This window comes from Candidatus Bathyanammoxibius amoris, from assembly GCA_024451685.1.
GTDB classification, from domain to species: Bacteria; Planctomycetota; Brocadiia; order Brocadiales; family Bathyanammoxibiaceae; genus Bathyanammoxibius; species Bathyanammoxibius amoris.
Window position 1 is genome coordinate 173,015 of record JAMXCW010000003.1, and the last position, 50,866, is coordinate 223,880.

Below are 50,866 nucleotides of genomic sequence, written 5' to 3' on the forward strand. Positions count from 1 at the left end.
CGGGTTTCAGGCGCTTAATGTCCAGCCCCTCGGTTACGATGTTCTCGCCAAAATCGCCTGAGTCTATGTCGAGCCCCTTTTGCCTCATTTTGTCGGCGCTTTCAAGCGCCAGAAAGCTTACCTGGCGGTGGCCGGGTCCCGCGTGGGCGTCGCTCTCGATACCATGGTCCTCAATGAGTTTAACCTCGCCGACATCCACCTTCTGTGTACCCTTCTTCTGGCTTATACAGACGGCCACTACCCGTCCTGTCTTATTACCTTTGGTCATGATAAACGTCCTTAAAACAAGGGACTTACTATGGGAATATATCACGAACCCACGGCAAAGGTCAAGCAAGGAGACTGTCGGCATGCGGGTGAGGATAGTGCCGGCGAAATTGCGTTTGACTGCAGGTTCTTTTGAGATATACTTTTATGAGGGCTGTTTGGAAGAAGGAAAGCCCTTAAGACATGGTTTAACCCGGCCGGGCAGCAGGGTCTTGACTGCTGCCTTAATTTTTTGCGTCCCGGCTTATTTCATGCTATTATCTCTACTATGGCAATAGAAACGCTTAACAATACGAGGGTGCTGATAGCAGACAACCTGCCTGATGTGTGTGATGATATCATGAAAAAGGCGGGTATAAAGGTGGTGAAGAAGCCTCACCTGTCTCCCGACGAGCTCAGGGAGGAGATTAAGGACTTCGAGGGTGTGATAGTCCGCAGTCGGGCGAGGTTAACGGGGGACGTCCTTGGTTCCGCGGCGAAGTTGCGTGCCGTGTGCAGGGCTGGCGTAGGGATTGACAATGTGGACATGGCAGCCGCCACCAAAAAGGGTGTGGTGGTAATGAATACCCCCGAGGGCAACACCATTTCAACTGCTGAGCACACAATCGGTCTGATATTTGCCCTGGCCCGGAAGCTGTGCCAGGCGCACCAGTCGCTCAAAGCGGGCGAGTGGGAGCGTAAGAAGTTCGTTGGTGCTCAGGTCATGGGGAAGACACTCGGGGTTGTTGGTCTGGGGCGGATTGGGCGCGAGGTGGTGAAGCGTGCGGCCGCGCTTGGGATGAAGGTGCTTGCCTATGACCCGTATGTTTCTCCTGAGATAGCGGACCAGTACCCCATACAGAAGGTGGATAAACTTGATGACCTGTTAAGGCAGTCTGATTTCATAACCATCCACGTTCCACTCAACAATTCCACAAGGAATATGATAGCGAAACGGGAGTTTGACGTCATGAAGCAGGGTGTGGCGCTGATAAACTGTGCCAGGGGTGGAATAGTAGTGGAGCAGGACCTTTACGACGCGGTCAGTTCGGGTAAGGTGGCGGGTGCCGCGCTTGACGTGTTTGAAGTGGAGCCGCCGACGGGGAATAAGCTGCTTGAGCTGGAGCAGGTCATAGCCACACCGCATCTTGGCGCCCAGACCAGCGAGGCACAGACGGCGGTTGCGGTAGAGGCCGCCGAGCAGATGGTGGACGCGCTGCGGGGCAGGGTCTTCCGCAACGCCCTTAATCTGCCTGCCAGCAGCCCCGACGAGTTTGACCAGCTGCGCCCGTTTATGGACTTTACCGAGAGGATGGGTTCCTTCCTCATGCAGTTGACGGATTGCGGGGTGCATTCCGTGTCGCTCATCTATGCGGGGGAAATAGCCAAGAAGAACACTCGCCTTGTAACCGACAGCTTTCTTGTGGGGCTGCTCAAGCCCTGCGTGGATGAGGGCGCCAACCTGGTAAGCGCACCTATCCTGGCCATGGAAAAGGGCATAGAAGTCTCGGTTACTACCAGCAGTACCTGCGGGAATTTTACGAATCTGATTACCGCCGGCGTCAAAACCGCTAAGATGGAAAGCGCCATCACCGGCGCCATATTTGACAGGGGTGACGCCCGCGTGGTGAGTATCGACGGTTACAACGTTGAGGCCTTCCTGGAGGGCACGATGCTGGTCATCATTGCCAAGGACCGGCCAAAACTGGTCGGCAGTGTCGGCTCAATGCTGGGCGACAGGGGAATAAACATAGCAAGGATGGCCTTCGGCAGGAAGCTGGTCGACGGTGAGAGCATCGCCATTTTGATAATAAACCTCGATGGGCCGGTATCAAGAGAGCTGGAGATCGATATAAACAACCTTGAGGGCATAGATTCCGCCAGGCTGGTGTTTCTGGACTAAATGCCTGCTTTCAAGCGTTCTGCCTCGAATTCCGGGAGGCCCGCCTCAATAATCTTCTTCGATGCGCTTTCTATATCATATTCAAGACGCTTGAAGCTTATTGTCTGGTCATCTGTGTCATAGAGCACGTAACATGCCCTGGGGTCCTGGTCTCTGGGCTGCCCCACGCTTCCGGCGTTTATTATAGCCTGTTTCACGCCCTTCAGACTCACCACCTCTTTATTCTCAGTGCGCAGCGCGTCGTCATCCTTGATGATTACTAAAGGGACGTGGGAGTGGCCTATAAAACAGGTGCGTGTTTGAAGGGCGGCAAGGCAGAGTTCCGCCTCCCGGTACGTCTGGAGATAATGGAACTGCTCCGGCTGATAGAGTGTGCCATGCACAAGTGTAATATCTTCTTTTTCTAATTCTATGACAAGGGGCAAGTTGGACAGGAAATCCTTGTCTTCACTGCTCAGGTGTTTTCTTGTCCACAATGCCGCCTCTTTCGCGTGTGGGTTAAAGTAGTTTATATCCATCTTCCCGACGGCGGCGTAGTCGTGGTTACCCGCTGCGATGGTCCCGGTCAGCTTTCTCAGGGTGGCGAGGCACCTGGAAGGTTCGGCGGCGTAGCCCACCACGTCCCCGATACTCAGAATCTTTTCGGCCCCTGTTTCTTTTATGTCTTTCAGAACGGTGTCCAGGGCTTCGAAGTTGCTGTGTATGTCACCAAGTACGGCGTAGAGCAGGATGTTCTCCTAGTAATTAGTTACGCATGATAAACACCAGAATGGAGGGACAGGAACGGCCATTTCATGTAGACCTCAAGAATGTGTCTTTAGGGCAGGGATGATGTCGTCTAAAGACTGTGTTAAAGTGTACAAGGCAGCAGGTTATTCGGTGGTGGAGATGTAGCTCATCCTCAGGTCATAGAGCAGGCCCTGAAGATATTTCTCCTCCTCCTGTGTTAGATTGCCCCGCGTCTTCTCCTCTATCATTTTAAGGGTGTCTATTGTATACTTGGCCTGGTCCCGGTTTATTGCCTTCTGCTTGGTGAAGGGGTTTTCTATCTGACCGAGGGCGATAAGGGTCTGTGAGGCAAGCCCGGAGACAAAGAGCATAAAGTTGGGCTCTGGGATGTGAGGGCGGGTGCCTTCTTGCCTGGCTTCTTTTTTCTCCTGCTGGGCTTGTTCCTTCCATTCCTGGTCTATTGTCTTCTTTTCTTCCCGCGCCGGTTCTTCCGCTGGAGTGGGTCTGTCCTGGGCCTTTTCTTCAACCTTTTTCTCTTCACGAGCCACATCTTCTTGTGGCGCCTGCTTCTGTTCCTGCTGCTTTGCGGAGGCCTTCTTTTCTTCTCGCGGCTGTTCTTGTTGTAGAACCTGCTCGTCTTGAGCCTTTTCTACCCGCACGTTTTTTTTCTGTTTAGGTTGTTTCTTATGGACCTTCTTTACAGACTTTTTTGCCTTAGCCATATTTGAACCTCTGCCGGCGTTTTTTTATAGCCGCACGGTGCGTCCAGACTAACCTTCTGTTGGTTAAACGTGGCAGCGAGCTGCCACGCTACATAGAAAATGCTACTAACAACAAGTAGGAATCTGCGTATAACTTGCCGGACAGGTTTAAAAACCTGTTCCTACTTTTGTTAAAAGAAGATTGTCCGCTATTCTGTCAGTAGTTGCTTCCGCAGTTCCTTTACCTCCTCTGTCCCGGATTCCACGAGCGTTGCCTTTATAAAATCTCTGAAGAGCGGATGGGGCCGGGTGGGCTTGGATTTGAACTCCGGGTGGAACTGTACGGAGACAAACCACGGGTGTTCCTTCAGCTCAATTATCTCGACCAGCTGTTGATCGGGTGAAAGACCGCTAAAGACCATACCCTTGGAGGCGAATAACTCTTTGTAGGCGTTATTAAATTCATAGCGATGCCTGTGTCTCTCTGATATCTCATCCCTGCCGTATGCGGCATGTGCCCTGGTGTCAGGCCCAAGGACGCATGGATGTGCTCCAAGCCTCATGGTGCCCCCGAGCCCCTGTATGTCTTTTTGCTCCTCAAGGAGACATATTACCGGGTCTTTCGTGTCCAGGTTAAACTCTGTGCTGTTTGCATCCTTTAGTCCGCAGACGTTTCTGGCGAAGTCGATAGTGGCGCAATGCAGCCCCAGACAAAGGCCCAGGTAAGGTATCTTATTCTCTCTGGCGTATTTGGCGACAATGACCTTGCCCTCGATGCCTCGCTCGCCGAAGCCGCCCGGAACTATGATTCCCTTCACCCCGTCCAGACATCTCTCAGGGCCCTCGGTTTCGACGTCCTCTGCCTCGACGCGCCGTACCTTGACGCTGGTATAATTTGCGCTGCCCGCGTGGGTAATGGACTCGTAAATGGATTCATAGGCCGACTTATGTGTTATGTATTTTCCGACCAGCGCTATCTCCGTGCAGGACCGGGGGTTCTTTAATCTGGCCAACATCTCTTCCCATTCGTGCAGGTCGTGGCCGTCCATTTTCAGCCCCAGTTTTTTCAGGATGATGCCGTCGAGGCCCTGATCCCTTAAAATGATGGGTATGTCGTATAGATAGGGTTTTACGTCGGTCTCCTCTATGACGGCGTCTTTTTCCACGTTGCAGAATAGTGATATTTTTTTCCTGATGTCCGGTGAAAGAGGCTTTTCGGTCCTGCATATAAGGATGTCCGGCTCGATACCCGCCTGCCTGAGAATGCCGACACCGTGCTGTGTGGGTTTGGTCTTCATCTCGTCGGCGGCCTTGAGATACGGTATCAGTGTAAGGTGTACAAAGAGGACGTTCTGCCGTCCTATGTCCTGGGCGTATTGCCTGATGGCCTCAAGGAAGGGCTGGCTCTCTATGTCACCCACAATCCCCCCTATCTCAGAGATGACGACGTCAACGCCGGGAACGGCCAGCCTCCTTATACCGTCCTTTATCTCGTTTGTTATGTGGGGTATTATCTGGACGGTCTTGCCGAGATAATCTCCCCTCCGCTCCTTTGTGATGACAGAGTTGTAAATGGAGCCGGTGGTGAGATTGCAGTCTCTGTTCATAACGGCGCTGGTGAACCGCTCATAGTGCCCGAGGTCGAGGTCCGTCTCGGCACCGTCCTCGGTGACGTAGACCTCACCGTGTTCAAACGGGCTCATGGTGCCGGGGTCTACGTTTACGTATGGGTCGAACTTCTGGAGGCTTACCTTCAACCCCCGGCTCTCGAGCAGCAGCCCTATCGAGGCGCTGTTAAGGCCCTTCCCCAGGGATGATACTACGCCGCCTGTGACGAATATGTGTTTTGTCATATTGTTATTGTCAATTCCTGTACGTGTCGAGAAACCGTTTAAAATCCTCCGGGGTATCTATACCGTGGCATCTGTGGGGCGTAACAGATACCCTTATCTTGTATCCGTTTGATAGCGCCCTGAGCTGCTCCAGGTCTTCTGTCTTTTCGAGCGCGGTCTGTGGCAGGGTGGCGTAATTCATCAGAAAATCTCTCCGGTATGCGTATACCCCAAGATGTTTGAGAAAGATTCCCTTATCGGCGAACTCCGCTTCAGGGTGGTTTCCGTGGGGTATAGGAGACCTGGAGAAGTAGAGGGCATAGCCGTTACTGTCCAGGACGACCTTGACTGCGTGAGGGTCATCGAACTCGCTGCGGGAGACGATGGGGTTTGCCAGGGTGGTCATCACGGCCCCGGTATCGTTTGATAGAATAGTTACTATGGTATCGACCATCTCAGGCATTACTTCCGGCTCGTCACCCTGCACGTTTACGATGATGTCGATGTCGGGGTCCAGCTCCGACGCCGCCTCCGCCACCCGCTCCGTCCCTGAACGGTGCTCCGGGGAGGTCATCGTCACACGTCCCCCGAAACCTTTTACCACGTCATAGATGCGTTTGTCATCGGTGGCCACCAAAACCCCTTTTATGGTCTTAGCGTCTTTTACCCTGGAATAGACGTGCTCAATGATATATTTGCCGGTAATGGTCTTTGCCTCGGGAAGTATGCACTTGCCTGGAAGCCTTGTTGAGCCGTATCGTGCCGGTATGACGGCGTAGGCATTCATGCCTACACATGCTATCAACTGCGGGACGGCGTGTCAACCTCATCCTTTTATGACACCGAGCGGCCTGAGTTGTACGACCTTCCGGGCGATTCCCGCGTTGTGGACGACGTCTACCACCTCGGTGACGTCCTTATAGGCCTCGGGTATCTCCTCGGCCAGTGTGCGCCACCCCGACGCCCTTACCACCACTCCCAGTTCCTGCATCGCCTTTACAATGTTCTTGCCCTTTGCTATTTTGGATGCCTTTGTCCGGCTCATCAGCCTCCCGGCGCCGTGGCAGCTTGACGCGAATGTCTCGGCGCTTGCGGCCTCGGTGCCCACAAGTATGTATGAGTAGCGGCCCATATCACCGGGGATGAGTACCGGCTGCCCGGTGGTCTTGTAGGCCTCCGGGGTCTGAGGGTGTCCGGGGGGCAGCGCCCTGGTTGCGCCCTTGCGGTGGACGCACAGGCGCCTGGACTTGCCGTCTACCACATGGTCTTCGAATTTCGCGATGTTGTGGCATACGTCGTATATGAGGTCGAGTCCCAGTTCCTCAGTTGACCTGCCGAGCACACGGGAAAAACTCTCCCTGACCCAGTGTGTGATCATCTGCCGGTTGGCGAACGCGAAGTTGGCGGCGCAGGCCATTGCCGCGAAGTAACGGCCGCCCTCGTCCGAGTCGAGAGGGGCGCAGCATAGCTGGCGGTCCGGCAGGTCTATACCGTATTTCCTGGCCGCCTGTATCATTACGGCGATGAAGTCGTCACAGACCTGATAACCAAGGCCACGGGAGCCGGTGTGTACCTGAATGGCGATACCGCCCTGCTCAAGACCCAGCCCGCGGGCGAGCTGTTCGTCATACACCTCGGATACGACGTCGATCTCAACAAAATGGTTTCCGGAGCCAAGTGTGCCTACCTGCGCCCGGCCCCGTTCCAGCGCCTTCTGTGAGACGTGGGCAGGGTCTGCTCCCTTTATGCACCCGCCTTCCTCGATGTGGTCGAGGTCCTTTTGCAAGCCATACCCCTTTGACACGGCCCACCGGGCGCCCTTGTGCAGCAGGGACTCCAGTTCGGCGTGGCTCAGCTTCAGATCCTTCCTGCGCGAGCCTACGCCCGCGGGTATGTTGCGGAAGAGGGTGTCGACAAGTTTTTCGATGAGCCCCGATATCTCTTCCTGTCTCAGGTTTGAACGCATGACCCTGACGCCGCAGTTGATGTCGTAACCCACGCCGCCGGGGGATATCACACCTGTCTTCTCGTCGAAGGCCGCGACGCCGCCTATGGGGAAACCGTAGCCCTCGTGTATGTCGGGCATGGCCAGTGAGGCCCGGACTATCCCCGGCAAGGTCGCCACGTTGGCCACCTGTCGAAGGCTATCGTCCTTCTTTATGTCCTTAATTATCTTCTCGTTCGCGTAGATGATACCGTCAACCCGCATACTGCCTTCTCTTGTCAGCCTGTAACGGTACTCATCTATCTTTTCGAGGTTGATTAACGGTTCCTCAGCCATACATTATTATTCCTTTCCTGTCAGGGGCACGGCATGCCGTACCCATACAAGATTACAGGTCTACGACTACCCGTGCGTGCCACCTGCCGGGTTCCTGCCGCACCTCAATGCGGTGGTACGTAACGGCCTTAAGCGGGGTCAGGATGACATGCCGTCCGGGAATGAATTTTTCACCAAAGGCCGACGCGCGTAGTTTCCCGCCATTTATCTCTGCAACCTTGAATCTTTTAAAGAGCAGGTCTTCCACCTCGTTAAGGTAAAGCAGTTCGTTCAGCCATTTGACGAGGAGTTGTTCATAGTCCGTTTCTGTATCCTTGGCCGCTTCTTTCGTTATCTGTATATTGACGGTTCTTTCCGTCTTCTCCTCTACTTTTGACAGGTCAGCGTATACGTCGAAGAGTGCAAACGCCGCATTCTCAAAGAGATCCCCTAAATCCTTGCCGTATGCGACGAACGCAAGGTCGGCCGTGTGCTCGATAAGTATATATCTCTCCTCTGCCAATATCTTCATCCCGGGAAACAGACGCAGTTTCTAACTAAATTATCCGGCATTGGCAAATTACTGTCAACTGAAAAGGGAAAGGGTTGTGGCGTTCATATTGCGGGTACTTTCAAGACCGCGTTCTTGTGTCATCAACAAGTCTGCTTAATGCCTGTTTTGCAGGTGTGTGGTCGTGATGTGTGAGCTTACTGGAGCAGTTTTAGACAAATTCCACTGAGCACAAATCAGGGATGCAGGATGGACTTACGAGTTCCTTTTCCCCGGCAGGGCCGGCTTAAAAGACCCATTACACGATGTTCTTTTGATGATATCCTTGCTTAGTCTCCTTCACCTCGTGCTTGATGGCGCCAGCGGCCGGTGAAGGTGTACGCGAGCGCTTCTATGATTTTGTCTATTATAATCTCGGCTTTTTTTGCCTTTTTAGTCTTCTTCATTTCAGGCACCTCCCATTAACGGCTTTAATGGGCCTGCATGCCTCTTATTATTTTATAGCTCTGTTTGTAGCCGGGCGTCAACAAAAATGCCTGAAAATCTCAATGGCAGGGCCGGGGTCTTTAAGCGGTTGACATTTATTGATGACGGAATATACTACGGACTAACTGCCGGCAGGGCGCTGGGTCTTAATCGTTACTCATAATCATTACTATAGCGCGGTGCGTCGAGACACACCCTGCATGCCGAAAATGCCGATATTGCCCGGAGCACATGACATGGATTTTCTTTCGCTCCTTATTGCCACAATCATCCTGAGGCCGTACGTATTTATACTCTTCTTTATGTATTTGCTGGCGGGCGCGGTTCAGCTGGGGACCCGGCGGATTATTCTCTTTACGCTGCTTGCCTACACGATAGCGTTCGTCTCCGAATATTCTTCCACTAGAACCGGAATCCCCTACGGTATGTATATATACACGGGTTATACGCACGGTAAGGAACTCTACATCTCCAACGTGCCGTTTATGGATTCCCTCTCATACACCTTCCTCGCGTACTTCAGCTACTCCCTGTCCCTGCTGGTCACGTCACGGCTCTGCAGGAGCGGGATTGACGTACAATTGATCAGGGACAAGAGACACTGGCGGTCCCGCGGGGTCCTGTTGCTGGCGGCGACGTTCATGATGCTGCAGGACGTGGTGGTGGACCCGGTGGCGCTGAGGGGGGCGGGATGGTTTCTGGGTCAGATATTCTATTACCCTGATGCCGGTATATATTTCGGTGTGCCGCTGTCTAATTTCCTTGGATGGTTCGTGGTGGCCCTTGCCATTATCTATCTATTTCAGCGGCTGGACAGTCTTGTCGAGGGGTGGAGGGGTTTCAAGGATGAGGGCATGCGTTACGTCCCGTATAAGGCCCTGCTGGGCCCGGCCTGTTATTTTGCCACCATGCTCTTTAACCTGTTCGTGACGTTTTATATCGGGGAGTACCTGCTGGGTCTGGCCAGTCTGACGATAACGGGTATGCTGCTTTATTTAGTGCGCGGGAGCATCCTTGCCGCCGAGCATGTGGACGAGTCTGAGCTTCGGAAGATTGTCGGGCCTTATCACATCAATCAATTCTAGCCGCCAAACAGATATGGTACGTCTCGTTACTACAATTACAAACCTCACGCGTAAGAACTACCTGTTCTTTTTGAGCCGTTCTACAAGCCCCAATATCTCGTCCTCGGGCCATCTGAGGAAAAGCCCCTTGCGTATGGGTTGAGGGAACTCGCCCCTCTCAATCCAATTCCGGATAGTAAACCGCGTTACTCCAAAAAGTTCGCAAACGTCCTTGAGTCTTACAAAACGGGTCATCGCCTGGCTCCTTTCCTTACCCATAAGCAGAAACAAAAAACTCCCCTCAGATTCAATAAGCTCGGCCAGGCTTCCGTCGTCGTTGGCAATTATGTCGTCCACCAGTTCGTCCTTGCTGGTATACTGGTCGCCGCGAAGCTGGTACAGCTCGTTAAGTTCTCTTTTTGATAAAGTTTCCCGCATAAGTTGACTGTCCATCAGATTCCCACCCGGTCAAAATTATCTATTGACAAAAAAACATGGATGTGGATAATTATACAAGGATTTGCACTATATGCCCGCATCAGCCTGAACAGGCGATAAGGGTAGGTACGTGCAGGCTCCAATGGCCTATATGGGCGATTGTAGCCTATGTGGGCGAAATTGCAAGTAAATTCTTAAATATTTTGTATCTTTCTATTATATAGGGACATATGAACGTAGGAACGAAACTCAGATTACTTAGAGCGGAGAGGGGCTGGACAAAGTCCCATGCCGCCAGGGAGGCCGGTATACCTATATCCAGCTACCGAAACTATGAAAAGGAGTCACTGAACCGCAAGCTCCCTGGAAAATCCGCGCTGGCACTTGCCAAGACCTTCGGGGTGTCACTTGAGTACCTGCTTGATGACGTGAAGGACTACCCTCCGGTCCCGGCCAGGGACAGGATTATCCAGCTGGTTGGGGAACCTGAGAAAAAGGCGTCTGGTACCGGGGTTGAGGGCGATACCCGGCGGAGGGTGGCGGTATCACGGTACGGTGATAGGGGAAATGACGGTATAAATATAGTTGGTCATGTGGCAGCGGGAGAGACGGAGGTAGTCTTCGATGATGCGGGCCTGCCCACCGGCGGCTCCATTGACGAACCCCTTGAAAGAATGCCCGATGTTACTGACAGCAACGCCTACGGCCTGATAGTCAGCGGGAACAGTATGCTGCCGGGTTATCCGGAGGGTACAAAGGTGGTTGTATGTCCGTCGCACAAGGTGAAGTCGGGGGACGTAGTTATCTGCCGTCTTAACAGCACGGGAAAGGTATATGTAAAAGAGATTGCCTTCTCCCAGGACATGATTATACTCAAGTCTCACAACGCAACTGCCTATGAACCGGTGGCGGTACCCAGGGAGGATATAGTCTTTTGTCACAAGGTGGTCTGGGCAAAAAGACCCTAGTAGTTTTGATCCTGCTATACCTCTTTCTCTTTACGCCACTTAACAGTGAGACGCAGGCCGTGGAAGAATCCCCCAGAGAACTCTTTGAGCGTGTGTGTGCCATGTGCCACGGCTGGGCTGTAGAAAACTTCTTCATGTGCGAGGGGGAGGCCCATGTGATACCGCCCATCTGTCCCCCTCACACGAGTCACTGGCTGCCCGCGGTGCTTACGGTGGCCACGTACCAGGTCTATGTTGGGGGGGGCGAGGTAGGTTTTCCGCTGATTCCCAGAAAGGACGTCTTGAAATTGGCCCAATACCTGGACGAAAACTACCCGAAAGAGCCCATATGCGCGAAATCGGGAGGTTAATGCCGGTATAACTTTTCACGATTAGCAGGCGTGTATACCCGCTGGACAAAGAACTTCACGCCAGAGCAACAAAATGAACCTGGACCGCAGAGCCAAGATAATGCTTATTGCCTTGATATTGCTTTTACCTCTCGGCGTCTACAGGTTCATCTCTACCTTCAGGGGCGGGGGTTCAACCGGGACCACTGTCATCTCTCCACCCGACAGATCGTTTGTGCCGCGTACGGTCGTAGATAAGGGTGACGTGAAGGGTTTGATGCCGGATGAAGCGGAGGGTGAGGCACGCAAGTTTCAACCGGTGTCACAGGATACAGTAGGTTTTAAGAGGCTTGTTGCCGCTGGAAGCTGGGGGCGGAACCCTTTTCTGACTCCTGAGGAGATTCGCAAACCATCGGTAAAGGCAACCAGGGCGTCCGAGCGGACCATGGAACGGGCCCCGCCAAGTCTTACCGTGACCTCGGTGCTGATAAGCGGAGAAGAGGGCGTAGCCGTAATAAATGGCGAATTTTACGTGGTGGGTGACACAATAAAGGGTACAAGAATCAGGATTGTGTCCATCACAACTGACGGAGTGATAATCGAGACCAGCGGCATAAAGGAGCTGATACCCCTTGCCCAAAGCGGGGTACGAGTAGAATCAGTTGAGGTGAAATGACCTGCAGGCGACGGGGGCCACTCAGTATTTATGGGCCAGTTTCTGTACCAGTCTGAAGATTATCATTACCACACCTGCGGCGAAGAGCAGGGTTACCCCGAGCGCAATGGGCATGCTCGGGTTTTCCTTCAGGCTTACCATCACGGCGTTGTATATCTGGACGTCCTCAAGCTGCACCTCGGCACCCTCGATTAACAGAGGGGCTTCCCTGTCCATACGGACATAATGTTGCTGTGCATCAGCCATCCCCGGTCTTGTAACGATGGCTGCCACGGGAAATTCTATCTTTGGCGGCATCATGAGCCCGGCCACTATCGCGGGTGAATCGCCGATGTAAAATTCTTCATACAACTTCAACTTCCGGGTCATGTTGTTAATCTTCAGTGTTACGTTCCTGGGTGAACTTTCGTACTGCCTGAGGAGAAACTCCCTGGCCCCAAGGTCAAAGACCACTGGCTGGTTGTACCCCAGTATCCTGTCGAATTCCTCCTCACCGCGTTTAACCCTGATAGTGGCCCTGACCTCCCTGGGCATACCGTTGGGAAAGGAGACAACCTCAATCGCCTTAACGCTGAGTTCGACGTCGCCGCATTTAACGGGTTCATTAGTTATGGTAATGGGTCTCCCGCTAGTCGAGTACAACCCGCCCACCAGATGGGCGAGCAGCGTGACCACAAACGCAAGGTGCACCACAGCGCCGCCGTACAGCGTGACATTTTTTACACCCGCCCTCAGTTTGACCGCCACCGAGTCAATGGTGCAGAAGAAGGCGTTTATCCCGTAGAGTACAAACCCGGCAAACAACAGATAGAACCAACTGTTGACCGGGCTTACGTGCTGGAAGAAGAAGTTTATGTCCTCCCCCTGAAGCTCCCGGTAGTAACCGGGCATAAAGTTCATCCAGAGGCTTCCGAAGATGAGCAGTCCCGTTGTGGCAAACCCCAACTGCACGCCCAGCTTCCTCGATTTCAGTATGTCGTAGAGTCTGTAAAGCATCTTGGTTTATCCAAAGCTGTGGGAGCTGGAGATAAGGAAACTCGTCCCCACGTAGGTCATTAACATGATAAGGAACCCGGCGACTGCCAGGTGCGGTTTATAGGGCTTAAGGGCGGGCCAGTTGTCCACGTGGATGCAGGCCGAATAAAACAGCCACACGATTACAGACCATACCACCTTTGCGTCCCACAGGAAGTAACTGCCCCAGGCCACATAACCCCACAACCCTCCAAAGAGCATCGAGACCGAAAACCCCAGCATCCCGTAGAGAAAACCCCTGTCAATGATATCGATCATGTCTCGACCTCGCGCCTCTCCGGGCGGGCTTGACGGATTTCCGGCGGATGCTGATGATGTCCCCCGCGGTCCGGCTCCCAAGAAGTAGGCCGAGGCCGCCGCGAAGCTTAAGGTCCAGTACGCGTAACACATAAACGACAGCGGGACGTGGAGCGTGTACCAGATGGTTATCATCAGTGGCGGAGGATAATTAAGCCCCTTCGGCCAGAAGGCCGCGGCCACCAGGAAGACATAGCCCACACTGAAGAGCACCGTCCTGAAGATGGGCACCTCCACATCTCTGTATATGTAGAGCAAGATGAACACAGTTATGGAAAATCCGTAAAATGACTCAAACTTATTTGTAAGTGGCAAATACTCTATGGCCATACCGCGCATGGCGAAGGCGGTGAGCTGAATGCCCAGCCCCAGGGCAAGTACAAAGGTACGTGTGCCCTTCCCGGAGAAGTTGCAGTACCAGTACGCCGTATATATGCCCACTGACAGCCAGTAACAGAGTATGGACAGGTTGATAAGACTCTTCGAGTCCAACGGTATTACCCTCCTCGAAATTTGTAAAGAGTCAAATCTAGCACACCCGTCACGGTAAAATCAAATGCAAATATTGTCCTGGTGCGATGGGACGGGTTGGTTAGACGGCAGGGTGCGCATGGACGCGGTGAATGGGTTGGTCGTTATCTTCCACCCCTGGCGATGTCCATGAGGGATTCTTTGGCCTGTTTGCGGACGCGCATGTCGGGGTCCCTTCTGGCCTTGCTCAGTGCTGAGGCGGCGTCGAGCGCCTCGCGGCCAATACTGCCGAGGGCCTGAGCGGCGGCAAGCCGGACGTCTGAGTCCTCATCCTCCAGGGCCTTGGCCAGTATGGTAGTAGCGTCCCGCGCGCGCGGACCCATGTTGCCCAGGGTCAGGGCGGCGTTCACGCGCACCTGCGGGTTTGTGGCGTGAAGCAGGGCGTCGCAGAGGTAGTAGATGGCCGTCTGGGAACCGGTGCCTATCTTACTCAGGGCCTTGGCGGCGCTGATACCTACCTCAGGATCTTTGTTCCGCAGGGCCGCGGAAAGGCCCTCAATGGTATCGGGCGACTTATCTCCAATCTCGCCCAGCGCCCAGATGGCGTTCTTGCGCACCTCGGTACTCTTGTCGTACCACAGGGCCTCAGAAAGCGCCCGTGCGCCCGCCTTGTCACCGTTATTAATCTTTCCCAGGGCCTTGGCGGCTTGGGCGCGAACCATCGGATGCTTGTCCTTTAAGAGGGCCTCGGCCAGGGCCGGCGTGCAGTCGGATGCGTCGCGGCCTATGTTGCCAAGGGCCTTGGCGGCCCCGGCACGCATCACCACGCTCTTTTCATCCTTGAGGGCCTCGACGTTTCGTTTTACCCGGGTCTCTATACTCTGGTCCTGCGCCAGAGCACTGCTACAGTACCACGGGCCTGTACAGAGCCCAAGTACCACCAGGACCGGGACGAGCGAAACGTGCAAAGACCTTCTCCTTATCTTACTCGTCATATAAAACATTTTACACACGTTTGACGTTCTGGCAAATATTTATCCCGGGTTCCAGATAGAAATATTGACGTAAATATCAGTATTAGAAATATATGCGTGCAACTGGTATAATTCCTCCCACCCTCGAAAACCAGGAGAACTATTGATGACGATGAAGCTGAAGGTAAAGGTACAGTACGGCACACTGATAAAGGAAAGGGCCGAAGTAATCGTGCTGGGGCTTTTCGACGCCCCGCGGATAGAAGACCCCACGGCGAGAGACTTTGACAAGAAACTGGGCGGGATGATAGCGCGCATCATAAAAAACGGAGATTTCAGGCCCAAACTAAATAACACGTTTCTTTTGCCTACGTACGTCCAACTGGCGTCAAAGAGGCTGCTCCTGATAGGGCTTGGCAAGAAGAATGAATTCACTATGGACAAAATACGTCAGGTCTCCGGCACTGCGATAAAAAAGGCGAGGGGGCTTGGGGTAAAAGAGGTAACAAGTCCGCTCTACCCGCTAAAAGACCGTGCGGAAGATATCTCTCGTGCCGTGGTGGAAGGTGCCATACTTGGCCGCTACAGGTTCAGGCAATTTAAACACCTGAAACCTGATGAGGCCAGGGAGGTGGAGAGGTTGAAAATACTGGTAGAGCACAAGTCTGAACTCGACGGCGCGAGGGCCGGCGCGAAGACCGGAGAGTCAGTTTCAGAGGCCGTCTGTTACGCGAGGGAGCTGATAAACCTGCCGGGCGGGACGGCAACACCCACTATGATTGTGAACGAGGCCCGGGCCATGGGACGCCGTCTGGGACTCGGGGTACAGACACTCTCCGGGGAGACGATGAAACGGCTTGGCATGAACGGGGTACTCGGTGTCTCTCAGGGCAGCAGCCAGCCGCCAAGGTTTATCGTGCTCGAATACGGCAAGAAAAAGTCCGGGCAGGACACTGTGGTCCTGGTGGGTAAGGGTGTGACGTTTGACAGCGGGGGTATCAGTATAAAACCATCGCGGGATATGGACAAGATGAAGTACGACATGGCGGGTGCGGGGACGGTGCTGGGCGCGTTTCGCGCGCTTGCCGGGCTGAAGCCAAAGGTGCACGTGGTGGGGCTTTTACCCTGTGTCGAGAATATGCCCGGCGGCAGGGCCATAAAACCGGGTGACATAATCTCGTGTATGAGCGGCAAGACGGTGGAGGTGGCAAATACCGACGCGGAGGGACGGCTTATACTCGCGGACGCCCTTGTGTATGCGAAACGTTATAAACCGGCGGCGATAGTCGACTTGGCTACGCTCACGGGGGCCTGTGTAGTCGCGCTGGGCTACTTTACCATGGCCATGCTCGGTAACGACGAGGAGCTTAAGAGGCGGGTGAGGGCGGCGGGAGACGCCACACATGAGAGGGTATGGGAGCTGCCCCTGTGGGATGAATATTTTGAGGCGATTAAGAGTGACGTTGCCGACATAAAGAACATCGGAGACCGCACCGCCGGTACCATAACCGCCGCAAAATTCCTTGAAAAGTTTGTCGACAAAACACCCTGGGTACACCTGGACATAGCCGGCGTGGCCTGGGAGAACAAGGACACGCCTTACCGCCCCAAGGGCGCAAGCGGCACGGGTGTAAGGCTCCTGGTGGACCTGCTTATGAACTGGCAAAAACTCCCGGCGGCGAAAAAGACCAAAAAATAATGTAGCGCCGGGTCTCCGCACCCGACGTTCTTCGTACGTCCGGTACAGAGATCGGACACTACAGGTTATATTATGGTGTCGTTCTGAGCGAAGCGAAGAATCTAGACCCTTCGCCAGTTCCTTCGCTACGCTCAGGACTTGGGCTCAGGGTGACACTTAGTGTCAGATTCTTCGGTCGTTTCACTCCCTCAGAATGACAGTTGTAGAAAACCCTTTTAGACAGCTTATAATTTCTTCCCCGTCTTTTTGTATTTCTCTTTAAGCATAATTGTTGCTTTTGCAATAAAATAACCAACACTCTTCTGAGTACTAGAAAGAACGCCAGCATTTATTCTTATCTTCTCACCTTTTTTCGCTCTCGCTTTACTTCCAGCTCTCCTTAAATATTCCCCATTCACAACTCCTTTATTGTGTAGAAGAATATCGCGGAGGGTCTTAAGCTCAAATATATCCGCTAATCCAGGAATACTTTCTATATCTATTGAAGTGATTAGTTGTAGATGTTTTGTGGCTTCTCTAGGGCCTTTATAAAAAATATCTCTCAATTCTTCGTCAATAAGCCTTTCAAGACATTCTTCATAAGAAGATGAATCTTTAATTGTGGAACTTTCCACTTTCTCCTTCCTTATCTTCTTCGGATATTCCCTAAGGATCAGCCTCAAAATGTCACTCATCCATGCTTCATATGTAGTGATAATACTAATAAAAGCCCATGTTGGAATAAGAGTTTCAGAATCTTTGAGAGTTGCAGCTTTAGCGGATTCTAAGAATTGTTTCTCTACTATAGTCTGATCAACATTATCATCCCAAACTTTCTGTCCATGTTCTTTTATTGATAATTGTGCAAGAGTAGAGATAGTGGAGCAAGTACCAATGCTCTCAACAGCCCAAATACTTCGAGATAGTATTTCGTCATACAGAGTCATATGTTAGTCTCGTTTATGGCTACTCCGTCATCTTCTTGTCAGTATGATGGCCCGGATCCTTGAGGAGTATGGCCAGTTTTTCCAGCGAATTCCGGGCGGCGTCTTTGTCGCCGGATTTGTTATATAGCTGGGCCAGTCTCTGATGCACGGCGGGGTTGAAGGGGTTTATGTAAGTGGCGGCCCGGAAATTTTCTATCGCCCCGGCTGTCTCGCCCCTCTTCGCGAAAAGATCTCCCTGCGTAATATAAATAGCCACGTAGTGGGGGTAGTAGCTCAGCGCCTCGCTCAGTACCCTCTGCGCGTCGTCGTCACGGTGGTTCTGTATATACGTCCGCGCGAGCTTGTTGAGTATCTGCGGCGAGCCGAGCCCGGCGTACCGGCGGGCCTTTTCATATTCATACAACGCGGCGTCGGGCCTGCTCTGTTCCTGCAGCAGGTCGCCAAGCATGGTGAACTTCCTGGCCTCTGCCACCTCTATCTCCACGGGACTTTCTTCTGTTTGACCCGGTTTGGCCGGGTCTTTTAGCCTGGTTGGCATGACCTTCAACCCGGGTATCTTCTGTGGGCTGGTTTTTCTCAGGTACACCTTCCATTCCCGTTCAAATTCCTCGAAGGGCATACCGAGGCCTTCTTCTACAGCCTCTTCAACGCTCTTCCCCATGGCTATGACGTCCAGAATGTCATTTAGCGCGGGATACCCGCCACCCTTTTCTATGATGTATGTCATGGCCGTGAGCACCTCGGCGAAGGCGAGCGCGGCGTCCTCGGCCGACTTCAGCTTGGCCAGTGACGGGTGCATCTGTTCAAACGTTATAAAATAGTCGTCCTCAACGGCACGCGCGAGCAGGTGGGACTGCAGGGGTGTGAGTTCCCTGCCACCGTCGGATTTCCACCTGGATTCCTCGTACTTGGCAAGGCCCTCGTGGAACCATATGGGCGTAAAATTGCGCGTCCTCTTTGTTATGACGTAGTGCACGTACTCGTGGGCCAGGGTGTCGGCCCAGGGGTATCCCCTGAGGAGCAGCCGGGGAGACATTATCATGAGCCGGTTGAAGTGGCAGATGGCCACCGTGCCGGACGTCTCTATCTCCTTCTTCGTCAGGGTAGAGGCGGTGGAAAAGCCGTCCACACTGGGATACACCTCGACCACAATCTTTTCCTCTGGAAGATACTGCAGGTCACGGCCAATCTCCGTGCAGGCACGTTCAAGCGTGCGCGCGGCATCTTCCAGCAGGACCTGGTCCCTGCCGGGGACGTATCTGATGATGAAATGCTCGGTAGGGTATTCCTCAAAATTCTGGGCGGTATCATAAACGTCTGCTATGAATGCCGAAAGCCTTCTGCCCTCCAGAAAGCCTTGCGGCGGGCCTTCGAGCATTTCCATGGCGTCTTTGTAACGTCCCCGGTAAAACGCGACCTTTGCGGCCAGGTAAAGACCCTCCGGGCTGTCAGGCTGAAGGCTCAGGATCTTTTTTGCCATCTCATCCGCCTCGCTTATCTCCCAGCGTGTGATATGGTCTTCACCCCTCAGGAAAGACCCGGTGACGTCTGCGTCGTGATGGTTTTTCCCGGCAGCTTTCTGCCTCCCGGCATCCGTGGCCACTGATTTAAGCGGCCGGATGCTGGTCTGGGCATATACCGTAAAGGCGCCGCTGCCAAGGGCAAGATACGTCACAAAAAATATTGTCAGGAGTAATTGCATATTAGGTGTCCGTTAAGCAGGGCAAGCTCTGCCGCTACAAATTTATATTGTAATATAGGGTGCGGCTCGACGCACCGTACTACTCCACCAGTTTTCTGTAATAGTCTTTGTTCAGTTCGTGGTACTTCTCCGGCAGGCCCTTTTTCATCGCGTCGAGGATGTCTTCACGGAACTCCTTGGGCACCCTGTATGACTCCTCGGAGGGTATCTCCACGTCGCCCGTAGCGAATCCGAAAAAACCTTCGCCCCACCTGCCCCGGTATCTGAGTACGTACTTGGGCATTGGGATTCCACGGGACATCATACCCTTGGAGACCCTGTCCATGGCCTCGCCGAGGCTCTTTCTTGCCTGAGAGAGCCTGTAGAGGGATTCCCTCTCATCCTCCAGGGCACCGGGGCCGTCCGCCTCCTGGAGCTTCCCCTCCGCTCCATCCATAAACTCCTGCGCCTCGGCCATCTTTTCACCCGTCTCGCTGCCCATAGACGGATTTCTATCGGCCAGCTCATCCATTGCGTCTGTCAGGTCGTGGGCCTGTTCTTTTAATTCACCTTGTTGCCCGGCCAGTTTGTCAAACTGTTTTTTCTCTTCCTCTGTTGGCTGACGTCTGTTCATCTTTTCGACGGATTCCCGCACGGACTCAAGGTCCTCAACCATCTCCTCGTTGAGTGTGCGGGCATCGGCCAGCATCTCTCCCGTCTCTTTCTTCATCTTCTGGAATTCTTGATAGGATGGTTTGTTCTCCTTCTTTTCCTCCTCCTCCTCCTCCTCGCGGCGCGGGGTAATCGAAGAACCCCTCGCCACATCGAAATTCCACAACCTGAGATCTTGCAGTGATTCCTTTGCCATGTTCAGCGACTCCTTGATGTCATACCCCTCAAGCATTTCGCCCAACTGTGAGAGCCTTTCGTTCAACGGTGGTATCGCCTCGGACAGCTCGTCATATATATCGAGCAGCGGCTCCTGGTTTCTCGCCTCATTTAGCTCACGGAACTTTTCGTTCAACTTGGCATACTCCTTGTCACTGAAACCTTCGGTGTCAGGAGAGCCGTAGAGGAGGGGGCTTCTCGTCGCCTGGTTCCTCTTCTTTACCAGCCCCTCGGTCTCCCTCTCCTTGCGCGAATAATCCTGCAGGGTGGGATTCTGGGCGAAGGACTTGTCAATTTGGGATAGATTACTCTTCATCCCCTTCAACCTTTCTAGCTGTTTCTGGAAGAATTCGCTCAGGGTCTTGTTCATGTCTTCAAAGGAGCGGGATTGCATGTCTTTCTTAAGTTTCTCCGTCTGCTGTGCCACTTTGTGTTCGCCTTCCTCCAGTTCCCTGAGCCCCTTCTCAAGATTGCTCATTTCTTCAAGGGTACGGGAGTAGGTGGAATCAGCGTACTGACGGGCGCTCTGTTCCATATCGGCCAACATCTTCTCCATCGCGCCTACCGCACCCAGCGCAGCCTTGAGGGCCGCCTCAAGGTCTCCTCTCGCCAGCGCGTCTTTCATTTCCTGCAAATCCCTGTTAACAGTGGTTTCCTGCAGTTCCTTCAGGGCCTCCAGATTCAGGAACTCGTCTCCCCAGTTGCTGGACATCTGCGAAAGTTTTTCCATCATTGAACGCACCATGTCCTCGAGTTTCTGCATTGCCTCCATCATTTTGTCTTCAAGCTCGCCCGTCTTACCCTCTGAGAGGTCGTCAAGGAGGTTTGCCAGGGTTTTTTCCATGTTCATGATGTCCCTGCTCTGGTCGAGGACGTCATCGAGCCTCTGTTTTCTCAAAAGCTCCATAAGATACATAACGTCGTCCTCCAGTTCCACCACGTCGTCGTCCTGCATACTCTGGGTCCCGCTTATACTGACCGTGGACAGCACGGGGCCGCGTCTCTCTATCTTTTCCAGGAGCTTATCCTTGGCGGCGTTAAGCTGGGCTATCGTGTTCCGCATGTTTTCCAGGCTGTAATAGACGGCGTAGTTGGCCATGGTGTCTTCTTCCATGTCAGTTAGGATTTTCTCAAAGAGCACCAGCAGGTTGATGGTCCGTCCACTGAGGACCTCCTGTTGCATGAGCAGTTCATCCCTTGCCGTCATGGCATCCGGACGGTTCACCAGTTTATCAGCCAGAAGCAGCGTCATCTCCTTAAGGAGTTTATCCTGCAATGAGATGAGTTCTTCGTGCTTCTTTTGTGTACTGTATACCTCAATGTAGCGGGTTTCGGACCTGGCCACCTTGGGCTCTGAGACAGCGTCGTTATCCACGGCCTCTAAGAAGTAAGGCACCTTCTCACCTTGGGTAAAACTGTACATGGAGAGGTCCCATTTACATGAATCTCTGAATCGCGTTTTTGGCTCTTTAATGACTTTCAGGTCCCTTCTTGCGCCCTCGGCCCCGGGCCCTTCACCAACCACCAGTCTGATTTCTTTCAGACCGAAGTCGTCCATGGCTTCATATTCAAGGTCAATCACGTCTCTCTCACCCACCACCTTTCCTTGCGCGGGAGAGAGTATGGTTATCCTCGGATAGTCGTCAGCCAGCGCTATGATCCTGTGGGATTTTGATTTGTGCGCAGACCTTCGGCCCGCGGGTAAGGTCTCGAAGCTATAGTTGCCGTCTTCCAGCACTATCAGGCTTCCCTTTATGGTGTGTGGTGTCTCTACGGTCATAGGCACCCTGGTCGACTCGTTTATCAATATGCTTGCGGAGTCTACCGGCTGATTGCTCCGCGCCACAATCTCTACCTCACTGCCCTTCAATATCCTTATGTCGCCGCTTGAACCAGTTATGGTCCTTGGCTTCAGGCCGGTATAGGCGGGATATCTGTATGTCAGTGTAATATCGCCAATAACGGGAGCCGTGGCTCTGAGCAGCACAGACGGCACGTATCGGGGTTCCAGCAAGAGATTAAATCTTTGCGCAACATACGTGGGGTTCATGGCCGTGATAACGGCAAAAAGGCCGATAAGAAGGCCGAGAATCGTAAGGTTCCGCATGAGGCAGCGGCTTTCCACGACATCACCGGCTTTTAGGCCCACGAGTCCTTCCCCGGTCTGTTTAAAGAGTAAACCGGCTAGCTCATGGGAAAAAAGGCGTGCCCTTCCCGGGTTTTCTAAATCCCTGCCAAGTTGAATGGAACTGATAAGTAAATCCTTAAGCCGTGGAAAGCGCTTTTCCATGAAAAGCGCCAGCCGGTCCTGTGACCCAAGGGACTGGATAGGGGTAAGGATGTAGCGGTAAGACACATAAATGATTATGATTGTACTGAGGACGAAGTAGCCCATCCGGGCATACGGGACGACTGAAAGTTGTGCGGCAGAAACGAGTCCCACCGAGAAAAGGACCAGGGCGATTGCTCCCAAAAGTGCGACCCCTTCACCGAGGCGCACCAGTGTGGCCCTCCTCCCGACCCTTTGAATAGAATCCTTAATCTTCGCGTAATTGTCGTCCATCTGTAAGTCCTTTCCGCTTCAGTACTTCATATTTTTCAGTCTAAGGCTTTCAGTATTTCTTGTCAATCTGGTTTTATACTGCATGGATATTTTCCGGGCGGGCAAGATAATATTTTTGCCCGGAGTCAGCCGGGTATTGGTAAGTGGTGGCCCCACCGGCTGTTGTGTGAGACGGCAAATCCTGAAAATACATGAAATAATTTCCCGGCCGTACTTGACAATTTATGCGCAAGCTGATATATTTTGTGTATATGCCGTGGGGCGCGGCTTGTTAAGTAGTCTGGATCCTGACGGGGACATCCGGAAGGCCAATACGTAAATCTGGATGCATGGGTTCAATAACACCTTGTATTTTAACCAACGTTTAATGTGCGGCTTCTTTTAGGCATTTGGTTATTGTGATTTTATAGTAGTCGAGATTTTTTGAAGGATGTATTACCATCTTGAATGCCGCCAAGTAAATGAGGGTTCCTCCTACCTTATTGGAATTCTCTGTTGTGCAGCTGCCCCCGTTGCATAGCCCTTGGCGGCTTTCTTTTTAAACTGCTGGCCAAACCATCCACCTGGTGATATACTCTGCTTTTTATCTTCATACTCCAAGACCCTCTTGAGGGGAGCAATGAGCAAGAAGGTTGTACTTGCCTTTTCAGGCGGACTGGATACCTCCGTGGCCGTAAAGTGGCTTCAGGAACACTACGGCATGGAGGTGACCACCCTCACCGTTGACCTTGGCGGCTTTAGCCCGAAGGACCTTGAAAAAGTAAGGGAGAAGGCGCTGAAACTGGGCGCGCGTAACGCGATAGTGGTAGATGCGCGCGAGGTCTTCGTCCGCTATTTTGTCCTTCCCGCGCTCCAGGCAGGCGCCCTCTACGAAGGGGTCTATCCCCTGGCTACGGCCCTTGGCCGGCCGCTGATAGCCAAGCTTCTCGCTGAGGTGGCAGAGGAGGAAGGCGCCGAGTCGGTGGCACATGGATGCACGGGCAAGGGGAATGACCAGGTACGCTTTGAACTGACGCTTCAGGCCCTCGCGCCGCAGCTAAAGGTTATCGCACCGCTCAGGGAATGGGGCATGAGCAGGGAAGATGCGGTAGTATATGCCAGGAAACACGGTGTAGAGGTGGAGGTTCGCAAAAAGACTCCCTACAGCATAGACGAGAACATCTGGGGCCGCAGCATTGAGTGCGGGGCCCTTGAAGACCCCTGGGCCGAGCCGCCTGAAGACGTCTGGCTCTGGACAAAATCCATCAAGGACTGTCCGGACGAGGCAGACACCGTTGAGATAGGTATAGAAAAGGGGATTCCTTTCCGCATTAATAAGGATTATATGGATGGGGTTCAGCTGGTAGAAAAGTTGAACGAGCTTGGCGGGCGCCACGGTGTAGGCCGCATTGACCACGTTGAGAGCCGTGTGGTGGGTATAAAGTCACGCGAGGTATACGAGGCCCCGGCCGCGGTCATACTCCACAAGGCCCACAGGGCGCTTGAGTCGCTGGTCATGACACGCGAGGCCATGCGCTTCAGGGACATAGTGGCCGGCCAGTACGCCGATATTATATACAACGGCCAGTGGTACTCGGCCTTCCATCTTGACCTGGTCGCCTACGTCTTGAGCGCACAGCGGATTGTTACCGGCGCTGTCAGGATGAAACTCTTTAAGGGCACGGCTACCGTAATAGGCCGCCGCTCACCGCTGTCATTATATACACACGAGCTCGCCACCTACGACAAGGAAGACCAGTTTGACCATAAGGCCGCCGAGGGTTTTACAAAGATATATGGGCTCCCGCTAAAAATCCAGTCAAAGGTGCAGTCTCAGATCATCTACGGAGCGCATGAGATTGACCTGGCCAGCGTCCTCCCTCCCCGGCTAAAGGAAATAACAGAAGGCAAGAAGAGCTGCTAGGTGTGAGTGTGCGCCGCGTCAAGATGAACCCTACCATAAGTTAAACTGGTAAGCCGATTACTCCCTCAGTTGTCCGTCACCGTGGATGACGTATTTGTAGGTGGTGAGCTCGGGAAGTCCCATCGGCCCGCGGGCGTGGAGTTTGTCGGTGGAGATGCCTATCTCGGCACCCATGCCGAACTGGCCGCCGTCGGTAAGCCGCGTTGAGGCGTTGACGTATACGGCGGAAGAGTCTACCTCGTTGGTGAACCTGCCGGCGCTGGTGACGTTCTCGGTGACGATGGCGTCTGAATGTGAAGAACCGTATCTGGCGATATGCTCGACGGCCTCGTCAAACGACGAGACGACCCTGACCGAGAGGATGAGGTCCAGATACTCCGTGTCCCAGTCTTCGTCGGTCGCCGCTTTTATGTCTGGCAGGATTTTTGTGGTCTGGCTGCACCCGCGCAGCTCCACCCCGGCCTCTTTCATCTTCCCGGCCATGGGAGGCAGGAATTTTGCCGCGATGTTTTTATGGACCAGCATGGTCTCCATCGCGTTGCACGTGGCCGCCCTCTGTGTCTTGGCGTTAAGGCATATGTCCTGTGCCTTGTCCAGGTCGGCGTACTCGTCCACGTAGGTGTGACACACGCCCTTGTAGTGCTTAATCACGGGTATCATCGACTTCTCCGCGACGGTGCGGATAAGTCCCTCTCCACCCCTCGGTATGACCACGTCAATATACCCGACCGCTTTTAGCATCAGGTCAACCGCCGCCCTGTCTGTTGTTTCTACTATCTGGATGCATGCGGGGTCGAGGCCGGTATCACTGAGGGCCTTTTCGATGACCCTGTATACGGCGAGGTTTGAGTGAATGGCCTCTTTGCCGCCGCGCAGGATAACGGCGTTACCGGCCTTGAGGCACAGTGCCCCCGCCTCCGCCGTTACGTCAGGCCTGGATTCATATATAATGGCGATTACACCCAGCGGCACCCGAACCTTCTCTATCAGCATGCCGTTGGGCGCCTTCCATCCCCCCATGACCTCGCCCACGGGGTCTTTGAGGGATATCATGGTCGTGAGGCCATCCGTCATGGCCTTTATCCGCTTGTCGTTAAGCAGGAGCCTGTCGATAACAGGCTTGCTCTGGCCGGCCTTGCGGGCGACCTCTATATCGCGCTGGTTCTCCTTCTGGATGTCGTTTCTGGAATCAACAAGTCCCCGCGCGATGGCCGCAATGGCAGCGTCCTTCTGCGCCGTGCTGGCGCAGGCAAGCCGCCTCGAGGCCTCCTTTGCCCCCGCCGTTAACTTAGCTACGTATTTTTCCATATTTATGTTCGTACCAGTAGGTACCATAAAACACCCCCGTTACGCTAACAATAATTAGTATGAAGGTACCGAAAAGACCAATGGAGTTTAATATACCGCCTTCTTTACCGGTGTAGCCGGCTTCGTGAGCGGGCCCGGCATCGTCAGCGTTTTCGACTATGCGGAAGTTGCGCTTCTTGTACACCTTCTCCTTTGGCTTGCCGTAGCCCAGTTGTTCTCTTGCCTCTTTCTCGACCTGCACGGGGTCATAGACAAGGGCATCCCTGAGTGTGTGCAACTCCAGGTTCTTTTTCTTGAGCAGGGTCACCTCTTTCTCAAGCACCGCGTTCCTTGCCAAAACCGTCTTCAGTTCGGAGTGTTTCCTGGCAATGGCTATGGAGAAGCAGACTATTATCGCCAGGGTCAGTGCCAGTGGTACCATGAAAGCGATAAACCGCTTTTTTTCTACTTTGTCCAAAACGCGTCTCCAAAGGTGGCCGCATCTCCCAGTTCTTCCTCTATACGGAGGAGCTGGTTGTATTTGGCCGTTCGTTCTCCGCGGGACAGGGAGCCGGTTTTTATCTGGCCTGCGCTCGTGGCCACGGCTATGTCGGCTATGGTAGTGTCCTCAGTCTCTCCGGAACGGTGAGAGATGATGGTGCCGTAGCCGTTTGCTTTTGCCAGTTCCACGGTTTGAAGTGTCTCTGTAAGGGTACCAATCTGGTTGACCTTTATCAAGATGGCATTTGCCACGCCCTGTTTTATCCCGCGGGAAAGTCTTTTGGTGTTGGTTACAAAGAGGTCGTCGCCGACAAGTTGAACCCTGTCGCCAAGTCTGCCGGTCAGTTCCTTCCACCCGTCCCAATCGTCCTCGGCCAGGCCGTCTTCTATGGAGCGGACGGGGTAGTCTGTCATAAGTTTTTCGTAGAAATCTATCATACCCGCTGAATCTCTCTCTCTCACCTCTCCCGCGGTAAACCTGTACTTGCGGTCTTTGCTGTCATAGAACTCGGTGGCCGCTGCGTCCAGTGCCAGCGATACCTGGCTGCCGGGCCTGTAACCGGCGGCTTCTATGGCCTCCAGCACCACCTCGATGGCCTCTTTGTTGCTGCGCAGATTGGGCGCGAACCCGCCTTCGTCCCCGACCGCGGTACTTTCGCCCTTCTTGCTGAGTATCTCCTTCAGCCGGTGAAATATCTCCGAACCGGCCCTCAGGGCCTCGCTAAAACGGTTAAACCCCGCAGGTACTATCATGAACTCTTGAATGTCAAGCGGGTTGTCGGCGTGGGCGCCACCGTTAAGGATGTTCATTAACGGCACGGGCAGGTTGTTTGACTGCGGTCCGCCGATATACGCGTAAAGGGGCAGGTTCTTTGATCGCGCGGCGGCCCTGGCCACGGCCAGAGAGACACCAAGGATGGCGTTGGCGCCGAGCCGTTCCTTGTTCTCTGTACCGTCAAGCTGTATTAGTTCCTGGTCTATGGCCGTCTGGTCGCAGGCGTCCCGGCCCTTCAATCCGGGGCCGATTATCTCGTTAACGTTTTTTACCGCCTTGAGAACACCCTTGCCGAGGTATCTACTCGTATCTCCGTCCCTGAGTTCAAGTGCCTCGTGGGTGCCGCAGGATGCGCCGGAAGGTACGGCCGCCCTCCCCAGGCTGCCACCCTCCAGCAGTACGTCTACCTCAATGGTAGGGTTGCCCCGGGAGTCCAGAATCTCGCGGGCCTTTATGTCGTTTATTGAAGCTGACAATATTCTTGGTTACAGAGATGTTCCCCTCAAGGGGACTCAATATCAAAATTATCAAAATTTGTCAAGTTTTTGTTATTACATAACTTGTGGAAATTTATTGCATGCGCGCGAGGTTTCTGAGATATTACCCTCCAAAAGGAGACCGGAGACGTGAAAGAGTTCCTGTGGGCATTTGGATTCCTGACCATAATTCCCCTCGGCGATTATGAAGAGAGGGGAAAGGTGGAGGGGGAAAAGGAGGAGATTCAGCCACAGAGGATGGGTGTCGTGATGACGCTGTTCCCTGTGGTCGGCCTGGTAATCGGGCTCCTTCTGGTAGTGGTCTACGTGCCCCTTGTAATGGTCTTTCCCGGCAGACTGGCCGATGCCCTCATAATCCTGACCTTTATACTGATAACGGGCGGCCTGCACCTTGACGGACTTGCCGACTCCGTTGACGGGCTGTTCGGGGGGTGGGACGCCGGGCAAAGACTTGAGATAATGAAGGATTCCCGAATCGGCACATTCGGTGCGATATCTCTTGTTGCGGTGATTGGCCTTAAATACCTGTCATTCAATGAAATAGGTGGTTACGTCGCTGCGGCCGACAATCTGCTCGAGCCGTACCTGCCGGCATACGGCTCTTGTGCGGAGAAGGCCAGCGTTTTATTATTGATGCCCGTGATGGGCAGGTGGTCCCAGACACTGGCCGCGGGCTTGTACCCGTACGCAAGGAAGGAGCCGGGTACCGCAGGGGCGCTGGTAAGCAACACCCACCTCCGGCACGCCATCGCCGCGTCAACCGTACCCGTTGTTCTTGCAGTCTTTTTGCTGGGTTATGGCAAGGCTGTAATCATAACCGCCGTACTCGTGCTATTAATCGTGATTCTGTCACGGTACGTAAACAGCAGGACGGGCGGCCTGACCGGCGACACGCTCGGCGCAATAAATGAGCTAACCGAGCTTACGTTCCTGCTTTTGTTTTATATAATTTGATTAGACGCAGGGACAGGTCTTTAGACCTGTCCGAGAGCGGACTACATTAATAAGCTATGATATAAAAATGACAAAGCTGACATTAATACTTGGCGGGGTGAGGAGCGGTAAGAGCTCCTACGCCGTGGAGCTGGCGAAAAAGTATAAAAACGTCACGTACGTTGCCACCGCGCGGGTTGAGGACGACGAGATGAAGGAGAGGGTGACGATGCACAAAAAACTCCGCCCGGCCTCATGGAAGACGGTGGAATCGCCTGAGAATCTGAGCCAGACGGTAGAAGGGCTTGATGCAGACCTTATACTGATAGACTGCCTGACGCTTTATGTATCAAACCTGTTGCTGGACGACAACGAAAAAGAAGCGAAAGAAAAATACATTACCGGTGCGATAGAGAAGCTCTGCGGTGTCTCAAAGGATACAGGGGCCGACGTGATAATGGTCTCAAACGAGGTGGGTCTCGGCATCGTCCCCGCGGACCCGCTTAGCCGAAAATTTAGGGACATCGCAGGCAGAGTGAATCAGATAGTTGCCTCCCATGCCGACCGGGTGTATTTTATTGCTGCCGGCATCCCACAGAAGTTGAAGTAGATGCCGTGTAACATACTGCCGGCAATTCTATGCTACGCCCTGGGGTGGCTCTTGTTGTAGACGTTGCGGAGTTTTTCCATGGTAACGTGGGTGTATACCTGGGTGGATGACAGGCTGGCGTGGCCCAGCAGTTCCTGAACGGCGCGGAGGTCGGCGCCCCGGTCAAGCAGGTGCGTGGCGAAGCTGTGCCTCAGTATGTGGGGCGACGGGCTGTGCCTGATATCCGCCAGCTTCATGTATTTATCCAGTATTCGCGATATACTGCGGACGGACAGCCGCTTATTATTCTTGTTCAGAAAGAGGGCGGGCTGGCTGTTGCTGCCTCTTGATGCGATATAGACCTTTAGCGCCTCAAGGGCGTACGAGCCGACGGGCACTATCCTCTCCTTCTTTCCCTTCCCCCGCACCTTGATGAGTTCGCTCATGGTGTCTATGTCGCCGACGTTGAGCCCCACCAGCTCGCTAACCCGTATGCCGGTGCTGTACAGGGTCTCAAGTATCGCCCTGTCCCTCCGGCCCCGCAGGTCGTCTGCCTTAGTGGTATTTAACAGCGCCTCCATCTGCCTGACGGTCAAAAACCGGGGCAGTTTACGCTCCTTCTTCTGGGAGCGCAAAATATGAGCCGGGTTGTGATCAATGACCTTTTCTTTGCAGAGGAATTTATAGAAAGAACGTATGGTGGCGATCTTCCGGGAGAGTGTGACGTTCTTGTAGCCCTTTGACCTCAGCCCGACCACGAACCGCCGGAGCATTACCGGGGTTACATCTTGAGGTCTGGGGGTGCCGTTTGATTCCAGAAACTCAAGGTGCTGGCGGAGGTCTTCCCTGTATGCCTTAAGCGTATGGGAGGAATAATTTACGACGTGTTCAAGACGATGGAGAAACTTTTCGACGAGTTGTTTCAATGGCTATGATTCTCTAAATCATAGCCTCCCTACTCACCTATCCTGAAATAGCACTAGGACAAAATCCTAACAAATACGCGGGTGAATATCAAGCTAAACCCTTATCTTGACAATATTCAACGGCCCTTATAGAATCGAGCATACTTGATTCTAAACATTCTTATGCGAGATATTGTGGTTCTATACCGGGTGCTAAATTGCCTTCTGTCACAACTTCAAGACCTGAGAAGATTTCCACTGTAGAGGTACCGTCCCCCTGCACGCCGGCCGAGGCCTTTAAGAGACTGGCGGGTGACGGGGTGTTTTTCCTCGACAGCGCCCTCCAGATGGGAGAAGACCGGGCCAGGTACTCGTTCCTGGGTTCAAGGCCATTTATGGTACTGAAATCAGAGGGCAACAACATCAGCATCAGAGACCGTAACGGCACCACTGAGAAAAAGGGTAACCCGTTTGAGGAACTTCGCGGGCTCCTTAATAGATTTCGGTATGAGGGTTTTTTTGACATACCCTTTACCGGGGGCGCGGTGGGGTACCTGTCTTACGACCTCTGCCACTTTATTGAACGCCTCCCCTCAACCACCGTGGACGATATGGGATTTCCCGAGATGTACTTCGCGTTTTATGACAGGGTTATCGTCTACGACCACTACCTGAAAAAGTGCCTCCTGGTGGGAAGGAACACGGGTGACGACCTCAGTGATATTGTAAGCGCCACACCGAAAACGGGTCCTGTACCGGCGATGGGCGCACAGTCGTCCGGAAGAGCTGATAAGCCCGTCATCAGGCGTAATTTTACAAAGGAAGCCTACCTTGAAGCGGTAAGGAGGGTAAAAGAATATATTGCGCAGGGTGATATATATCAGGTAAACCTCTCGCAGAGGTTTGAGACGGATTTAACCGTATCGCCGCATGAACTGTACCTGAGGCTGAGGGCGGCAAGCCCGGCACCCTTTTCATCATACATCGAGTTTGAAGACAAGGCAGTGGTAAGTTCCTCGCCGGAACGTTTTCTGCGGCTGAGTTCGGGCCGTGTACAGACCAGACCCATAAAGGGCACACGCCCAAGGGGGCGTGACGCGGCGTCCGACGCGAGTCTGATGGCAGAGCTGATAAACAGCTCAAAGGATAACGCGGAACTTACCATGATAGTAGACCTGGAGCGCAACGATATCGGCCGGGTCTGCAATTACGGCTCGGTCAGGGTTACCGGTAAGAACACGCTTGAAACATACCCCACGGTCTTTCACCTTGCGGCCACCGTGGAGGGAGACCTGCACTCGCGGTATGATGCGGTTGACCTGATAAAGGCCACGTTTCCCGGGGGTTCTATTACAGGTGCGCCCAAGATACGGGCCATGGAGATAATCGACGAGCTTGAGCCTACCCGGCGCAGCGTATACACCGGCGCCATCGGATACATAGGCTTTAACGGGAACATGGACCTCAATATTGCAATAAGGTCGTTTCTGGTCAAAAATGGCAGGGCATGGTTCCAGGCGGGCGGGGGCATAGTCGCCGACTCGGACCCTGAGGCGGAATATCAAGAGACCCTACACAAGGCAAGGGCCCTTATGGAATCCGTCGCCTAGCGGTAAAAAAAGTCTTAGGGTTATGGATAAAGGCAAAGACATCAACACAAAAAAAGCACCCCAGGGACACCCCTCCGACAGCACCACGCCCGTCTACGTGTATGTTAACGGGGATGTGGTGGCCGAGGATGAGGCGGCGGTGTCAATAAGAGACAGGGGTTTCCTCTACGGCGACGCCGTATTCGAGACCCTGCGCTCCTATAACGGAAACCCGTTTCTGTTAAAGGACCATCTGGAGCGTCTTTTGGCCTCGGCAGACGCCCTTGGTATGCAAACGGAACGTACCGTTGAAGAACAACTAGGCCGGGCCGTTAGACGTCTGCTTGACCTGAACAAACTGAAGGACGCCTATATAAGGATAACGTTGACAGGGGGCAGAGGCAGGGACGGAAAGGGGGGACTATTGCCCTCAGGACCCCAGCGGCCCACGGTAATAATAGAGAACCGGGCCTTTAAACCGTATTCCGACGAACTATATACGAAGGGTATGCGGTTCATCATATCCGATTACCGCAGGAGCACCAGCAACCCCATCACATACCATAAGACGGCGAACTTCCTGGTGGCCATAACGGCCAGACAGGAGGCATTAAAAAAGAATGCCGACGACGCCTTGCTGCTGAACACTAACGAAGAGGTCTGTGAGGGTACGGTGTGGAACGTCTTTATGGTGGAGGGTGGCGGGGTAATTACGCCGTCTGTTGAGACGAACCTGCTGCCGGGTATAACCAGAAAGACAGTCATCGAGATCTGCGGCCGGATGGGAATTCCCGCCGGCGAGGAGGCCTTTCCGGCAGAGCGGCTTCTTAAGGCCGATGAGGTCTTTGTGACAAACTCGCTTGCGGAAATAATGCCCGTGGCGGCCATAGACGACTGCCGTATTGGCGGTAAGATACCGGGCAAGCTCACACGGCGCCTCATGGATGCGTACAAGGAACTTACTCTGACGCCGGCATAAAAACGTTCATGGACATTAGTACGGACAGTTTCATTCAAGACAGACGGCAGAAACTACTGGAGAGGGCGGTGGGACGTCCGTACATGTACCTCTCATTGACCCCCGGTAATATCAGCGGCGGAGCGGAGGCCGTAGACTATGCAGCAAGAGATTACCAGCCTTATCAAAATTCTAAAAAGAGACGAACAGAAATTCTCTAATGTTAATAAGATTGCTTTTAATAAATTTCAAAAATGGTGTGCTTACATTGAGAGAATCATTCAAGGTAGCGGAAAGAATCCTAATATTATTTCTATGGCCTTTGTTCAGAAGCTTATAGCCTATATGGGCATTATTGATTCCTTGAAACTGAGCAGTGGATCTTCTCGCAAGAACATCGTACTTTTCTTTGATAAACTTGACGAAAACGAGAAATTTCTGACAATGATGGCTGTTCAGGTAGGTAGAACCGAGACAGGTTCAAATTTACAGGGGCACCCATCAAAGAAGAAGCAGAGGGAAGAAGAAATCGTACATGCCTATTTGACAAATAATTCAAGAGACTTAGAGAAGTTCTTTAGAAAAATTATTCTAAGCGATGTCAGTTTGTATGGTTTACGATCTGTCTTGGTGCATGAAGGTGGTTTTGTAATCTCAATGGTTGATAGTGCTGGTTCAATATTGGCTTCTTATTCACCAAATATGGCATTAAAGATTGACGAAAACATAATGTCTTTGGATGAAATGTTTCTAAGGGGATTCTGTAGAATTGTTGATATAAACACACCACCCTTAAAATCTAGGGCTAAAACATTTCTACAAAGAAGCCGCTATGCTGCAAAGACACCAGAATATTTACAACTATTTGAATCAAAATTCAGTTAGATTTTTTTGCAAGCTTCACACAATTGATATCATTCTGAGGCAGTGAAACGACCAAAGAATCTCCGAAATATTAGATTCTTCGCTGCCCCTTCGCTACACTCAGGGCTTCGGCTCAGAATGGCAAGTATCTAACACCGCAGGGCTAAAGCCCTGCGGCACCCTAACCTGTAGCTGCCTGATTTATCAGGCTATTAATATACGCCCCATAAATGGGGCAGCTACAGATTAAATAACGAAAATGGCACGTCTGGACGCACCGTACTCCTGACACAGGAATAAAAAAGGCCTCGCCCATGCGGGCGAGGCCCAAACACAAAATCGATTGGAATTTCTTGTTGTATTAATACGGATAAGGGGTTTTTGACTCCCTTCCCCATAGCGCAAGCTTGGCGTCTATCGTGGCCTTGAGCCACTTGGTCAGGTTCACGTGGGGCAGGTAAGGACGGCCATAACGGAAGTTGAGTCCCTTCATCACGTCGGCGACCATGTCCTCGATACCGCCCGGCGCCATCAGACACGGCACCACCAGGACGTCACTGTGACGGCTCTTATCCTCCACCAATTTCCTCAGGTTTTCATTAGCCTGTTTCATCACTTCCGGCGAGGCGCCGAACATTATGGTACCGACGGTGGCGTCCTTGAAATCGCCCCTCTCCCTTATGTAGCTGGCAAGGGCATACATACTCTTGAGCCAGAGGGTCTCTGCCTCCTTGGTAGTAGGCCCGTGGGCCACAAGGATTATCGTCTCGTTGGAAGGGTTCAGGCTTATCTCCATGGTCCTGTCGTACACCACCTCGGCGATGAGAGGGTCATGCTCGGTGGCGTGGGCCATGTGGATGTCGGCCTTTATGTCCAGAGGTTTTATCTCTGCCTGCCTTTCCGGAGGGACGGGTGCAATGCCCAGATAATACTCCAGTTTCCTCACGACAGGGCTGTGGGTGGATATGTACAGGGGAATAATCAGGATCTTGTCGTTATGCCTGACCTGGAGCTTGTTGATGGCGTCCTGCAGTTTTTCCGGTTCAAGGCCGAGCACCAGCTCTACGTCATATTGCTGTTTTATCGGTTCAACAGCGTCTATAACGTGCTGGTCCCACTCGGAGACCGGTTCACCCGGGGGGTCAACGCCTCTGGCAAGTATCAAGATACCCAGCTTTTTAGCCGGGACGCCGCCCGCGATAGTGGGGCTGAGTATAAATAATACTGATAGAACGCATACGGATACCAGGAATTTTGTCATCTATACCCTCCTCTGTGAGCGGTATATAGCTTCGGTAAGATTGGCGTACACTTATACCACAAGAGTAAGGGGGAATCAAGGATGTATTTGTATAGATTAGTCTTACTGGCAGGCCGGTTAGAAAATCGTGCGTCGCGTCGCGGCTTGCGTTACTCCCACTCGATGGTGCCGGGGGGTTTGGAGGTGACGTCGTAGACGACCCGGTTTACGCCCCTGACCTCATTGACTATCCTTGAAGATATCCGGCCCAGGAGTTCGTAGGGCAGATGAACCCAGTCGGCGGTCATAAAGTCGGTGGTCTCAACGGCCCTTATGGCGATGGCACTCTCGTACGTCCTCTCGTCGCCCATAACTCCTACAGTACCGAGCGGCAGCAGGACGGCGAAGGCCTGAGCGATTTTTTTGTATAACCCGGCCTTCCGTATCTCTTCCAACAGTATCACGTCGGCCGCGCGGAGTGTCTCAATACGCTCCTCGGTCACCGGGCCAAGTATTCGTATGGCGAGACCGGGGCCGGGGAAGGGGTGACGCCAGATGAGTTCGTCGGGCAGACCCAGCTCCTCACCCATCTTCCGGACCTCGTCTTTAAAGAGTTCCCTTAACGGTTCGACCAGGTCAAGGTCCAGGTCTTCCGGCAGGCCACCCACGTTGTGATGGCTCTTTATAGGGGCGGTGGGGCCTCCGTGGGCCGCCACGCTCTCTATGACGTCGGGATACAGCGTACCCTGCGCCAGAAACCGGGCGCCCTTAATCTTCTTCGCTTCATCCTCAAAGACGCGGATAAACTCGTGCCCGATTATCTTACGCTTCTTCTCAGGGTCGGCTACGCCAGCAAGCTTCTTGAGAAATCGCTTCCGGGCGTCTATGACGTGGAGGTCTGTTTTGAAGTGCCCGGTGAAGGTCTCCCTTATGGCGTCGGCCTCACCCGCCCGAAGCAGTCCCGTGTCTACAAATATGCAGGAGAGCCTGTCGCCGATGGCCTTATATAGCAAACTGGCCACCACGGCGGAGTCAACCCCGCCTGAAAGGCCGCATATCACCCTATTTTCTTCGTTACCCACCTGGTTCCGTATGTCCTCCACGGATTTTTTGATATAGGAGCTGATTTGCCAGTCTCCCTTGCAACCGCAGGCCTCGTAGAGGAAGTTGCGTATGAGCTGTGAGCCGCATGGTGTGTGACTGACCTCGGGGTGGAACTGGACGCCGTAGAATTTTTTGTCTCGGTGTTTGACCACCGCGCAGGGGCAGGTGTTGGTCTGCGCCAGTGAGATGAATTCGTCCGGGAGGCTGTTTATCTGGTCGCCGTGGCTCATCCACACGGTCTGAGAGTTACCCAGGGTTTTTAGCAGGAGCGAGGAACTATTGGTGATATTGAGTTGTGTCCGGCCGTATTCCCGGCTTTCGGCGGCCTTTATCTCGGCGCCCAGGAGCTGGCAGCCTATGTGCATCCCGTAGCAGATGCCAAGGACGGGAATCCCCATATAGAGCACGTCTTTATGGCAGACCGGGGCTTTTTCCCCGTAGGAGCTGGCTGGGCCCCCGCTCAGGATGATACCGCGTGGTTTCAGGCTGCGTATTTCATTCGGTGATACGTTATAGGGAACGATTCTGGAATATACGTTATTTTCCCTGACACGGCGGGCGATAAGCTGGGCGTATTGCGAGCCGAAGTCGAGGATGAGAACCAATTCTTTCTCGGCTGCGTTTTTCATATTAAGTAAAAATATTATAACCTATTTTTTGGGGGGCGACAAGCTTCGGCTGGTATCTGTGGGGAAGCCAGATGACAGTTTTTGCCGCAGATTGACACAACAAGGCCAAAACCCTGTGGCGTCCGGGCTAGGGTGTGGCTGCCCCATTTATGGGGCAAAAATATATGGCTTGATAAATCAGGCAGCTACTAATGAAGCAAACTTCGTTGTCCGCCACTGGTTTTCATGCATTTGCGAGTGCATGAAGACCTTCACGGCCGTCGATCCGTTCAACGATGTAAAACTGTGTTGTCCGCAGAAGGCCGGGTTTTGTTTTGTCAGATTTCAGACCCGGCAAAGCTCGTGTGCACAATGTTTCTTACACAGTCCATAGGTATAACCCAGGCTAACCCGGAATTTTCTTTAAGCGCCGCCCTGGGTTTGTGTGTCTTCGAGCCGGCTGGCACATCTTCGTGTGGTATGTAGGAGCTGACGACCCCTATTAAATAGGCTTTATTCACCGCTTTCGTTCCGCTAATACTGTACAAGCTGGGTTTCAAGACTACCGGACCACCGCTGTTACCGGCGGACATATAAGAATCTATTAAAAACGAGGATTCTTTATCAAGTATCTCGTCGTCCAGGCGTGCAATGATTCCGGAACGGACTATGGCATAGTGTTTTTCCTCCCCGGCAAGGCCTGCTGGAAACCCTATGGCGAAGACTTCATCCGCCTGGGTGATGGCCAGGTTATGTATGTCCTCTTTAAATGCGATGGCTTCTTCCAGAAAGGAAAACCGTTCAATATAGTCCCTCACTGGATCGGCTATAGGGACCGGGGCAACGGCTATATCCACCCTTGTGTCCCGGTGTTCATGCCAGTTTTTCTTGCCTTTTTTATCAACCAGATCTATCTGTAGTTTTTCGCCGTCCTGTTTTGTAGTACGGAATCTCAACATAACCCGTTTTCTCTTCTCAAATACGTGGCGGTTGGTGACCAGGAAAACTTTGTAGGGGTCCTCACGTTGCCACAGACCGTGTCCGAGATGAAAACTGACCATAAAACCGGTCGCTATGTATTTGGAATCCTTGGCGGTTCCCTCTTCGATGGACACCACCGCGTCCAGATACTCGTGCGGTAATAATGTCATCGAGCCCTCCTTTACTATTAGATAACGGTTACTGACATGGTAAAAGTGTGTTAACACACAATATAACAAACGGCAGGGCAGTGTGTGCCCTGCCGTCCCGTTCCTGCGAATAACCGTAAACTTGTAAAGACGTACCTGTGAAAAATATTTAGGCGCTTTTACGGAGTTTTTTGGAGGAGAGCAGCGGGAGTTTGCCGGTGACCACTTCGGGAGTGACTATGTAGGTGTCAGTACTCCTTTGTGAGGGCAGGTGGTACATCGCGTCCACCATGAACCCTTCGAAGATGGACCGCAGGGCCCGTGCCCCGGTGCGCTGTTCTAGCGCCTTTACGGCAATCTCTTTCAGTGCCTTGTGGGTAAACTCCAGCGAGGCGTTCTCGTGTTGAAATATCTTTTTGTACTGTTTTACCAGTGCGTTGCGGGGTTTGGTCATTATCTCGATGAGCTCCTGTTCTCCCAGCGGCGTAAGCGGCGCTATCACGTGGAGCCTGCCGACAAACTCAGGGATGAGCCCGTATTCCATCAGGTCCTCTGCCGTTGTCTGGCCCGCAAGCTCTCCGGGAGATTCCGACCCTTTAGGCTCAACGTCAAACCCGATTGCCTTGTTGCCCAGCCGCTTGCTGATAATGTGTTCTATACCGCTGAACGTACCGCCGCAGATGAACAGTATGTTTGTGGTGTCTACGACTATGTACTGTTGCTCCGGGTGTTTCCTGCCGCCCTGGGGAGGAACGTTGGCCAGGGTGCCCTCGATGAGCTTCAGCAGCGCCTGCTGCACGCCCTCGCCGGAGACGTCCCTGGTAATAGAGGCGTGCGGCCCGCGTTTTGAAATCTTGTCTATTTCGTCGATGTAGATGATTCCCTTTTCCGCGTGTTTGACGTTAAAGTCGGCGTTCTGGAGGAGCTTCAGTATCACGTTCTCGACGTCCTCTCCCACGTAGCCTGCCTCGGTGAGCGTGGTGGCGTCGGTGATGGCAAACGGCACGTTGAGGAATTTCGCCAGCACCCGGGCCAGAAGCGTCTTTCCGCAGCCGGTGGGACCCACCAGCAGATTGTTGCTCTTCTCCATCTCGATGTCCTCGCAGTCACCGGTGACTATCCTCTTATAGTGGTTGTAAACGGCGACCGCCAGCACCTTCTTGGCCTTCTCCTGGCCGACCACGTACTCATCGAGATGCGCCTTGATGGCGGTGGGCGCGGGTATGTTTTCTATCAGTTTGGGCCATTTCTTTTCGTCCTCCCCGGCCTTTAACAATTTCTCGCAGGCGTGAATACAGTCGTCGCATATGTAGGTGTCGGGATTTCCCTGTATGAGCCGGTTGACGTCCTGATAATCCCTGTTGCAGAAGGAGCAGCACTTCTTGTCTTTGTCTTCTTTTCCGGTCTCTTTCACCATCAATTGTTCTCCGGCCGGGTGTGTGTTTTTTAACGTACGATTACTGAGAAAATGGTGGCGGGGGCTGGTTCCTGCTCTGGCCCCTGAAGTGATTGGGGCAGCATTCTTAATACGTTTTCCAAGTCGGTAATGTTCACCGGGTAAGGATAGGTTCCAAGCCAGAGCCATTCCCCGGCAAGCCGTACGGCATAGTCCGGCCTCTTCCTGGAGCCCGTAATGTTTATCACCCTGGTGGACTTCTTCTCTATAGGAATGTACACACGCACCAGCTTGCCCCCCCTCACTACCGTCATCTGTACCGTCCTGCCCACAGGAGAGGTGGCAATGTCCCTTTCGACGAACGAGGGGTCTGTAATCATCGTCCCTTCGTATGAGACGACGACGTCTCCTGACCTGAGCCCGGCCCTTTCAGCGGCGCTGTTCTCGGCCACCTCGTCGATAAGGATGCCGTTCTCCCGAATGGTTTTTTGCGCGGATACCATGGCGGCTTCATCTCCGGTGGCACAGCCCGCGCATAGTGAAACCGCCAGGAAAAATCCAATGATATGTCTCATTCTATCGGCCAAGACACTCCTCCGGGAAGATATTATATATCAATTAGTGGAAAAACCAAACACGTTTCCGCGTCAGGAGCAACAGGCCAGAAGGTTCTTCCAAAAATAATAGATTGCCCACAGGATTAGTGCCAGAAAGGCCAGCTTGAGAAACCACGGTGTCCCTCCCTCGCTATTTTGATCGGGAGAAATCTTTATGTCATCTTCCATCGTATGTCCCCAGAAAAGACATCGCATGGGTGCACTGTCACCCATAGCAGATGTCCCAGCGTCCAGAGTTGTCCGGGCACGGAGCCCCGGCCCTATATCTTCTAACAATCTGTCGACAGATATCAGTCTTCCATTATCGTGTATTTTACGTCCTCCATGTCCTTTGGGTCCAGATGACCGCTTCTGCGGGCTATAATGAGGGCGGTCAGGGCGCCCGTAAAGAACAGCCCGCCCACAAAGAGGGTTATCCAGTTGGAGTAGAGTACAGTATCCTGTACGTTGTCCAGGATTCAGGTACAGGGAAGAGCTCTACCAAGTGTCGCGTAAAGCCTTTGTTTCATTAAAGGCGTCCTTTCGCCGGTTCACTTCAGGGATTGTATGTAAGCTATAAGGGCGTCCACCTCCGCAGGGGACAGGTACGAGAAGGAAGGCATTATGGAGCCGGGCACCTTCCCGGGCATATCTTCCTCTTCAGGGGTTAACGGTCTTGGGTTTTTGAAGTGGTTCCTGTGCCACTCGTCCTCAAACTCGCCGCCTGCGTGAGAAAGGTCGGGACCCGTACGCTCGGTCCCAAGTACCTGCGGGTAGTCGTTGACATAGTCGCCCGGCTGTGAGACCTCTCCCAGCCCCGCGTCCGTTTGTATCGGCCTTACCTGCTGTGTGTGGCAGTACCAGCACCCCTCCCTGACGTATATACTCCTGCCCACGAGCTGCTTCTCCGTGTAGGGCTCGCCCTTGGGGGTGGGAGGGATTTTCTCCATAGAGGGAAGCACCACGGTAGATACGAAGGCTATTATTATCAGGAGCAACACCCCGGGCACCAGGATGCCGAGGGTTACATTCTTTTTGTAATATATACCGCCTAGGCAGATGATTGTGCTGGCCAGTATAAGTAGTAAGAGGACCGTGTACATTATTGCTCTGTCTCCCCTCTGCCGGCTCTCCCGGCTTCTCCGCCTGCCTTATAGGGAGTCGTACAGACCGTCCTCAGGACGTTAAACACAAAGGTCATGATGCCGGCTACCATGATTAAGGCCCCTGCCAGTATGGCCACATAGAAGGGGTGCAGGCTCCTTACCACGTCCACAAACTCTATGGCCGGCACGAATTTGACGGTGTCGGTCATGAAGTCTATTTCCTCAATCTGCGCCGCCCACATGGCTCCCTGGAGAATCCCGGCGGTGTGGAGTACGCCGAGGAAGACGATAAGGCCCGTTGCAAGCAGGCCAAAATGCCAGTTTGCCAGCCTGCGGCTCATCTGGACACCCGTTATTCTGGGCAAGGCGTAATATATGCCGGCCATGCTTATGAACGAAAAGGTGGCCAGGAAGGCAAGGTGGGAGTGTCCGACCGTCCAGTAGGTGAAGTGGAAATACGCGTTGGTGGTTCTGGGGGCGTTTATCAATGCGCCCTGGGTACAGGTAAGCAGATACGCCAGCCCGCCGAACAAAAGAAACCGTAGCGGGATGGCCGCGTAGGAGTTGTCGAACATAAGGTGCCACTTGCCGTGCGCCGTCTTGAAGAGGTTGTACACCACGGCAAATACGGGGATGACCATAAGGACGCTAAATGTGATGGCAACGCTTTCCAGCCAGTCCGGCCCGGGGCCGTAGATAAGGTGGTGCTGTCCGTTCCAGACGTAAAAAAACGCCAGTGTCCAGAAGCCTATCATGGAGAGCCTGTGACTATAGAGCGGGTTCTTCGTCAGGACGGGCAGGAAGTAATAAAATATACCGAGGCCCAGTGTGCTGAACCACATGCCGATGACGTTGTGCCCATACCACCAGTTCAGCATAGCGTCGTTGATTCCCGGGACGGCACCTCGGCCTCCCAGTCCGGTCCAGTCCATCATAAAATTATTGCCGACCAGAAATATAATCGGCGCCCAGACCAGTGTGCCGAGGAAGTACCAGAGGCTTACGTACATGGCCTTTTCCTTCCTCACGGCAACTGTCTGAAAGACGTTGTAGATGAGCAGGATAAGGCAAAGCAAAAAGCCGAGGTCGAGAGGCAGCACGAGCTCCGCGTATTCCCTGCCCTGCGTGTAGCCCAGTGGCAGGGTTACTGCGGACGCGAGAATGACGATGTTCCAGAGCAGGCAGGTCAAGTTGGCCAGTCTCTCGCTCCAGAGTCTAACACCGGTAAGCTTCGGAAGGATATAGAGCATGAGACCGATGTTTGACATCGAGAGCCAGCCGAAGAGTGCGCCGTTGACGTGAAAGGGTCTGAGGCGTCCGAAGGAAAGCCATGACACACCACTTAAGAAATCGGGCCAGACGAATTTCAGCGCCAGTACCAGGGCCACGGAGACCACAACGCCAAGCCACACAACCGATGAGAGCATGAAGCTCCTGGCGGCGGAGTTCTCCGCGTCGCTCAAAAACCCCCGGAGACCCAGGCCCCCGGCGGGCCTTTCTTCTGCTGCGCTTGTCTTGCCCATAATGGTTTCCAGGATGGAAGTCTTTATTTACTGCCGTATTGTTTCTGAAACCTGTCTATCAGGCTCTGAAGGTGCCTTTCCCAGGCGTCAGGGTCGGAAAGCTTCCTCACCTTCGAGTCGTAAACAAGGAATTTGAAGATCTGTTTTGCCTGCTCTTTATTCATTGCCGCACCGGGTTTCCGCATCATCTTATTAACGTACGTATTCCACTCCTCCGGTGTCGCGTATGGTGCGTTAAGGGGCCGCGCCAGGGTGTGACAGTTGCCGCACTTCTTATCAAAAACCTTGTAATAGGACTGGATGTCCGGCGGATATTTGGATACGTCTACGGTGCCGGAGCCAAGGTCCCAGGCCATGGGACGTTTTGCCTGACTCCTTTCCCGCTCAGCGGCCGAGTTGGGGCCGGAACCTTCAGGGTATGCGTCCCTGCATAAATGATTGTGCGTCAGGATGATTAGAGACAAGATGACGAAAACACTGAATTTCTTCATAATCGAATTAAGCTCCCAGTAACTTTCAACGTCCCCGGAAGGGGCGGTCCAGCGGCGGGGAAATTGCCTGCACAGGAAACAGTTGTACAGGCTGCGGCATCGCCGGCGGAAATCCCCAAGATATGATAGTGGCAAATATTAACAAACGCCACAATTTAAGTCAAAATATTTACACCCTCTCCCAGTGCCTGGCCCCCCGGCCGGGTGCTTTTCTTGTCTTCGACCTGGGGTCACATATCGCGGGTGGATTCCCTCAAAAATATGCAATATTTGGCATGACCATTGCGATTATCTATAGTAGGAGGGCAGAAGGCAAGGCTAATACGCGACCCCCGCTGTCCGTCCCTTCATTGAGAAGGACAGTGGTATGGAGTATAATATGTTAGAGGGATTTATGCCTCAGATGTGTATGAAAGGGTTATGCCATGCAGTTCATATTAGCAGCCGTAATAGCGCTTAACGTAGGGGTTTATGAGCTCCCACCCGTCTATTACACAAGCGGTGTAGAGGGTGCAAAACAGGCGGCCAGGGATGTGGAGGAATACCTTGCCACGGTGAGAGAGGTTGTGGAAGATGCCTATGTGGGAGGGCAGGTTTCTACTGACGTGTGGGAAGAGTACGATTTCCTGGATAAAAGCGCCAGCCACTATCAACACCTCTTTGTGATGTCTGTGCTGTTTTATGAGGAGGCCCCGGTAGAAGACCCTTATGGGCAGCTTGTGACAAAGTCTTCATACGAGATGATAGTGAGGCTTACCTTGCTGCAAAGGCTGTTGATGACAGAGGGAATAGAGATTCCCGAGCCGTTTGAAGGGTTATTTGTTAAAGCCGGAGGACAGTGGGGGGGGTAATCGATGCTTAGCCGGTTTATGACGGTGATTATGGTAATAACGCCTCTTGTAGTCAGTACTTACGTAGCGACAGGGAGTCAGCTGGAAGACGTCAAAGAAACGGCCCTTGAGATCGAAGAGTATCTCGATAAAGTGCAGACAGAGGCCGAAGAAGCCCTTGCGAAGGGGGAGATTTGCAGGGAGGCATGGAAGCAGTTTTGCACCATAAGCTGGCATGGAAGGGAACTCCTGCGCGTCATGACGATGGCCGCCTTATTGTACGAAGAGGCGCCGAGTGAGAAGCACGGGGTGCTTATCGCTCAATCAGCCATGTCGATGATGTACGTCTTAATCATGCTGGAGAATTTCTGTGATACTGCAGGGATAGAGATAGAGCCTCCTGATATATACAAAGCCACTGCTATGCGCGAAGCTGAACGACTTACCCTCAGGACCTGACCCGCCACAACTCTTAAGAGTTCTAAGTAGTGTTATCCTAGGAAGATAGAAAATATTTTAATAATTTATTTGACCGGAAGGGATTTTGTGGTAAAGTGTTGAGTAAATATTCACTCACGCTATTGGCATGTGTGACAATCTGACATGCACCAGTATATAGCGTTTTAAATAATATAGAGTAATGATTAAGTTTTCCCCCGGGACCCACGAGGCACACCCTTTAATTAGGGTACTTCTTTCGACCCGGCGCAGGCTTTTTTGTGTATAGGTGAGAAGCCGCTCACAAGAAAGCAGATGTCATTGGCATGAACTAGACCTTGGCAGCAAGGTTGTCTTCGCCCCGTTCATGCCATAATAGAAAGAGGCGCCTCGTCGGGTCCATTATTATTTGCGTTATTAGACGATGCCTACGTTGCAGGAGATATACGCAAGTCCGCAGCGGCCATGCTCACAGCATTATCCCCCAGTAATCTGTTCACTTAATTGTCTAAGTGGTTTCCTCTGCATCATCACGCTGGAATCAGATGCGACAAATGAAAGTGATCTGGCGGCGATAGAGCGATACTCTACATCACATTTTTGCGTGGACTTCTACCGCACTGCGGGTATAGTGTCTCCAGTTTAGGACGTAGAAAGTCCGCGTTTCGCTTAGGAGGCTGACCGTGAGTCCAGAGAGTGTGTCTCTTGATAAAGGCAGTAGTGAGAAGGTGTTTGACACAAAGAAGCCTGTAATCATAGAAGCCGCGATACATCTTTTCTCTGAGAAGGGTATAAAGGCCACTACTGTAAAAGATATTGCCAGAAAGGCGGATGTTGCGGAGGGAACGTTGTACCGCCACTGGAAAGGCAAGAATGAGCTGGCGCAGGAGATATTCTATGAGAACATGAAGCGGTTCAAGGAGGAACTCGAGGAGGGGCTCGACGGGGTGGTGGGTACGAAAAATAAGTTGAGGAAGGCCATAGTCGGCATTTATGTCTTTGCCGGTAAGGACCCGTTACTGTACAAGTTCCTTATACTTTCGTCTCACTACGAACTAAGGGGGATGTTGTCACGCACGCCCAAACCTCTCGAGGTTATCATTGAGATTGTGAGGGAGGGTGTCGTATCGGGTGATTTGAAGCCGATAGAACTTCCCCTCGCAGGCGCGATAATCGTAGGGACGATAACAAAGCTCTCGGACTTTAAGCGTATGGGTGTTCTTGAGAAGGATCTGGACGCCTACATAGACCCGGTGACGGAAATTCTCTGGAACGCGTTAAAGGCGGGGTAATGTGGGCCGAAAACCCCGGCTGGCTTTAATGAGTGTGTTCGACGGGGCACATGAATGACAGCTTAAGTCAAACCCGGTCCCCGTCACAAAACTAGCCCTTCTTTACCCAGACCTTGGTATTTAACCAGTTACTTGCTCCCACCGTTCTTCCCGTGGAATCCACGAACTGTATGCGGTATAGCCCGTGCTTGCTCCCGCTCCTTCGTTTTATTCCCTGCCATTTGCTCCACATTCTGTCTGCACGGCTCAATCTTTCCTTGTAGGATAATTTGTTCCATTTCTCGTTAGTGGTTACAACGACCTTGTTGCTATTGCCTTCGTCGGCGGAGATGCTGGAGACAAATGGCATCATTCCAATGCCTCCCATTGCCTTATAAAAGGCGTCGATGTCGGTCTTTTTCCGGGGTGGTTGTACGGACTTCTCGGCCTCGGCCGGTCTGACTTCTTCCTTCTCAGGGGTCTTTGTGGCGAAGATTGCCTTTGACCTGTCAAGTAAACTACCGCGATCCGCCATACTTGCGGCAAGTGTGGCCAGATGCGCCTCCTTCTGTTTTTGAAGGTACTCTTCGGCGGTCTTTTCATCGGCCTTTTTGAGAAGGGCTTCTATGGCCGGATAGGCGGCCGGTTCCTGCGTTGAAAGGAGGTCCTCCCCCAGTTGAACCTCCCGTTCTTTTTGTGCCTTCTTTACAATGATGAGTGCCCACCTGAGGTAATAGGCGGCCATCTCGAAATCCTCCTGTTCATAGTTGATGAGCCCGGCGTTCAGGTTTGCGATTGGATCAAACTGGTTAAGCTCAAGCGCCTTCATCGTGGTCTCAAGGGCCTTTGTGTAATCACCGGCCTCGATGTAGATTTGGGCCAGGTCGTCGTAATCCTTTGCGGAATCAAGTCCGGCAAGCCTGAAGTCCTCGCTCTTGAACGGACGTTCCATTTTCTGCAGGGCCGCATGATACAGCTGAATAGTCGCAGGGTCAACGGCGGCGCGCGCAGGGGACGGCAACAGGAAGAGGGAGGTGATAATTAAGGGGTAAAGGCTTTTCATGCTGAAAGTATACAATTCATGGGGCCTCGCGTGTTAGTGGGCGAATGCCCTAACTGGCATAAAGGGAATAGATTGTTTACGTCATAGCTACTTTAGACCTGGATTTAACCCCGTTGTAGACACCTGAGTCGGACAGTATTTTCAGGTCGTCTATCACACTCTTAAAGACCATGCGCCAGTCTATATTAACCCTGTAGGCGAACATGGCGTTCTTTGAGTTATTGGTCTCACGCAGGGTCTTATCAAAGCGTTTCCTGAGCGCCTCCCTGGAGTAGAGGTTTTCGTAGACGTACTCCATGCCCTCGATGAAATCCTCCAGCGGCATGTCCTTCAGCCCGAACACCAGGTGGTTTGAGTTGTAGTAGTACCAGTCCCGGGGGTAGTTGTTGCGGAAGATTCGGCCCTCTTTGGTCATGCGGTCGAAACTGGCGGTCATGGGCATGGGCGTATAGATTCCGAACGTAAGGACGTCCATCCCCACCTCCAGGGCAAAATCAGTCATGCGTTTAAAATTATCCTTCTTGTCGCCGTCCGTACCGAAGATTACCGAACCCCAGCAGATGATTCCATGGCGGTGGAGGTTCTCGATGCCCTTTATATAACTCTCTACCCCCATGCGGATGTTCACGCGCTTGTTCATGCTCTTCAGCACCTCTTCGTCGAGGGATTCTATGCCGATGAGAATCCCCAGGCAGCCGCTTGAGGCCATGTACTTCAGACACTCCTCATCGGAGGTCGTGTTGAGGGCGGTAAAGCCGAACCAGTCCTTGATGATATTCCTCTCGGTCATTCCCTTGAACAGCGAGCGTGCCCGCTCGTTTGAGACCTTACTGTGCCCGTAAAAATTATCTTCGGCAAACATGAGGCCCTTATAGTCGGTTGCGGCCATCTCTGCGAGCACGTCTTCCACTGGCCGCTCCCTGTATTTCCTGCCCTGGAATATGGGTACGGCGCAGAAGTCGCAGCTGTTGGGACACCCGCGCGTGGTTATTATGGAAGAGTATCTGTAGCCGTATTTCTTCTTCAGCAGTTCTCTGTCGGGATGGACGCCCTTGAGTTTGTTTAAGGGGGTGAGACCGCCGAGATATTGTTTCTTGAGCTGTCCCTTCTCCACGTCACGGACCAACTCTGCCCATACGCCCTCCGCTTCGCCCACCACGGCGGCGTCAGCGTTAGCGGCCACCTCATCGGGGATGGTAGAGGCGTGGGGTCCGCCGATAACGGCAGGTATATTGTGTTTCTTGCATGCGCGGGCTATCTGGTATGCCCTGGGGGCCTGATAAGACACCGCTGTTATGCCGACCAGCTTGACGTCGGACGTGTCGAAGGTGAAGTCCCCTGTATCTCCGTCGATAGCGACTTCAATACACTCGTCTATTACTTCCACCTCCCAGTCCTTCGGCGTAAGTGCCGCGAGATAACCCAGATTCAGGGGCATCTGCACCAGCACGGAGATATTCTCCTCGCCAAAATGGTCCTGAGGATGCGGGTTTATAAGGACAAGCTTTTTCATGTTTCCCCTACTGTAGGTATTTAGTCTTTAGAATAAATACATCGGTGATTTTCTAAATTATATTATCTGGACGGGGCGCTTTCAAGGGAATTTATTGCCCTTTAGTGTACGGTTTTTAGGAGGTGTTTTCATTTCTAGAGAGCTCTGATAAAGTTGCTACAGGGCCTTATGTCATTCTGAGCGAAGCGAAGAATCTCAAAATACTAGATTCTTCGGTCGTTTCACTTCCTCAGAATGACAATTCTGGGGAGTTTTGCAGAGGCCTCTTCTATGGTGGACAACGAGGTTTACCTCGTTGAACTACATAACCAACGACCATAAAGGTCGTTGCCTACCTTTCTACCCCCTCCCCTCAAGGGAGGGGGTAGGGGGAGGGTGTCCCCTTGTTTAAGGTCTACTTGCAAAACAGGGGATTGAGTTCATGGCGGAAATAGTTTAAAATCGCAGTGTAGCAGAGACCGTGTAAAAGAACGAGGAGGTGCATAAAGCCGATGGCATTGATTACCAAGGACATGATTATTAACGACGTGACTAGGAAGTATCCCAAGACGCTCAAGGTGTTTGTCCAGTACAAGGTAGATTCCTGCTGCGGCGGGGCTTGTTCCATAGAGACAACCGCCACGTCCGACGGCGTGGACGTGGACAAACTTGTGGAAGAGCTGAACAAGATAGTTGCCGAAGTGGCCTAGGATGCTGCCACCACTACCGTCCAGAGTGTTGTCCTGATTAACGAATCTGACACCGTGCCGCATTAATTGTCTGGGGCATGGTCTTGTGTAAGCTATACTCAGCTTTGTAAAAGTTTTATATCCGTTCTTTCCGGGGGCCGTGTCTTCTCTATACCTTCGCTCAGGGACATTATATGCTCGCCAAGGTCTATAGCGCCGCCGTCTATGGCATAGAGGCTTATGTGCTGGAGATAGAGGTGTGCGTGAGCCGGGGGACGCTTCCGTATACCGTAATAGTCGGCCTCCCGGACCAGGCGGTCAAGGAGAGCCGTGACCGCGTAAGGGCCGCGCTCACCAACAGCAGCTACCGTTTCCCGTTTGACCACGTTACCATCAACCTCGCCCCCGCCAGCCGGAAAAAAGAAGGCCCCGCGTTTGAACTCCCCATTGCAATCGGCGTCCTTGTGGCCAGCAAACAGATTGAGGCGCCCAAATTAAAGGACTACCTGATAGTGGGAGAACTATCACTGGACGGTCGGGTGAGGGCCATAAACGGGTGCCTGTCTATGGCTATGCAGGCGAAAGAAGAGGGCTACAGGGGCATAGTCATCCCCGGCGCAAACGCACAGGAGGCCGCCGTGGTGGAGGGGCTGGACGCTATTCCGGTGACTTCTCTCACCGACACGGTAGGGTTCCTGAGCGGTCAGTTAGACATAAACCCCGTAAAAGTCAGCCTGGAAGAGATGTTCGAGAAGTCCGCGTGTTACGACGTGGACTTCTCAGACGTCAAGGGACAGGAGCATGCCAAGAGGGCGATCCTGGTGGCGGCGGCGGGCGGGCACAACGTTCTTATGATAGGACCGCCGGGCGGCGGCAAGACCATGTTGGCCCAGAGGCTGCCGACCATACTCCCGAGGCTCCTGCCCCAGGAATCGCTGGAGACCACCAGGGTCTACAGCGTCTCCGGCCTGATAGGCCACGGCCACTCGCTGGTGGCCACACGGCCCTTTCGCACGCCTCACCATACGATAAGCGAGGCGGGGATGGTCGGCGGGGGCACGTTCCCAAGGCCCGGCGAGTTGAGCCTCTCGAACCATGGTGTGCTTTTTCTGGACGAGCTTCCGGAGTTTGACCGCAATACGCTTGAGGCCTTGAGACAGCCCCTTGAGGCCGGGCGGATAACAATAGCCAGGGCCGCAAACACGGTGACATATCCGGCCAACGTCATGCTTGTAGGGGCCATGAACCCCTGCGGTTTCGTTGCCCATCTGTCATGATTTTAGAGGAAGGGGGAAGGTAGGTGAGGTTGATTGTTATATCTTCTTTTCCAATAACGAGTTGCTCAGTAATATTTTCCACGATTTTCCGTTTTTCTTCCTCTCCAAGTTGGGGCCAACGGGTATATAGGTCTTTGGCTTCACTGAGGATTTCATCACTGGATAGGTATTGAATCTTAAGAAAATCTATTTCTGCCTGTAGTTCAGGAATCTGGTCTTCTATTTGTTTTAATCTCTTTTCCAATGGTTTATATTCTTTCCCAAAGCCATCAGGGGTAATCTTGTCATCTAGATAGAGTTTCATAATCCTATTCATGTCCTGTTCAACCCTTTTTCTTTCCTGGATGATAGACTTTAAAAGTTCTTCTTTTTCTTTGATTGCTTTATCTGCCTTATCTAAATAACCTGCAATTTCAGAGGGCGAGAAAAGGAAGGTCTTGAGTTGCTCATGGAGAATTTCTTCTAGGTCATTGACCCCGATTTTATTACGACATTTATAGCATATATACTTTGGCGAGTTAGAAGGGACATACATCTTGTGTCCGCAGGTGCAAAAGGCAAAGCCGGTGAAAAGGTGGACGGCCTTACGCGTTGGTCTTTTATTCTTTTTGTCTTGCTCTTCTAGGATATGGCTACACTGGTCCCAGATTTCCTCAGAGACAATTGCCTCTACTTTTGTAAATATCCATTCAGTTCTTGGCTTTTCAGTCCATTTTTCGTTCCTGCCAAGACTCCTGGTGTAATTGGCCCGATGGAGTCCTTTGGCCGTAGCGTCCCGTAAGAGCCTATCTATGGTTGTATCAGAGAATTTTGAGCCTTTTCTGGTGCGGTGTCCCCCTTCATTGAGGAGTCTGGCCACTGTTTTTTTTCTCTTATGCTCTAGGAATAGTTCATATATTAGCTTCCTTACTGGGACTTCATTGGGATTAGGAACTAATTTCCTGTGTTTCCATTGATAACCAAAAGAGGCTTGACCCCCTAGGGGTTTACCTAATTTTGCCCTGATAGGGACAGAGGCGGCCACCCGTTCGGCTATTTCTTCTCTTTCCCATTGGGCCATGGCCGCAATTACGGTGTAAAAGAGTCGTCCGGCAGGAGTTGAGGTATCAATGGATTCTTGAAGAGAGATTAGGT

At 52.8% G+C, this 50,866-nt stretch carries 47 protein-coding genes and 1 pseudogene (1 of these 48 only partly in view); 17 read left to right on the top strand and 31 right to left on the bottom strand.

What is annotated here, in order from left to right:
* Positions 1-268, bottom strand: the 5' portion of a protein-coding gene (locus tag NOU37_03280; GenBank protein ID MCQ4574258.1) for an MOSC domain-containing protein. Its footprint begins 185 nt before the window's first position; 268 of the gene's 453 nt are visible here — the first part of the coding sequence; its start codon is at positions 266-268; its stop codon lies off the left edge, out of view.
* Positions 269-535: 267 nt separating this feature from the next.
* Between NOU37_03280 and serA the strand changes: the two genes are divergently transcribed.
* Entirely contained in the window at positions 536-2,149 is a 1,614-nt protein-coding gene (gene serA, locus NOU37_03285; GenBank protein ID MCQ4574259.1) for a phosphoglycerate dehydrogenase, read from the top strand.
* Here the strand turns inward: serA and NOU37_03290 are convergent.
* The 6 genes from NOU37_03290 to NOU37_03315 all read right to left on the bottom strand — a co-directional run bounded on the left by NOU37_03290 (position 2,146) and on the right by NOU37_03315 (position 8,194).
* Positions 2,146-2,877, bottom strand: coding sequence for a metallophosphatase family protein (locus NOU37_03290; GenBank protein ID MCQ4574260.1), 732 nt, complete (start codon positions 2,875-2,877; stop codon positions 2,146-2,148). The genes serA and NOU37_03290 overlap by 4 nt on opposite strands.
* 144 nt (positions 2,878-3,021) lie before the next feature.
* Positions 3,022-3,600 carry a DUF1844 domain-containing protein gene (locus tag NOU37_03295; protein MCQ4574261.1) on the bottom strand — a complete coding sequence of 193 codons (579 nt, stop codon included), beginning with the start codon at positions 3,598-3,600 and terminating at the stop codon, positions 3,022-3,024.
* Between the two features lie 188 nt (positions 3,601-3,788).
* The gene (locus NOU37_03300) at positions 3,789-5,432 is read right to left on the bottom strand and encodes a CTP synthase (GenBank protein MCQ4574262.1); all 1,644 of its coding nucleotides are present in this window, start codon (positions 5,430-5,432) and stop codon (positions 3,789-3,791) included.
* Between the two features lie 10 nt (positions 5,433-5,442).
* Entirely contained in the window at positions 5,443-6,198 is a 756-nt protein-coding gene (gene kdsB, locus NOU37_03305) for a 3-deoxy-manno-octulosonate cytidylyltransferase (protein ID MCQ4574263.1), read from the bottom strand.
* 39 nt (positions 6,199-6,237) lie between these two features.
* Entirely contained in the window at positions 6,238-7,674 is a 1,437-nt protein-coding gene (locus tag NOU37_03310; protein ID MCQ4574264.1) for an RtcB family protein, read from the bottom strand.
* 70 nt (positions 7,675-7,744) lie between these two features.
* Complete coding sequence (locus tag NOU37_03315) at positions 7,745-8,194, bottom strand: archease (GenBank protein ID MCQ4574265.1); 450 nt, start codon at positions 8,192-8,194, stop codon at positions 7,745-7,747.
* 710 nt (positions 8,195-8,904) lie between these two features.
* Between NOU37_03315 and NOU37_03320 the strand changes: the two genes are divergently transcribed.
* Positions 8,905-9,753, top strand: coding sequence for a carotenoid biosynthesis protein (locus NOU37_03320; protein MCQ4574266.1), 849 nt, complete (start codon positions 8,905-8,907; stop codon positions 9,751-9,753).
* Positions 9,754-9,810: 57 nt separating this feature from the next.
* Here the strand turns inward: NOU37_03320 and NOU37_03325 are convergent, their stop codons facing one another.
* Positions 9,811-10,170, bottom strand: coding sequence for a helix-turn-helix domain-containing protein (locus tag NOU37_03325; GenBank protein MCQ4574267.1), 360 nt, complete (start codon positions 10,168-10,170; stop codon positions 9,811-9,813).
* A gap of 230 nt (positions 10,171-10,400) precedes the next feature.
* Between NOU37_03325 and NOU37_03330 the strand changes: the two genes are divergently transcribed.
* The 3 genes from NOU37_03330 (at position 10,401) to NOU37_03340 (ending at position 12,143) form a co-directional block, all read left to right on the top strand.
* The gene (locus tag NOU37_03330) at positions 10,401-11,138 is read left to right on the top strand and encodes a helix-turn-helix domain-containing protein (GenBank protein ID MCQ4574268.1); all 738 of its coding nucleotides are present in this window, start codon (positions 10,401-10,403) and stop codon (positions 11,136-11,138) included.
* Complete coding sequence (locus tag NOU37_03335) at positions 11,105-11,488, top strand: hypothetical protein (protein ID MCQ4574269.1); 384 nt, start codon at positions 11,105-11,107, stop codon at positions 11,486-11,488. The genes NOU37_03330 and NOU37_03335 overlap by 34 nt, the downstream gene beginning before the upstream one ends.
* A 73-nt stretch (positions 11,489-11,561) precedes the next feature.
* Positions 11,562-12,143, top strand: coding sequence for a hypothetical protein (locus tag NOU37_03340; protein MCQ4574270.1), 582 nt, complete (start codon positions 11,562-11,564; stop codon positions 12,141-12,143).
* Positions 12,144-12,164: 21 nt separating this feature from the next.
* Here the strand turns inward: NOU37_03340 and NOU37_03345 are convergent, their stop codons facing one another.
* The 3 genes from NOU37_03345 to NOU37_03355 form a co-directional block, all read right to left on the bottom strand.
* Entirely contained in the window at positions 12,165-13,139 is a 975-nt protein-coding gene (locus NOU37_03345) for a hypothetical protein (protein ID MCQ4574271.1), read from the bottom strand.
* A 6-nt stretch (positions 13,140-13,145) separates the two neighbouring features.
* On the bottom strand, positions 13,146-13,967 hold the full coding sequence (locus tag NOU37_03350; protein MCQ4574272.1) for a cytochrome c biogenesis protein: 822 nt from the start codon (positions 13,965-13,967) through the stop codon (positions 13,146-13,148).
* Between the two features lie 143 nt (positions 13,968-14,110).
* Positions 14,111-14,914: a HEAT repeat domain-containing protein gene (locus tag NOU37_03355; GenBank protein ID MCQ4574273.1), complete on the bottom strand. Its 804-nt coding sequence runs from the start codon at positions 14,912-14,914 to the stop codon at positions 14,111-14,113.
* Positions 14,915-15,086: 172 nt separating this feature from the next.
* Between NOU37_03355 and NOU37_03360 the strand changes: the two genes are divergently transcribed.
* On the top strand, positions 15,087-16,619 hold the full coding sequence (locus NOU37_03360; GenBank protein ID MCQ4574274.1) for a leucyl aminopeptidase: 1,533 nt from the start codon (positions 15,087-15,089) through the stop codon (positions 16,617-16,619).
* Between the two features lie 224 nt (positions 16,620-16,843).
* Here the strand turns inward: NOU37_03360 and NOU37_03365 are convergent, their stop codons facing one another.
* The 4 genes from NOU37_03365 to NOU37_03380 form a co-directional block, all read right to left on the bottom strand.
* Positions 16,844-17,545 (bottom strand): hypothetical protein, encoded by a 702-nt coding sequence (locus NOU37_03365; GenBank protein MCQ4574275.1) that lies wholly within the window; start codon positions 17,543-17,545, stop codon positions 16,844-16,846.
* A 19-nt stretch (positions 17,546-17,564) separates the two neighbouring features.
* Positions 17,565-19,247: a hypothetical protein gene (locus NOU37_03370; GenBank protein ID MCQ4574276.1), complete on the bottom strand. Its 1,683-nt coding sequence runs from the start codon at positions 19,245-19,247 to the stop codon at positions 17,565-17,567.
* A gap of 79 nt (positions 19,248-19,326) precedes the next feature.
* Positions 19,327-22,677 (bottom strand): DUF4175 family protein, encoded by a 3,351-nt coding sequence (locus NOU37_03375; GenBank protein ID MCQ4574277.1) that lies wholly within the window; start codon positions 22,675-22,677, stop codon positions 19,327-19,329.
* Between the two features lie 474 nt (positions 22,678-23,151).
* Positions 23,152-23,277: a hypothetical protein gene (locus NOU37_03380; GenBank protein MCQ4574278.1), complete on the bottom strand. Its 126-nt coding sequence runs from the start codon at positions 23,275-23,277 to the stop codon at positions 23,152-23,154.
* Positions 23,278-23,296: 19 nt separating this feature from the next.
* On the opposite strand from NOU37_03380, the gene NOU37_03385 reads away from it, so the two are divergent.
* A complete protein-coding gene (locus tag NOU37_03385) occupies positions 23,297-24,580 on the top strand; it encodes an argininosuccinate synthase (GenBank protein MCQ4574279.1) in 1,284 nt (427 codons plus the stop codon).
* 57 nt (positions 24,581-24,637) lie between these two features.
* Here NOU37_03385 and NOU37_03390 read toward each other — a convergent pair whose 3' ends face one another.
* From NOU37_03390 to eno, 3 genes are read right to left on the bottom strand one after another with little or no spacing between them, the layout of a single operon-like run.
* Complete coding sequence (locus NOU37_03390; GenBank protein MCQ4574280.1) at positions 24,638-25,915, bottom strand: glutamate-5-semialdehyde dehydrogenase; 1,278 nt, start codon at positions 25,913-25,915, stop codon at positions 24,638-24,640.
* Positions 25,869-26,345: a septum formation initiator family protein gene (locus tag NOU37_03395; GenBank protein ID MCQ4574281.1), complete on the bottom strand. Its 477-nt coding sequence runs from the start codon at positions 26,343-26,345 to the stop codon at positions 25,869-25,871. Before NOU37_03395 ends, NOU37_03390 begins: the two co-directional genes overlap by 47 nt.
* Complete coding sequence (gene eno, locus NOU37_03400) at positions 26,333-27,619, bottom strand: phosphopyruvate hydratase (protein MCQ4574282.1); 1,287 nt, start codon at positions 27,617-27,619, stop codon at positions 26,333-26,335. The genes NOU37_03395 and eno overlap by 13 nt, the downstream gene beginning before the upstream one ends.
* Positions 27,620-27,769: 150 nt before the next feature.
* Between eno and NOU37_03405 the strand changes: the two genes are divergently transcribed.
* Complete coding sequence (locus NOU37_03405) at positions 27,770-28,594, top strand: adenosylcobinamide-GDP ribazoletransferase (protein MCQ4574283.1); 825 nt, start codon at positions 27,770-27,772, stop codon at positions 28,592-28,594.
* A gap of 67 nt (positions 28,595-28,661) precedes the next feature.
* Entirely contained in the window at positions 28,662-29,183 is a 522-nt protein-coding gene (cobU, locus tag NOU37_03410; GenBank protein MCQ4574284.1) for a bifunctional adenosylcobinamide kinase/adenosylcobinamide-phosphate guanylyltransferase, read from the top strand.
* Positions 29,184-29,215: 32 nt separating this feature from the next.
* On the opposite strand, the gene xerC is transcribed toward cobU, so the two are convergent.
* The gene (gene xerC / locus NOU37_03415; protein MCQ4574285.1) at positions 29,216-30,088 is read right to left on the bottom strand and encodes a tyrosine recombinase XerC; all 873 of its coding nucleotides are present in this window, start codon (positions 30,086-30,088) and stop codon (positions 29,216-29,218) included.
* Positions 30,089-30,285: 197 nt separating this feature from the next.
* On the opposite strand from xerC, the gene pabB reads away from it, so the two are divergent.
* The 3 genes from pabB to NOU37_03430 all read left to right on the top strand — a co-directional run bounded on the left by pabB (position 30,286) and on the right by NOU37_03430 (position 33,499).
* On the top strand, positions 30,286-31,677 hold the full coding sequence (gene pabB / locus NOU37_03420; protein MCQ4574286.1) for an aminodeoxychorismate synthase component I: 1,392 nt from the start codon (positions 30,286-30,288) through the stop codon (positions 31,675-31,677).
* 22 nt (positions 31,678-31,699) lie between these two features.
* A complete protein-coding gene (locus NOU37_03425; protein ID MCQ4574287.1) occupies positions 31,700-32,635 on the top strand; it encodes an aminotransferase class IV in 936 nt (311 codons plus the stop codon).
* A gap of 138 nt (positions 32,636-32,773) precedes the next feature.
* Positions 32,774-33,499, top strand: a complete 726-nt coding sequence (locus NOU37_03430) for a hypothetical protein (protein MCQ4574288.1) — start codon at positions 32,774-32,776, stop codon at positions 33,497-33,499.
* A gap of 340 nt (positions 33,500-33,839) precedes the next feature.
* On the opposite strand, the gene NOU37_03435 is transcribed toward NOU37_03430, so the two are convergent.
* From NOU37_03435 to NOU37_03470, 8 genes are all read right to left on the bottom strand, one after another.
* Entirely contained in the window at positions 33,840-34,739 is a 900-nt protein-coding gene (locus NOU37_03435; GenBank protein MCQ4574289.1) for a hypothetical protein, read from the bottom strand.
* A 149-nt stretch (positions 34,740-34,888) separates the two neighbouring features.
* On the bottom strand, positions 34,889-36,451 hold the full coding sequence (gene guaA / locus NOU37_03440; protein MCQ4574290.1) for a glutamine-hydrolyzing GMP synthase: 1,563 nt from the start codon (positions 36,449-36,451) through the stop codon (positions 34,889-34,891).
* A 317-nt stretch (positions 36,452-36,768) separates the two neighbouring features.
* Complete coding sequence (locus NOU37_03445) at positions 36,769-37,581, bottom strand: serine protease (protein ID MCQ4574291.1); 813 nt, start codon at positions 37,579-37,581, stop codon at positions 36,769-36,771.
* 148 nt (positions 37,582-37,729) lie between these two features.
* Positions 37,730-38,977, bottom strand: a complete 1,248-nt coding sequence (gene clpX, locus NOU37_03450) for an ATP-dependent Clp protease ATP-binding subunit ClpX (GenBank protein MCQ4574292.1) — start codon at positions 38,975-38,977, stop codon at positions 37,730-37,732.
* Positions 38,978-39,006: 29 nt separating this feature from the next.
* On the bottom strand, positions 39,007-39,543 hold the full coding sequence (locus NOU37_03455) for a PDZ domain-containing protein (protein MCQ4574293.1): 537 nt from the start codon (positions 39,541-39,543) through the stop codon (positions 39,007-39,009).
* A 560-nt stretch (positions 39,544-40,103) separates the two neighbouring features.
* Positions 40,104-40,655 (bottom strand): cbb3-type cytochrome c oxidase subunit II, encoded by a 552-nt coding sequence (locus NOU37_03460; protein ID MCQ4574294.1) that lies wholly within the window; start codon positions 40,653-40,655, stop codon positions 40,104-40,106.
* A complete protein-coding gene (locus tag NOU37_03465) occupies positions 40,655-42,181 on the bottom strand; it encodes a cbb3-type cytochrome c oxidase subunit I (GenBank protein MCQ4574295.1) in 1,527 nt (508 codons plus the stop codon). Before NOU37_03465 ends, NOU37_03460 begins: the two co-directional genes overlap by 1 nt.
* A gap of 23 nt (positions 42,182-42,204) precedes the next feature.
* On the bottom strand, positions 42,205-42,672 hold the full coding sequence (locus NOU37_03470) for a hypothetical protein (protein MCQ4574296.1): 468 nt from the start codon (positions 42,670-42,672) through the stop codon (positions 42,205-42,207).
* 425 nt (positions 42,673-43,097) lie between these two features.
* Between NOU37_03470 and NOU37_03475 the strand changes: the two genes are divergently transcribed.
* The 3 genes from NOU37_03475 (at position 43,098) to NOU37_03485 (ending at position 45,232) form a co-directional block, all read left to right on the top strand.
* Positions 43,098-43,523, top strand: coding sequence for a hypothetical protein (locus NOU37_03475; protein ID MCQ4574297.1), 426 nt, complete (start codon positions 43,098-43,100; stop codon positions 43,521-43,523).
* Positions 43,524-43,526: 3 nt separating this feature from the next.
* Positions 43,527-43,961 (top strand): hypothetical protein, encoded by a 435-nt coding sequence (locus NOU37_03480; protein ID MCQ4574298.1) that lies wholly within the window; start codon positions 43,527-43,529, stop codon positions 43,959-43,961.
* Between the two features lie 662 nt (positions 43,962-44,623).
* On the top strand, positions 44,624-45,232 hold the full coding sequence (locus NOU37_03485) for a TetR/AcrR family transcriptional regulator (GenBank protein ID MCQ4574299.1): 609 nt from the start codon (positions 44,624-44,626) through the stop codon (positions 45,230-45,232).
* A 91-nt stretch (positions 45,233-45,323) separates the two neighbouring features.
* On the opposite strand, the gene NOU37_03490 is transcribed toward NOU37_03485, so the two are convergent.
* Positions 45,324-46,274: a tetratricopeptide repeat protein gene (locus tag NOU37_03490; GenBank protein ID MCQ4574300.1), complete on the bottom strand. Its 951-nt coding sequence runs from the start codon at positions 46,272-46,274 to the stop codon at positions 45,324-45,326.
* 76 nt (positions 46,275-46,350) lie between these two features.
* Entirely contained in the window at positions 46,351-47,787 is a 1,437-nt protein-coding gene (locus NOU37_03495; GenBank protein MCQ4574301.1) for a radical SAM protein, read from the bottom strand.
* Between the two features lie 491 nt (positions 47,788-48,278).
* Here NOU37_03495 and NOU37_03500 point away from each other — a divergent pair, with 491 nt between their 5' ends.
* Positions 48,279-48,476 (top strand): DUF542 domain-containing protein, encoded by a 198-nt coding sequence (locus NOU37_03500; GenBank protein MCQ4574302.1) that lies wholly within the window; start codon positions 48,279-48,281, stop codon positions 48,474-48,476.
* Positions 48,477-48,649: 173 nt separating this feature from the next.
* Positions 48,650-49,732 carry a YifB family Mg chelatase-like AAA ATPase gene (locus tag NOU37_03505; GenBank protein ID MCQ4574303.1) on the top strand — a complete coding sequence of 361 codons (1,083 nt, stop codon included), beginning with the start codon at positions 48,650-48,652 and terminating at the stop codon, positions 49,730-49,732.
* Here NOU37_03505 and NOU37_03510 read toward each other — a convergent pair.
* Positions 49,680-50,756, bottom strand: a complete 1,077-nt coding sequence (locus tag NOU37_03510; GenBank protein MCQ4574304.1) for a recombinase family protein — start codon at positions 50,754-50,756, stop codon at positions 49,680-49,682. The two genes, NOU37_03505 and NOU37_03510, sit on opposite strands and share 53 nt — an antisense overlap.
* Positions 50,757-50,866, bottom strand: a pseudogene (locus NOU37_03515) (recombinase family protein).

Bases quoted from the DNA above. Each gene is read 5' to 3' on its own strand.
- NOU37_03365 (MCQ4574275.1), bottom strand. From the start codon at position 17,545: ATGACTCTGTATGACGAAATACTATCTCGAAGTATTTGGGCTGTTGAG.
- NOU37_03480 (MCQ4574298.1), top strand. From the start codon at position 43,527: ATGCTTAGCCGGTTTATGACGGTGATTATGGTAATAACGCCTCTTGTA.
- NOU37_03340 (MCQ4574270.1), top strand. From the start codon at position 11,562: ATGAACCTGGACCGCAGAGCCAAGATAATGCTTATTGCCTTGATATTG.
- NOU37_03385 (MCQ4574279.1), top strand. From the start codon at position 23,297: ATGAGCAAGAAGGTTGTACTTGCCTTTTCAGGCGGACTGGATACCTCC.
- NOU37_03345 (MCQ4574271.1), bottom strand. From the start codon at position 13,139: ATGCTTTACAGACTCTACGACATACTGAAATCGAGGAAGCTGGGCGTG.
- guaA (MCQ4574290.1), bottom strand. From the start codon at position 36,451: ATGAAAAACGCAGCCGAGAAAGAATTGGTTCTCATCCTCGACTTCGGC.
- NOU37_03295 (MCQ4574261.1), bottom strand. From the start codon at position 3,600: ATGGCTAAGGCAAAAAAGTCTGTAAAGAAGGTCCATAAGAAACAACCT.
- serA (MCQ4574259.1), top strand. From the start codon at position 536: ATGGCAATAGAAACGCTTAACAATACGAGGGTGCTGATAGCAGACAAC.
- NOU37_03300 (MCQ4574262.1), bottom strand. From the start codon at position 5,432: ATGACAAAACACATATTCGTCACAGGCGGCGTAGTATCATCCCTGGGG.
- NOU37_03475 (MCQ4574297.1), top strand. From the start codon at position 43,098: ATGCAGTTCATATTAGCAGCCGTAATAGCGCTTAACGTAGGGGTTTAT.
- NOU37_03430 (MCQ4574288.1), top strand. From the start codon at position 32,774: ATGCAGCAAGAGATTACCAGCCTTATCAAAATTCTAAAAAGAGACGAA.
- NOU37_03500 (MCQ4574302.1), top strand. From the start codon at position 48,279: ATGGCATTGATTACCAAGGACATGATTATTAACGACGTGACTAGGAAG.
- NOU37_03370 (MCQ4574276.1), bottom strand. From the start codon at position 19,247: ATGCAATTACTCCTGACAATATTTTTTGTGACGTATCTTGCCCTTGGC.
- NOU37_03425 (MCQ4574287.1), top strand. From the start codon at position 31,700: ATGGATAAAGGCAAAGACATCAACACAAAAAAAGCACCCCAGGGACAC.
- NOU37_03320 (MCQ4574266.1), top strand. From the start codon at position 8,905: ATGGATTTTCTTTCGCTCCTTATTGCCACAATCATCCTGAGGCCGTAC.
- NOU37_03360 (MCQ4574274.1), top strand. From the start codon at position 15,087: ATGACGATGAAGCTGAAGGTAAAGGTACAGTACGGCACACTGATAAAG.
- NOU37_03325 (MCQ4574267.1), bottom strand. From the start codon at position 10,170: ATGCGGGAAACTTTATCAAAAAGAGAACTTAACGAGCTGTACCAGCTT.
- NOU37_03460 (MCQ4574294.1), bottom strand. From the start codon at position 40,655: ATGTACACGGTCCTCTTACTACTTATACTGGCCAGCACAATCATCTGC.
- NOU37_03375 (MCQ4574277.1), bottom strand. From the start codon at position 22,677: ATGGACGACAATTACGCGAAGATTAAGGATTCTATTCAAAGGGTCGGG.
- cobU (MCQ4574284.1), top strand. From the start codon at position 28,662: ATGACAAAGCTGACATTAATACTTGGCGGGGTGAGGAGCGGTAAGAGC.
- NOU37_03490 (MCQ4574300.1), bottom strand. From the start codon at position 46,274: ATGAAAAGCCTTTACCCCTTAATTATCACCTCCCTCTTCCTGTTGCCG.
- NOU37_03330 (MCQ4574268.1), top strand. From the start codon at position 10,401: ATGAACGTAGGAACGAAACTCAGATTACTTAGAGCGGAGAGGGGCTGG.
- NOU37_03465 (MCQ4574295.1), bottom strand. From the start codon at position 42,181: ATGGGCAAGACAAGCGCAGCAGAAGAAAGGCCCGCCGGGGGCCTGGGT.
- kdsB (MCQ4574263.1), bottom strand. From the start codon at position 6,198: ATGAATGCCTACGCCGTCATACCGGCACGATACGGCTCAACAAGGCTT.
- NOU37_03505 (MCQ4574303.1), top strand. From the start codon at position 48,650: ATGCTCGCCAAGGTCTATAGCGCCGCCGTCTATGGCATAGAGGCTTAT.
- NOU37_03495 (MCQ4574301.1), bottom strand. From the start codon at position 47,787: ATGAAAAAGCTTGTCCTTATAAACCCGCATCCTCAGGACCATTTTGGC.
- NOU37_03390 (MCQ4574280.1), bottom strand. From the start codon at position 25,915: ATGGTACCTACTGGTACGAACATAAATATGGAAAAATACGTAGCTAAG.
- NOU37_03435 (MCQ4574289.1), bottom strand. From the start codon at position 34,739: ATGACAAAATTCCTGGTATCCGTATGCGTTCTATCAGTATTATTTATA.
- NOU37_03470 (MCQ4574296.1), bottom strand. From the start codon at position 42,672: ATGAAGAAATTCAGTGTTTTCGTCATCTTGTCTCTAATCATCCTGACG.
- NOU37_03445 (MCQ4574291.1), bottom strand. From the start codon at position 37,581: ATGACATTATTACCGCACGAGTATCTGGACGCGGTGGTGTCCATCGAA.
- clpX (MCQ4574292.1), bottom strand. From the start codon at position 38,977: ATGGTGAAAGAGACCGGAAAAGAAGACAAAGACAAGAAGTGCTGCTCC.